Consider the following 57,671-nt stretch of genomic DNA (forward strand, 5'->3'; position numbering starts at 1 on the left):
CTGCCACTAAGGGCTCGGTGGTTGCCGACAGCGGGCAGGCGGCTCGCAAAAAACTCAAATCGCAGGGACTGCTGGTGTCCGAGATCAGCGACGTTGCTGAGTCGATTGCGGGGAACGGATCCACTGGCCTGTCGTGGCGTCGGGGTATTTCCCCCGCAGAGCTGGCGCTGGTGCTGCAGCAACTGGGGGTTTTGATTCAATCCGGGCTGCCACTGGAGGAAAGCCTGCAACTGTTGACAGATCAAGCCGAGGGAGGCAAAGCCCGACGCATGATCGCCTCCTGGCACAGGCAAATTCTCGAAGGCCAGAGCCTCTCGCAAGCGATGAACCGCGGCGACATCAATATTCCCGAACACGTCATGGCGGCCGTTCATGTGGGTGAGGAAACCGGGCATCTCGACAGCATTTTGATTCGCTCGGCGGAAGAGTTGGAGCTGTCCACCGAGAATCGCCAGGCGTTCAAGCGCGGTATCGCTTACCCCCTGACCTTGTTGGTATTCTCTGCCGTGGTAGTCGCGGTAATGATGATCTTCGTGGTTCCCAAGATCACCAAAGTGTTTGTTCACAGTCAACGTGAACTGCCCTTTATCACCCGGGCGGTTATTTCCACCAGCGAATTTTTTGCATTTTTTGGTCCCTGGCTGTTGCTGGCTTTTCTCGCTATGGCAGCGTTCAGCTGGCAGCAACTGAGAGACGAAAACAATCGGCGACTGTTCCACCGATGGCTATTGAAGCTTCCCGTCATGGGACGCTGGATCATGATCGCCAACCTGGCCGACTGGTCTAGAAGTTTAGGGACTTTATTAGGCAGCGGTGTTCCCGCTTTGGCGGCTCTGCGGATTGCGACTTCCACCATGACCAACCTGCATCTGCGCTCGCAAATGCTCGCAGTGAATGAACAGGTTCGTCAGGGCTCCCGTATACACAGCGCGCTGGTAAAACAAGGCGTGGGAATAGGCTTTTTGCAACATATGGTGGGCAGTGGAGAAGCTTCCAGTGAATTGGACACCATGCTCACCAAAGTGGCCGAATACTACACACATCGCCTCAAGAACAGCACGGAGTCGTTCCTCAAGTTTCTGGGCCCTATTCTGATTGTTTTACTTGGCTGCATCGTGATGACCATTGTCGCGGCGGTTATGTTGCCCATCCTCGACATGAACAAAATGATCTAGGGCATCGACGGCACCACGATCATAAAAGCTTCACAAAACTGTAGTATTAATGCGTGCTCATGATCAAAAGTGAATATCACGCAGGACTACAATGACTCGTCAACAACACAGAGCACCCAAGCACAACCCGCACAAAAGCCGTGGCTTTACCCTGATTGAGATTATGGTCGTGATCATCGTTATCGGCCTGCTGGCCGCAATCGTTGTGCCCAATGTCATTCAGCGTGCCGACGACGCCGCCATCTCCAAGGCCCGTGTGGATATTTCAGGCCTGATGGGCGCCCTGAAGATGTACCGCCTGGACAACTACCGCTATCCCAGCAGCGCAGAAGGTCTCCAGGCCCTGGTGAGCAAACCCGCCAGCGCCAAGCGCTGGAGAGGCCCCTACATTGACGTGCTGCCCCTGGACCCCTGGGAAAAAGACTACCGCTACTCCAACCCCGGCTCCCATGGTTTCCCGGTTGAAGTCTTCACCTACGGGGCGGACGACCAACAGGGTGGAGAAGACGTCAACGCCGATATCGGCAACTGGGATATCCGATAATTGAACACGCCCGCTCAAACCAGCCGGGGCTTCACCCTTGTTGAAGTCATGGTTGTCATGATTATCGTATCGCTGTTTGCCGCCGCTGCAGTGGCGGGCATTCGATCGGTAACGTCGCGTCAGTTACACAACAGCGCCGAAACGCTGGCGGTCTGGTTGGCGGCCGCTGCGGACGATGCTCAACTGGGGAGTTCCTTCCGCGGCATTGCACGGACGGACGACGCTCTGGTGGCAATCGCGCCCCTGAACGGCAACTGGTACCGAGTCGCGCACTTAGACCCCTGGCAGGTGGCCGATCACCTGCAGCTCAGGCTGAAGGCGAGAGAAAACCAAGCACCGTCAGTGTCGGTCTCCGGCGATAGTGACCTTCAGCCTTTTTTGATGTTAAGCCCCATGGGGGTGATAGATCCCGTTGGAAGCATAGAGCTTCATGATGACAGCCAATTGGCAATCATCAATTGGACCAGCGGAGAATTCTCAATAGTTGAGGAACTCCAGTGACATCGGCCAAGGGATTCACACTGATTGAGGCATTGGTGGCCTTGTTGATTGTCAGTCTGGTGCTGACCAGTGCATCCATGGCGATTGGTGGATTTGTGGATCAGCGTACGACATTGCAAAGTCGGTTTTTGGCTCAGTCGGTTGCCTGGAACCAAATTATGGAGATTCACCGTTATCACCAGGGGTGGACATCTTTTCAGGACGGCGAACTCTCAAGCAAAGGGCAAGAGGAGCTGCTACAGGGAAACTGGAACTGGGAATATCGGGAAGAACCCACAAGCGGTCAAAACATGTATCGGCAAACGATTGAAGTCTACGGTGAACAGGCAACACCGGAAGCCGCATTAACGATGTTCCAGGTGAAATAGTTAGCGATGAAGAGCTTGGTCACAAAAACAAAACAACAGTCAAACAGAGGCTTCACATTGGTTGAAGTCCTGATGGTGATGATGATCTTCACTGTGCTGGCCGTGTTGACCTATCAGGGCTTTTCCAATTTGCTCGACACGGATACCCGCAGTCGCACACAAATGGAAGAACAAGCCCAGTGGCAGAAAACCTGGGCACTGCTGCTGCAGGACTTTATCCATATCCGTCCCCGCCCCACTCGCGATCAACTGGGTGACTACCAGCGCGCCTATCGCGCCGGCGATCAAGACTTTAATGTGGTGTTTACCCGTGGCGGTTATCCGTCATTGCCAGGCAACTCCAATATGCGCCGTGTTGCCTACAGTGTTTCCCGTGACCAGGAGCTGATCCGCTGGAGCTGGCCCGTTTTGGACGGCGCGCCACTGGCTGAAACTGACCGGCACGTGGTGATGAATGGTGTGCGCTCCCTGAACGTTGAACAATTGAATCTGATCAGCGAGTTTGAACCCAATTGGCCCCCCCTGAATACCGAGCTGGCATACGATGCAGTGCCGCGAATGATTCGAGTCACCATCGAGCTGGAGAGTGGTGAAACTTTTCAGCGCACGATACCCGGTCTGGAGCACTCCCCCAAGAGCACTTCCGATGGCGATTTGCAAACCACCTTGAGTCAGCGTTTTCCTGCTCTTGCCGATCCGAACAACCCCGGAGGAGCGAGCTGATGAAGAGCCCTCAGCTTTTAAATAAGAGCCCTCAGCTTATGAACAAAGGCCCTCAGCTTGTAAACAAAAGCCCTCAATCGGGTTTTGCACTCCTGGGGGTTCTGTTCCTGATCACGGTTATTTTATTGACCCTGGGCTCGCTGTTTTATCGGCACCAGCTCGATATTTCCAGAACCGCGCGAGCACTCACCAGCGAACAGGCAATTCTACTGGCATTAAGCGGAGAAAACTGGGCAAAGCAGGTTTTACTGGACGATATTATAGCCAATGGCATCGATCATCTGGAGGAGAACTGGGCGCAACCAACACCTGTACTGCCGGTAGAAGGTGGCACTCTGTCCGGTTGCCTGAAAGATCTTCAAGGGCATATCAATGTCAATAACCTATTGCGCTACGCCCTTGACAGCCAGTATCAAAAGGCCCTCAATCTGGAGGAGGTGGGTGCAGGCGCGCAATTGCTGCGTCTGTTTAACCAGCTACAGCTCGAAGAACCAAAACAACGTATCGATTCGATCAAAGATTGGGTTGATGCGGATAGCCAGCCCGGTCGTTATGGTGGGGCGGAAGACGGCACCTACCAGCTTCAGAGCAACTCCAGACGCACTGGAAACTGGCCACTGCTCAGCACCGAAGAGCTAAACGGGCTGGTCGGGTTCGCACCTGGAGAAAACCGCTTCTTGCACACTTGGTTAAGCGCGCTTCCGGAAGCCACGCCGATCAATATCAATACGGCTTCAAAAGAGGTGCTGGCATCGCTGCTCAACGAATTTCCCGAGCGGGCCCTGGACGACGTCATCGCCTATCGACCCTTTGCCGATCTCGATGCCTTTTATCAGCGTCTTTTGAATCTGCAGCTGGCTGCCTCCGATCAAAAGCTGAAAGAAAGAATTCCTACCGATTCCGTCGCTATCAACTCGAAGTACTTTCAACTTGACAGCGTCATCACACTGGGGGATCAAACCATTCACGCCAGATCGCTGCTGCATCGGAGCTCGGCAGAAGCCGTTAGCATCCTGCAACGCAACCTGGTTTTCCTGCCCGACCTGATTGACGGCGAGGGAAACCCTGTGGTTCGACCTCACGTGTGCCTTTCCACCGACTCTAGTAACCGCTCATGACAGATACCGCTCATCTCAACCAACTGACCAGCGGGGTCAAGGGAAACGCCTTCAATGCGTCTCCTATTGCCCTTTGGGTTCCATCGGCAGAGATTCTCTGTTTTACCCTGCCGCCGCTCACCGCGCCCAAAAAGAAATGGGATCAGTTAATTCCCTGGCAGCTGGAGGACGAGCTGCTTCAGACACCGGACCAATACCATTTTGTCTGGAATCAGCCTACAGCGGAGGAGGACATTCAAATCCTGGCGGTGCCCAAGTCCGTCATCCAGAATTGGCGGTTGCTGGCAGAATCCAGTGAGCAGACACCCATTCAGATGGCTCCGGACTTTCTGGCCCTGCCGGAGCAAGAAGATGACTGGACCGCTTACATCGACGGCAACGATGTTACCATACGCACCGGCGCAGCATCGGGCTTTGCCTGTGACCTGCCCTTCTTTTGGCAATTGCTGTCCCGTGAGTTGGCACAGAAACCGGAGTTTCGTGCCTGGCTGTGGAGCAATGAGTCACTCGACCTGCCCGAAGCCCTGGCTGAATCTGACAGGGTTGAGGTACAAGTCCGCGAATTGAAGTGGGATTACCTGGAGTTACCCCACGACTGGAACCTGTTGTCCGCTGAACACGCCCGCACCAAATCCACTCCCCGGCTGCCGGTTACCGCGTTGACACTGGCGCTGAGTGCTGCGGTAGGGGTGCTGTTTTTTGGCTACCTGTGGTTGGCAGCAAACGTTTACAAAAGCAATGCCGACAAACTCGAACAAGCCATCGTGGCTGAATTTGCGGCGCGTTTTGAAGTGCAGGTGACGGATGCTGTCATCGCCCGCTCCCAGGCACAACAGATACTGGAATCCAGAAAGACGACCGATCGATTGATCGCCCATTCCCAGCTGGCCACCTTACTGGATGCGGACTCCGCACTGAGCGCATGCTCAAGCTGTGAGCTGCAATCCGCCATTCTTGAAGATGATGCGCTGATACTGACACTTGCCGACAAGGCCGGCCTGGAATCTGAGCTCGCGGTGCTCAACAAAGACTTTCAGATGCAGTGGGGAGTCAGTAACAGCAAGGGCGAAAACCCCGTTCGCATTTTGAGTCTCTTCGCAAGAGCAGAAGGTAATCATCAATGAGCCCGATATTGACCTGGTGGCAGCAGCGCACTGACAGCGAACAAAGAACCCTGAAAATCGCCTCACCGATCATCCTGTCGGCGGTATTCTATTTGCTGGTGTTTGCCCCCTTGTACGGAAGCTACGCGTCCGAAAAGAAACGCCTTGAGCAACTCAAATCAACCTACCTGTGGTTGGCCGAGAACAGCGGAGATTTGGCAGCCCCCTATATTTGTCAGTCCGTTGACACCACCTCTGCCCCCAAAGAAGCACTGGAGCGCCTGTCACGTGCAGAGGGCATTGCACAATCGAGCTGGACCCAAACGCACGAAGGCTGGAGTGTGGCCATCAAGTCGGCCCAGGGGCGATCCGTTTTGCGTTGGCTGGAAGCCTCTGCCTGCGTCGGCGCCTCGATAACCCATGTCGACATTCAGCGGGTAAACAACCATTCACCGCTGGTAAACGCCAATGTGGGGATGTTGCTGCTGTGAAACCGTTACACTGGACACTTTACAGTGCTGCCGCATTGACGGCGATTCTGGTTGCCCTGCTTAATCTCCCGTTAAACCGGATCTTGGCATCCTCGCAAGCACCGGTAACGATCGTGGATACCGTTACACTTGCGTCGGGAACGGTTTATGTAAAACCGAGCCAGGCGCCGGTATGGCGCATCCGTTACCGCTGGTGCCCCGGCCAGGGCCTGACAAGCTGGTGCATTGATGGCCGCAGTGGTGAGTCTTTTTTGCAAGGCATTGCCCACTGGCAAGGCGGAACCGCGCTGGCCCTGGCGAACATCGAGGTGTCAGCACACAGTGACCAGCTACCCGGCATTGCTGCGCCGGCCAGCTTTACGTTAACTGCCAGAGCCTCGCATGTGGCCGTAGCGTCACTGGCCTGCGGGCAACAGCAAATTGCCGTCGGCGACGCTCTGGTTACCTTGTCGAATCTGAAGGTGCTCGGCAACAGCCTGATGGATTCTCAGGTAAGCCTGCACGGCAGCCAGCCGGTGCGCCTCTCCCTGACGGGTTCATTCTCCGGCTCGGGACAAATCGCAAATGGCAAACTGTCACTGCAGGCGCAGCCTTCGGCGAACCTCGATACCCCACACACTCACTCCGGCTGGTCATTCAGGGCCAAGCTGCCTTGTTTAGCTTGAGGCGGAAATGAAAAATTTACCGAGCATACACCCCGTCCACATAATCAATGCGCTTCTGCTGGTGGCGCTGGCCGCACTGGCTTGGAATGTCATCTCTTTGTCACAAAGCACGGTTAACGTCACAGCGGCGGCTGATTCATCGTCCTCAAACTACAAAGCCGGGGGTTCCTGGCAATGGTTTGACAAAGACGAAAACCGACGCGCCGATAACATTGTCCGCAAGTCGCTGGGGCGAACGTCGATCACGGCCACATTAAACGGGGTCATCAACAGCGGCGGCGTTTCGGTGGCCTCCATCCGCGTTCGCGGCCGCGAAAGCGCGGTATACGCCCCTGGAGAAGAGATCTCGCGTGGTGTCACTGTTCACCGCATAGAAAACACACGCGTGATTCTGAGGGAACACGGCGCGTTGAGGGAACTTCCCCTGGCCAGCCTGGATGACAACCTTGCCGGTGGCGATACAAGCGGCAGAAGCCAGCCGCTGCTGGACCTGAATGAGTCGCACCACGCCGAAGGCCTGGAAATAACGGCGGTAAACGGAACCACGGGCGTTACCCTCAAGGGCTTGTCCAGTCGCGCTGCCAGCGTGACCGGCTTGCGTTCTGACGACACAGTGATCTCCATCGATGGGCGCCCTATCGTGGACTATATGCAGTCGGGGGAACTACAGACCCTGGCAAGCCTTGAACAGGCCAATGTCATCGTGGTCAGGGATGGTAATGAACTGCCACTGACCATAGACACCAAAGATTTTGCACAGGATCTGATTAGGCAGATACATAAGTGATGATACAACCGCAGAGCAATCGAATGATGAAAAACTGGTCTCCCTTTATATTGTTGTTGTCCCTGATCTGCCTGTTGCCGACGGCAAGCGCCGACGACCACACTGTCAGCATCAACTTTCGCGATGCGGAAATACGCTCGGTGATTGAAAGTGTCGCCGAAGTCACTGGCAAATCGTTTGTACTGGACCCACGCGTCAAAGGCAAGCTGTCAATCATTTCACCACAGCCCATCGAAAAAGACCTGTTTTACGAAGTCTTTCTTTCCGCGCTTCAGGTTCAAGGCTTCCAGGCCGCTGACGACGGCGCTGTGGTAAGGATTGTCCCCTTTACCAAAGCTTTTGACGTACCGGGCGGTGATGCCGGCAACCAGATCGAAACCCACGTGATTCCCGTAGAACATTCACGCGCTCCCGACCTGCTGCCGTCGTTGCGTCCACTGATGAGCAAGGGCGCGCGCATTCAGGCGCATGAATTCAGCAACCACATTATCGCCACCGATACCCGCGCGCAGCTGCGTAGAATCGGCGAAGTTCTCAAAGAGATCGATACACCGGACCAGTCGGCCATGGAGATCATTGAACTCGACCACCTGTCTACCGGCGAAGCACTCTACATCATCAGCCAGATGAAAGTCATCGATCAGCAAAAAATCAGCATTGTTGAAGATGAACTCAACAACCGCATCATTATCAGCGGCCCCAGCATCGATCGCCGCCGCTTTGGCAACCTGCTGGCGTCTCTGGACGTACCGACAAGAAGCCAGGACTCAGGCGTGGAAGTGATTTACCTGAACTACTCCTCGGCGGAGGACTTGAAGGCGATTCTCACTAATATGCTGCAATCCAGCACCTTTCAATTTATCAGCGGTGCCGACGCCAAAGCGCCGACCTCCAAGTACAAAATTGAAGCCGACAAAGGCAATAATGCCCTGATCGTAGCCGCCCCGCAAGCCGTCACCAGCAAACTGAAATCCATCGTTCGCAAACTGGACCGCCCCCGTGAACAGGTATTGATCGAAGCTGTGGTAGCCGAGATCTCCGAAGATAAAGCCCGCGAACTGAGCGTGCAGTTGGCGTCGGTCAGCGAGAATGGCGGCTACCTTACCAACTACAGCACTATTCTACCGGTACTGAGCGCGCTCGCCACAGAGGACCGGGAGGACGCCGTCGCAAAGCTGGGCACCACCCTGCAAAACCAGACCGGGCTTAACGCGGCCGGCGGCAATCTGGACTCCGACGGCCACGGCATTGCCGCATTGATTCGGGCGCTACAGTCTGACAGCGACACCAACATACTTTCCACCCCTTCGGTGGTCACCCTGGACAACGAAGAGGCGGAACTGAGTGTCGGCCAGCAGGTGCCGTTTATAACCGGCAGCTTCACCAGCTCCAACAACTCCGTTGACAACCCCTTCCAGACCATTCAACGGGAAGATGTGGGCGTGCAATTGAAAGTCACCCCCCAGATCAATGAAGACGACTCCGTCAAGCTGGCCATTGAGCAGGAATCCTCCAACCTGCTCGCCTCCGCCGAAACCCTGGGAACCGCCGACGTGGTGACCGCCAGACGCTCCATTTCAACCAACGTGGTAGTGGGCAACAATCAACTGCTGGTACTCGGCGGTTTGATCGGCGACGACTTCAGCATCAGCGAAAGCAAAGTACCACTGCTGGGCGATATTCCTGTGCTGGGCCACCTGTTTAAGAGCAAGAGTCGCCAGGCCACCTCTCGAGTACTGATGATCTTTATCCGCCCCACCGTCATTACCGACACGCAAACGGCTCGCAATGTCACCAACAAACGCTATCGCTACATCCGCGAAAGACAATTGGAACAGCGCGATGGCACCACCAGCAGCATCCCTTACACCGTGACCGAAAGCGATAAACAACTGGGAATTGAATAAACCCATGGCCAAGATAAAGAAGTCAATTTACTGTGATTATTTCGGGTTCTCTCGGGACCCTTTTTCAATCTCGCCGGACCCTGCGCTTCTTTATCCTACACTGCAGCACAAAAAAGCCCTCGCCTATCTCAAGTACGGCCTTGATCGCGAAGGCGGTTTTATTCTGCTGACGGGTGAGGTGGGCACCGGCAAGACCACCCTGACCCGGCTAATGCTGGATCAACTGCCTGGCAACATCCGGGTTGCCTATATCCTCAACGCCAATGCCGACAGCGACAGCGTACTGCGCAGCGTCTGCAAAGAGTTGGGGGTCGGCAGCGATGACACGGCAACCGACATCCAATCCGCCAATGCCGATGGTTTGATGGAGCTGCTCTATTCCGATTTGCTTAAAGCCCATGGTGAAAACAAGAAAACCCTGGTGGTTATCGAGGAAGCACAAAACCTCGACCCCGAAGTGTTGGAAACGCTGCGACTGCTGACCAACCTGGAAACCAACACCACCAAGCTGCTGCACATACTGCTGGTAGGTCAACCCGAACTGCTGGATACACTAGCCATCAAATCGCTGCGCCAGTTAAACCAGAGAGTCGTGTCCCGCCATCACCTGCAGCCTCTTCAGATCTCGGATCTTGAAAATTACCTCAACTATCGAATTCAGAAAGTGGGCGGGCAACCCACGCTGTTCAGCAAAAGCTCACTCAAGACTCTGTTTCAACACAGTGAAGGCATCCCCCGGCTGGTTAACCTGATCAGCGAGCGAGCCCTGCTGGGTGTGTTTTCCAATGGAGGAAAGCAAGTGACACCCGGTATCGTCAAAGCCGCTGCAGAAGAAGTGCTGGGACAGAAACCGGAGCCGACCAATGCCTGGCTCAAAACGGTGTTGATAGGCACCGCCGCCACAGCGCTTGTTGCTGTGCTTGGCGCTGGGGCCTATTTCTACGGCTTGAGTCAGACCACCCCCGAATCCACGCCTGTTGCATTAAAGCAGATGACGACACCTGATTTGACTCCGAAGCCAACTCCCGGCCCCTCGTCATCCCCTGTGACAATGGTCGATGCTGTAGGGCCTGAAGCAACACAGACAGGCCTGGTTAGCGCCAACGCCGCCCCGCAATATATGGCCATCAGTCCGATGGTCAGCTCGGCGAGCTTGCTGGCCAAACTATGGGGGCATGAAATTCCGGTAACCTCACCAAGGGAGCTCTGTCAGGCTGCTGGAGCCCTTGGGCTGCGCTGTGAAAGCTTTTCCCAAATGGCTTTGAACGATCTCTTCCAGTTTGATCGCCCGGGCCTGGTGACTCTCTCATCCGACTATGACCAACTGACCGTCTACCTGCTGGCAAAGATCGAGGGCGATTCAGCGCAGTTGGTCAGCGCCAAAGGCAACAGCCTTATCTCCCTTAAGGAACTCGAACGCCGCTGGCAGGGCGACTTTACTCTATTGTGGCAACCGCCTCCGGGATACCGACAGCCGCTAAAAGAGGGAGACTCCAACCTGGCAATCATGCGCTGGCTCACAGACCAGATGCAGCACTGGCAGATCACCGAAGAAAGACTCATTACCGGCAGAATGTACACCGGTGCTTTGGTTAAATTGGTACAACAGTTTCAGCAGTCATCGGGGCTTGAGGCCGATGGTATTTTGGGCGTGAGAACCATTATTCGCATGAACAGCGCCGGCGGAGACAATCCAAAGCTGCTTTCCGCCAATTCCGACGGAGAGGTTTAATCGTGTCTTACGTCCTGGATGCATTGAATCAAGTGGAAAAGCGGCGCAAGGAAGAACGGCCGGCGTCTGTGGAAGAGTTTTTGACTTCAGAACCCCGTAGCCACAACACCCCTCGTCGTACGCAGGTTCTAATTCCTATTGCCGCTACTGCTTTGACTATGGTGGTCGGTTTTTCTGCTTGGAAATTTGTCTCCGACGAAGAAATTCCAGTTTCGAGAGACGTGGCACCTAGTAGCACGATTGCACCGCTGGCTACCATAACAAATACTCAAAGTGCTCACGTAATGCAGACGGTAGTAACAACTGAACGCAAAACCCCTCCTCCGATAAATACTCAGAGCATTTCGCCACAGGTAAACCAGGAAAGCGAAGTTGCGAGACCAGACATTAAAGCAACAGGCTATCTTTTCCTTGGAACAAACAGTCCGTCGAATAAGGTCTTTGTCAATGGTAGGGGATACCGAAAAGGCAGTTCAATAAGCGGATATCAAGTCATAAGGATTGAGAGCAGTTCGTTTACCGTTAAAAAGAGCGGTCAAGAGTTTCAACTATCCTATTAAGGTAGGTTCGGTTTTCATGTCAAAGTCTCTTGTGTGCCATAACCGGAAGTTGGAATTAGCAGAAATTGCGTTCGAGCGTAGGTCGGATTAGGCGCATTGCGGCGTAATCCGACGGTTCCGCCGGCGTTGTTCGTTGGCTGCGGCCCGATTTTTAACCCCCTTGGATGTTGCTGCAACAGGCGGTTTATTCGCGGCCATCGCCAATTTAAACCTTCGGCGGAACGGCGGATTACGGCTTCGCCTAATCCGCCCTACATTCGTGCGGCCGTTGCTGACACTTGCAGTATCACGCACCTTGAAAAAGAAGGCAAAAACGTGAAGCTAAGGGCCGCTTCGAAGGGAGCACAGAGGTCTAATTTAGAAACCAATTGTCGATGAAAAGGGCCGATTCGGGGTATAACCATATGGGACCGTCTTCGCCATGGATGGCGAAGCAGAGCTACAGGGATGTATTCATGCGTGTCCCAGATGGTTATACCCCGAAGCGGACCGTTCCCGAACTATAAAAGAAAACGGCTCCCTTCGAAGCGGTCCGCCACGATCCAGCTAGTGCACGAACAGAACACCATTCAATGTCCTCTGGCACAACAGAGACATTGGCGACCCAGTCGCGGTCGGAGCCCGCTGCTACGTACGTAGATAAATCCTGCCGGTACTAAACTTCCGGTTATGGCACTTTTCTGCCTACCCAAACTCCCAGCCACTTCAGCTTAAAACTCATACCTCCTAAATCGGAAACAAAAAAAAGCCCGACATAATGCCGGGCTTTTTAAAGCGATCTCAACCTAACTTAGAAAGACCACTTATAATCAATCGAGAAAGAACTGCCAGGCGCATAACTAAACGTGGTTACACCATCCTGTTCAATCTCAACATCCTCATCCAGAATGTTCTTAATCCGCAGTCTCAGAGTTGACTCCTCGGTAGGATACCAGAAATAAGTCAGATCCAGAGAGTGGAAAGGCTGCTCATAGGCATCTGGCGTACCCAGACGACCAGCCAGAAACAGGCGTTCATCGAACACATTGTAAACCAACATCGCAGAATGCTGGCCATCGGTAGAATCGAAACCGAACTGAATGTTCGCCGTCAGATCAGAAGCACCGGTCAATGGACGAGTAGGATTGGTTGGGGAGTCAGCACGATCACCGGCAACAATCTCGGTATCCAGCGCTGTCAAGTTACCGGAAACAAAGAATGGGGAGAATGCCTCACCCAGGAAACCCAGCCCCTTCAACCACTCAAACTCCACACCATAGAGCTCAGCACTCTCCGCATTGATAATCTGCGCAGCAAGAGCATCCTCAAAGGCAGCCCGCTCAAACGATTCAATCGGATCGGTAATATCCTTATAGAACAAAGACGCCGTGAAATTATCACCGGTAGAGAAGAACCACTCACCACGAATATCGTAGTTCTTAACCGTCGCCGGAATCACATCCGTACCGCCTTTGACAATGGCGTCAGTCAGAGGGTCAATATAACTGGAAGGTGTGATTTCCCGCAGGTCAGGCCTGACGATCGTCTCAGAGTAGTTCACTCGGAACTGGAACGTCTCCGCACCAAAGTCAGAAGTACTGTAAGTGAAGGCTACAGATGGATAGTAATCATCCTCCGAGAATACAGACTCCGCGATGTCATCCCCGTCACAGCTGACCTGACAACCATCGTAATCCAGAGGATCCCATGGCAAACCCACCTGCTTGTAGTCTTCCCAGCGAAGACCGGCAGTAATTCTCCAGGCATCACCGATCCGTAAATCCACCTCACCGAATACCGCCTGATTGGTCACAGCGGCCAGATAACTCTCACCGTTGTTACCCACAACATCAATTTCGAAACCGTTGCCCGCGTCAAGGATATTGTCATCGCTGAAAATATCAGAAGGCAGACCGTCCGCGTTACCCGAGAACGCGAGATCACTGGTGCCCAAGGCAAACTCAGTCTGGCGATAGGTACGGGCCTTCTTGGCGTAATTATAACCACCGGACAGCGTCAGCTCGTAATTGTCGAAATAGAGAGGCAGAGAGATCTTGGAGCCGTAATTTTCAACTTCGTCCTGCAGATTGGTGAAACGGAAGTCACCAGCAGACGTTGAAGGCTGAAGATTCTGGGATACGAAATTTCCATCCCCATCCACATTCAGCTGATAAGTCACAGACACTTCGTTGGGGATATCAGTGGTGACTTCAGAGTCAGAGTAGAACCACTCAACTCGCAGGTCGTTCAGCCAGTCGAAACGGGTGGCCTCCATACCCAGAGTCTCGCGCACGACACCACCGAAACGATGATCACCATTGAACTGCAGAACCTGCAGCTCGCGTTCTTCGTAACGAACTTCGTAGTCACGGTTACCACGGCCTTCACTGAACGGAGTGGAAGACCCGAAGTAATCACGAACCGTGGTTTTATCGTCCGTATTGCGCAGCAACAGAGCGGTCATCTGTACAGAGTGATCATCATCCCAACGCCAGCCGACAGTGGCATTGGCGTTAGCACTCACGTTGTATGTGGAAACATCACGCTCGGAAAATGCATCATCCGGCAGACCAAATTCCGCATCGCGAATTTCGCGGTTGGTCCAGGAACTCTCGTAGGAACCACCCACCAGAAAACCCAGCTCCATGCCGTGATCCAAGTGGAAGTTGTTACCGACATTGAGTTCAAAAGCGCGATTTAGGTCAGGGCTTTCTTCTCGTACATTGATGTTTCGGTTCAGCGCCAGAGCCAGGTTTCTGTTGATGGCTTCCGCCTCTGCAACATCGGCGTTACCATTACCGGATAGATTCAGGTCATTCAGAATATCACCAACAGCCAGAGAACCCTGGTAAGTACTCAGCGCAGAACGTAATTCGCCTGGCATAGAACGCGTGCCGTCATCGCGGCCAAAGGCGTCATCACCGCCGCCGCTGTAGCTCAGCACATCGCCATCGGTTTCGGAATTTAAACTGGTACCGACTTCAACCGAGAAAGTGAAGTCATCCGGAATACCCTTGGTGCGAATATCAATCAGACCACCACTGAAAGCGGCCGGTATGTCAGAGGAATAACCCTTTTGTACAGATACCGACTTCAGAATAGAAGTTGGAAAAATATCCAGAGGAATAACATTTCTGGTCAGATCCGGAGAAGGAATCTGGGCGCCATTCAGTAGCGATGAGGAATATCGCTCACCAAGACCGCGAATAAACACGAAGCGATCATCGATTAGTGTCACCCCCGGAACACGTCGCAGCGCTGCAGCAAGGTTGGAATCACCGATTTTACCAATGATCTCGGCATCGATGATGTCGGATACGACGTCGCTTTCAAGACGCTCGACCACAACATCATCGGCTGCGGATCTGAGGTTACCGACAACGACGACTTCCTCTACCGCCTTGTCGTTTTGAGCAATGGCTGTCCCTGCTACTGCACTCATGGTAAGTGCTGCAATATGAGCACTCAATAACTTTTTTTTGGTTTGCATAATACGAACCCTACGCTCATCCACTAATTTTGGAATAGAAAGGGCGCCGCTCGGGCGCCCTTCCAGTCACACTATCGGCCATTCAACCGTGGTGGTTTTCGAGATTACTCGAACCACAGAGCCTGTGAGCGGTTACCTTCGCGCAGACCGAATGCCCAAGGAGCAGTCCAGTCGTTGTCAGCGGATACTGCGCCGATAATACTGGAGTCAACTGGAGTAGGAATGGTTGCGCCGGTAGCTACCATGCTGGCTACAGGTACAGAGTAGAAACCATCCAGAATCACCAGGTCGCCGTTAGAAGCAGAAGTTGGATCTTCACCGGCTTCCGCGGACTGATAAACAGCGTTGCCATTGTCGGTCAGCCACTGGGCGGTAGATTGACCTTCGAGGCTGCTGTCAACCAGGTCCTGACAAGCAACGATGGAAGAAGAGATAGTCAGGTTACCGTCCAGAGCCGCCTGCTGACCTTCGTTGTCGATGCGAACACAGTAGCTGAAGTCGTCATCGCCCAGAACATCGTCACCAGAGTAAGCAGTCGTCACAATAGCGTTGCTGATGGTTGGGAAGTGAGCTTCACGAATACGCATGCCCTGGCCTGGGTCATGAGTACCGGTTTCGTTGGCGGAAACGATACAGGTCAGGTTCTTCAGGGTCGCCGCAGAGTTCAGACCACGGGCGATAAAGTCATCGATGGTCGCCTGATCGCGAGAAGAGTAGCTGCCGATACCATCGGACTCTACGCAGCGGTTACCATCCAGACGAGACTGGATAACCAGAGCGTTTTCAATGGTGCCGATGTAACCTTCGTCGATATCGATGGAGTCGTCACGTACGTACAGGGCAACGTAGTTGGTCACATCTACGGCGCCACCAAAAAACTCAATACCATCATCAAAGGTGCTGTAAGCCTGCAGGTTTTCTACAACAGTGCCGGAACCAACAGCGTTGAATGCAATACCGTTCAGTTCGTTGCCAGGAGCAACTTCTGCACCGGTGTGCTTGACAACAACATAGCGCAGTACGCCGGAGTTATCGCCATCGTTGTCACCACCGTAGTGAGTTTCACCGTCACCTGCACGGCCTTCAGAAACAACATTACACTCACCGGTAAGAGCCAGGTCAACGCCACGGGTACCAGAGTAGGAACACTTGTTGGTCACACCAAAGCCGTTGATGATCATGCCGCCCCACTCGGATACGTCTTCAGCACCAACAGTGCCGCTGACTGCATCGTTTACGGAAGTGAAAGTAATTGGGGCAGCAGCAGTACCGTTGGCACGGATCTGAGAACCACGGTTAACAACGGCGTAGTCCAGAGTGGTATTGAAAGCCATGGTAACACCGGCTTCGATAGTAACGATCGCGCCGTCACCACCTTCTGAAATACCTGCCGCATCCAAGCCGGCCTGAGAAGCGTGGTTTTCGCCAATGGCCAGAGAACCGTCAAAGATGTGAACGCCTTCACCGATATTCGGGAAAGTCATGGATACAGTGATGGGGTTGTCTACATCAACGAAGCCAGTGGTGTAGGTGCAGTTGGTGCCATCGAAAGAACCTTCGTTAACAACACCGTCTTTGGTGTAAGTTGCACAGCTGAATTCTTCAACTGGGGTAGTTGGTACTTCAGTCACTGAATTGTCAACACTGTTGTCAACGTTGGAAGGAGAGATGCTCACATCTCCACCATCACAGGCGGCAAGCAATGCAGCTAAGATGCTTACGCCCAGAACTTTCTTTTGACCCATTTCGGTAGCTCCTCGATTGGTATGTAGGGGTTGTCTTAAATCAGATCGCTGCAAGCTACCAATTAATTCTTACAGATATATGAACGTCGATTTTCGAAACGAATTTAAATCAATTTAAGTTTATTTGTTGACCTTTTGGAGATCGAAAAAGCGCCAGTCGAATTTTTGCTACAGTTTTACTTCAAATTTACTGCATTTTTTATTCATATTTACTGCGATAATGTTTCGGGTTTACTTCACTTTTACTTCGGAAATGCGACAGCTCGCATAAGCTTTTCAAGACTTGTTTGAATTAAATACTGAGAAGAAAAAAATGGGGCCAAAGGCCCCCAATGATACTGTGTTCTTTTTATTCGTCGAATCTGTGGCTCACAGACAATCAATGTGTTTCCCACCCGTATTGGAAAACTCGGCATTCCGCTGAATCGATCTGCAAAAATCAGCTCCTCCAGGTGAACTCATTAGAGAGGAGATTTACTGCGGAAATATAACGGTTCGATAACAAGTTGATTACGAATTGGTGACGACTGTATATTTTTTGCACAAACCCCATTATTGCACCTTTTAATGTTATGTTATAACATTTGCCGAAAAAACACCCAGCCGGTTATTGAGGAAAACTGATGAGCACACTTGCCAGGAGTGATGATGTATTTGAGCTTAGTGATAGAACACGCTTCTCAGCGGAAGGGGCCGACCCCGGCGTTTTAGCGGACATCTACCAGGAAGACTGCAACATTGCTGTGTGGCAAAGAGAGCTGGCACCTGGATTAAAGCCACAGCTGGACCCCTTCCTGGCCTCCCATCGCCGTTTGCAAGCCTCTATGATCGTCTCGCCAGACAGCGTCTTTTCCAGCATCAGCCAGACCCTGGGAGACTGCGAAGCAGCTCATTCACTGAGCAAAGACATCGCAGAGCTGGTGGACATGTTCTGCTACCTGTTCGAACTCAAACAGACCGGCCTAAGGCTGACCACCCTGGATCGCGCCATGTGCCCCAAGTTCCATGTGGACCGAGTCCCCTGCCGCTTGGTCACCACCTATCAGGGCACGGCCACCGAGTGGCTGCCCCACGACGCCGTTGACCGCACCAAACTCGGCAGAGGCAGCGAGGGCAAAGCGGATGAAGAGTCCGGTCTCTTCCAGGACTCTGGCCAGATCCGACAGCTCAGCCAGGGCGACGTGGCATTGCTGAAAGGCGAGCTGTGGGAAGGCAACGAAGGCGCCGGCCTGGTGCACCGGTCACCCCAGGTGCCAACAGATGTACGGCGCTTGTTGTTAACACTCGACTTTGCCTAAATTCCATATTCTGTGATTCAAGAACCATTAGATTTATGAAAGCCAATACCAATAGCAAACTCCCCGTCACTGTACTTTCCGGTTTTCTCGGCGCCGGTAAAACCACGGTACTCAGCCATATTCTGAACAACCGACAGGGCAAGAAAGTCGCGGTTATTGTCAACGACATGAGCGAAATCAATATCGATTCGGCCATCATCCAGAACGACGTATCGCTGAACCGGAGCGAAGAGAAGCTGGTGGAGATGAGTAATGGCTGCATCTGCTGCACCTTGCGAGAGGATTTGCTGGAGGAAGTCACCAAGCTTGCCCGGGAAGGACGTTTTGACTACCTCGTGATTGAATCCACCGGTATATCCGAGCCTTTGCCAGTGGCTGAGACGTTCACCTTTGCGGATGAAGATGGGGTTTCTCTGTCGGATGTGGCCGACCTGGATACCATGGTGACCGTGGTTGATGCCATCAACTTCCTCAAGAACTACGAAGAGGCAAAGTACCTGACGGAAGTGGGTGAATCCCTGGGCGAAGATGACGAACGCAGTGTGGCGGATTTACTGGTGGACCAGGTGGAATTCGCCGATGTGATTCTTATCAGCAAGACCGATCTGGCTGCACCTGAGGATGTCGAACGCCTGACCGCCATTTTAAGAACACTGAATACGGATGCCCGAATCATTCCCATCACCCAGGGAAAAGTGGATATTGATGCCGTACTGAACACCGGGCTTTTCGATTTCGAACGCGCTCAGCAAGCGCCGGGCTGGCTGAAGGAAATGCGGGGTGAGCACGTTCCCGAAACGGAGGAATACAATATTGGCAGCTTCAGTTACATCGCCCGACGCCCATTCCATCCGGAAAAATTCTACCAGTTCCTGCACGGCACCGAAAAATACGGAAAATTAATTCGTTCAAAAGGTTATTTTTGGTTGGCAACCCGCCCGGAATTTGCCGGCCAGTGGAGCCAGGCCGGTGGTATTGCACACTATGGTTTTGGGGGCATGTTCTGGAAGGCCGTACCGAAACAACAATGGCCCACCGACGAAGAGTATCTCGCGTCGATTGAGAAACAATGGGTCGAACCCTTTGGGGATATGCGCCAGGAACTGGTGTTTATTGGTCAGGGGCTGGATCAAACCAAAGTCACGCAGGCACTTGATGATTGCTTGCTGAGCGAAGATGAAGTACTTCGTGGCAAGGAATACTGGGCCACATTGAGCGACCCGTTTCCCGAATGGCAACAGGGCGCATAACCTTCAGATATCCAGGGATTCACGCGCCACCAATGGAATGAACAAACGAGCGAAATGACAAACGTTAACGAAACAGTCGACTATGCTGAAAAACAGTGTAAGAACCGTGGATCTCGACTAACTGACAAAAGAAAACTGGTGCTCTCCGGTTTACTTAGGTCCGAAAAGCCTTTGTCTGCCTATGAACTCATCGAATTCTGCAAGGTCGAGCTGGGAGAAACCCTGCCCGCCATGACCATATACCGAGTACTGGACTTTCTTGAACGCGAGCAATTGGTACACAAGTTAAATCTACACAATAAGTATGTCGCCTGCGAACATATTACCTGCGATCACAGCCACTCTGTCTCTCAGTTTTTGATTTGTTGCCGATGTCAGAAAGTTGAAGAAGTTATTATCAGCAAATCAATGGTCAAAGAGCTTCAGGAAAATGTAGAAAGCGCTGGTTTTTTTCTCGAAAACCCGCAAATCGAAATAAACTGTATTTGCGAAGATTGCAGATAAGTCAGAAAAAATCAAGAAATGTTGCGGGAAAAACATGTAAACCCACAATTTTTAACCGAAGTTTGAAGATTATGAATGTGCAGACATCCGGCCAGGAGCCAGCACCACTCACCAGGGAGCTGATTCTCACAGCACCGGAACAAGACTATATGAACGAAGCGCAGCTGGCGTTTTTTAGAAATCTGCTGCTGGAGCTACATGAATCCACACTGGTTCGCATCCGCGAAGCCAAACAGCAAATGATGCGGTCGTTCGATGCCAGTGATGACGGTGATCGCGCCGCCTGGGAAGAACAGTCCAGCCTCGCCCTTAGAATTGCTGATCGCGAACAAAAGCTATTACCGAAAATCAAGCAGGCGCTGGAACGTATCCACGATGAGGAGTTTGGGTATTGCTTGGAATCCGGTGTTCCCATCGGCATTCCGAGATTGCTGGCCAGGCCGACAGCGGAATACTGTGCAGAAGTGAAAGCCATTAAGGAAATGAAAGAGCATCACTATAAAGGCTAGAGAGCTTCTTCGCTTGACATGCTCCTGAAGCATTAGCATGATAAACTTTGTAGCCGTCACGCCGAGTTTTCACCCCAGTTATGAAACTCTTCTTCCGATATCCGAACATCCTGCTTTTGTCCATTGCAAGTCTCGCGCTTCAGGCCAAGGCCGCTTCCGATCATGGTCACAAACAGCATGAGGCTCATCTGCATGGATCCGCAGAATTGACGCTTGCGATCGAAGCTGATTCACTCGAGATCAGCCTGGAGTCACCGGCCGCCAATATTGTCGGCTTTGAGCACCGGGCTACCTCCCCAGAACAGGTTAACGCTGCCACGAAAGCCCAAGCCGCGCTGAATTCGGCGGAGAGATTGTTCTCCTTCACAGGCAGTTCATGCTACCTGCAGAAGGCCAGCATTGATATGTCGGCGATCATCGAGCCGGATCAGGCACACGATACACATGAAAAGCACCACGCCGGCGATGGCGACCATGAACATCACGATGACGAGGAAGATTCGCACAGCGAGTTATCAGCCGTTTACCACTATCAGTGCAAGAGCGGCGCAGACATAAGCGGCATCACAGTCAATCTGCATGATTACTTCCCTGCCATTGAAAACCTGAAGATCATGTGGCTCACAGATAGTGGTCAGGGAGCCGTTGAGCTGACCGGAGAAGCCAAATTTGTTCGACTAAGGTAACCCCTATGGCAAGCATACAAGCCATCATCAACCATGCAGAGAACAATTGCAGAGCACATGGAGCTCGCCTGACGCAGAAGCGCAAACGCGTATTAACAGGGTTACTGCAATCGGGTAAAGCCATGTCTGCTTACGAGCTGGCAGATTACTGCAAAGATGAATTTGGTGAAGCGCTCCCGCCCATGTCCGTGTATCGTATCCTCAGCTTCCTGGAAGAAGAGCATCTCATCCACAAGCTAAAGCTGATCAATAAATTCATCGCCTGCTCACACATCACTTGTACTCACAAGCATGAGGTACCCCAGTTTCTGATCTGTGGAAACTGTCAACGGGTCAAAGAAATTGCAGTGGACAAAGCTGTCATCGACACCCTTGATCGACACATCAAAGATGCCGACTTTCACCTGATGAGCCCCCAATTGGAACTCAGCTGTTTATGCCAACAATGCATGGACAAAGCCAGTTGAAGCACTACTCAGCATAGACTTCGTAACTTTGCATCTCTATAGCGTAGGCCGCCGTCGCCATATCGTTTTCGATAAGTGACGTTTTTAGAATCCCCGAAATCCAAAAGGGATCAAACAGCGCATCAAGCTTTAACCCTTTCGGGTAATTCACGTAGATAACCTGATTTGGCGGTGGTGGCGGAACGTGAATACAGGCCCCGAAGAACGGCACCAGAAAGAAATCGGTGATCACCTGATCATCATTGAATTCCAGAGGGACAATATAGCCGGGAATCCGAACTGGCTGCCCATCCAATTCTGGCTTGATCCTGGTGGAAACCAGAGCCTGCTGGTAGCGATCATTGGTTGCAGCCGAAATTGTGTTTTTAATTTGGCTGCTGATTTGATCCTCTGCGGAACCATCCTGAACCTCAGTGATATATTCAGGAGGGTTAAGCAGCGCGTCCAGATCTTCTTGTGGAATGAGGTCCGGCCATTCAATCGTTTTAAATTGAGCTGAAGCCTGGGCCACAACGCTCCCAGTGAAGCATAAGCCGATAAGGAACGGTAATAAAACGAAAAACTGTAACAGGGGCTTCGGACGCAAGTTTGTCACCGATGGGGCTGGACCTAAGGACTCAAAATGATACTATATATCATTTTTCGATGGCAAATCATTTTTCAGGGGCTTTTACGCAGAAATCTCAATGGCAATTCAACTCAAAGACGTCCACTTCTGTTATCCCGAGGCCCCGAACAAAACTGTGCTCTGCATCAAAAACTGGTCTGTACCCGAACAGGAACATGTGTTTATACACGGCCCCTCCGGTAGCGGGAAGTCGACCCTGCTCAATCTTCTCAGCGGTATGTTAAGAGCAACACAGGGAGAAGTATCCGTACTGGGCCAGCGCCTGGACCAGTTGAGCAACCGCCAGCGGGATAAGTTCAGGGCAAATCACATTGGCTATATTTTCCAACAGTTTAACCTTATCCCTTATCTTAACCCTATCGACAATATTCGTCTCGCGAACCGGTTTTCGGGGGGTAAGACCATAGCCTCTGACGTCGACAACCGGATTGAGACCTTGCTGGCGACATTCAATATTCCGCCCTCCGAATGGCAAAAGCCGGTAGCCCGGCTGAGTATTGGACAACAACAACGCATCGCCATTACGCGTGCCATGATCAACAAGCCGGAACTTCTGATCGCTGACGAGCCAACCTCCTCACTGGATCCGGATAACCGCGATAATTTTATGACGAAGCTTATGTCCCTCGCCAAGGAACACCGGATTACCCTGCTTTTTGTCAGCCACGATATGTCTTTGTCGCATTATTTTGATCGCATTGCGCCATTATCTGAAATTAACTCAGCGGGAGCTTCCCGCTAATGTTTATCCGACTCGCCTCAAAAAGCCTGCTGAACCGCAAGGGCTCTGTACTGCTGACCCTGATGGCCATGAGTGTCAGCATTTTTGTTTTGTTGGGGGTCGAGCACATCAGGCACCAAACCAAGGACAGTTTTAACAGCACCGTTTCCGGTGTTGATCTTATCGTCGGCGCCAGAACCGGAAGCCTTAACCTCCTTCTCTATTCCGTTTTCCGCATTGGCTCTCCCACCAACAATATTGGCTGGGAGACCTACCAAGCGGTGGCTTCGAACTCAAAGGTGGCATGGTCCGTGCCAATTGCCCTGGGTGACTCGCATAAGGGTTACCGGGTTATGGGCACCACCAGCGACTACTTCAAGCACTTTCGCTACGGCCAAAAACGCCAGCTCGAATTCTCTGCCGGCCAGCAGTTCAGTGGTATTTTCGATGTCGTGCTCGGCTCGGAGGTCGCCAGAAAACTGGGCTATACCCTGGGAGATCCTCTGGTGTTGGCCCACGGTATCGCCAAAACCAGCTTTAGCCTCCATGACGATATGCCATTCAAGGTTGTGGGAATATTGGAAACCACAGGTACGCCCGTGGATCAAACCCTGCATGTCAGCCTGCAGGGCATTGAAGCCATACACCTCAACTGGCAACAAGGGGTTAAATTGCCCGGGCGCAGGGTTGACCGCGAACAGCTGAATCCGCAGGCACTGGAGCCCGAGAGTATCACCGCGTTTATGCTGGGCTTAAGCTCCAGAATGGCAACTTTTCGAGTGCAACGCGACATTAACAACTACGCCAGAGAGCCGCTTTCGGCTATCTTGCCGGGTGTCGCCCTGTCGGAGCTTTGGCAGATGATGGGGTTGCTGGAAAACACGCTGCGCCTTATCGCCGGCCTGATCCTGATCGCTGCCCTGCTGGGTTTGAGCGCGATGATGCTGGCCTCCATTCGAGAACGCGAGCATGAAATCCATCTGCTCCGGGTAATTGGCGCACCGCCCTTGTACCTGTTTTTGCTTATTGAACTGGAAGCCATCCTGATTGCGCTTACCAGCATTATTTTAGGCTTGTCAGGTTTGTACATCTGTTTGCTCACCGCAGGTGATTTCCTGGCCTCCAGCTTTGGTTTGCATATAGGCACCAATATTTTCTCTGGCGACAACACCGTGTTTTTGCTGTTGATCATTGGCGCAACCATTATCGCGGCGATGATCCCTTCGTTCAGCGCTTACCGCAATGCCAAGGCCAGCCTGTGAAAAGCACTATCTATCAACTCCGTCCCTTAGATCCCGAGACTATTGGACGATACACCAACCATAGCTTAGAGTGCTAACGCACCCAAAGACATATTTGCAGGATCCGTGATAATGAAGAAAATTCCAGCTACCTATCTGGCCTTCGCCTTCTTGCTCCTGACGCAACAGGCCAGCGCCTGTGCCGGACACTTCTATGGCTTTGATCGGTCCAGCCTGCTGGACAGAAGCACATTGGCCGGGAGATCTTCTATTGAGCCGGTTTTCAAACTGAAACACCCGCCAATGACGAAAGTCGCCCCTGGCGAAGAACATGAAGTCGTTGTGGAATACAAGCGCCCCAAGCTCTCCGAAGGTGTGACCATAGCATTTACCAGCACCGGAGGTATTCAGCTGCAGGACAAGTCTCTGGTGCTGAAGGATTATGAGGGCGCTATCAAGGTCCGCTATACCCATAACCAGGGAAATTACAATTCCATCAACCTGAAAGTAACCGGCACTCATAACGGCGAGGTCGTCAACCGCTCGAGCGTGATTTACGTTCGCACGCAACGAGTCTCACCCACCGAAGGCACTCAGGTGAGCGCGCGCTAGGAAAATGGAAAGCGATTGGCCCAGTGTTGAGCGATAGCCTCTCGTTTGGCGAACCACACAGCGTCGTGGCTTTTGGCATAGTGAATAAAACGCTTCAGGGCCGCCAGCCTGGCAGGACGCCCCAGCAGTCGACAGTGAATGCCGATAGAAAGCATCTTGGGAGCAACCTCGCCCTCTTGGTATAAAACATCAAACGCGTCTTTCAGATAACTGAAAAACTGATCACCACTATTAAACCCCTGCGGGGTGGCGAATCGCATGTCATTGGTATCCAGCGTGTAAGGCACCATAAGCAAGGGTTTTGAATAGTGATTGTCCCAGTAGGGAAGGTCGTCAGCATAGCTGTCGGCACAATAGAGAAACCCACCCTCCTCCGCGACCAGGGCCAGAGTATTGGGGCTGGTTCTGCCCGTGTACCACCCCAACGGCCGCTGCCCTGTCAGGCGGGTCTGGATATCGATGGCCTTTTGCATATGCTCGCGCTCGATATCAATCGGCACGTCCTGATAGCTGATCCAGCGGTAACCGTGTGAACAGATTTCCCAATCAGCCTCCAGCATTGCGTCTACGGCTGCGGGGTTTCTCTCCATGGCCATGGCCACCCCAAATACAGTGACGGGTACCTGTTCACTGGTGAACAGCCGATGCAACCGCCAAAAGCCTGCCCGGCTGCCATATTCGTAGAGGGTTTCCATGCTTTGATGGCGGGCCTCGAAGGCCGCAGCACCCACGATTTCCGACAGGAACTGTTCAGAGGCCCGGTCACCATGGAGCACACAGTTTTCGCCGCCCTCTTCATAGTTGATGACAAACTGCAATGCGATTTTGGCGCCACCAGGCCAGGCCGCATGGGGTACATCGGCACCATAGCCAATAAGGTCTCTGGGATAAGGTTTATTCATAAAACGTCTACTCTACTTCTATAACCAATTTGCAACGTCATCCACGTCCAATTGTTCGGGCATCAATACCTGCTTGGCGTAGTTCTCCCAAACACGCTTCTCGACAAATAAACGATAGAGATCCGGATCTATGTGATCGCCCTTCTGCATATTGTTCAAAATCGAAAGAGCCTGGGAGATTTTCATCGGATCCTTGTAGGGGCGATCCTTTGCCGTCAACGCTTCAAAGATGTCGGCAATCGCCATCATGCGAGCCGGAATACTCATTTCATCGCGCGTTAGGCCTTTCGGAAATCCGCTGCCATCCATTTTCTCGTGATGTCCACCGGCATACTCCGGAACCCGGCGCAGCTTTTTCGGGAACGGCAGCGACTCCAGCATATCAATGGTCACCTGCATATGGTTGTTAATCACCTGTCGCTCTTCGTGGGTCAGGGTGCCGCGTTCGATGCACAGGTTGTAGACTTCTTCCTCCGTCAGCATGGGGCGCTGATTGCCAAAGGCATCTTCGAACGTCTGTGCAGCAATCTCTTTGACCCTGGCCTTTGATTCCTCAGCCATAAACTCTCCGCCCTTATTGGCGGTTTCAATAAAGGCCAGGTCCTGCTCAAGCTGGCTGATTACCGCACTGACATCTGCGCCATTGGCGGCGAGCAAAATCTGAGACTTCTTCGCTGCAAAACGGGTTGCAATGTCGTTGATGCGGTCCGTCATTAGATGCAACTTGGTTGATTTATCCAGCACCGAATCGGGCGTCGACAATTTGCCGCAGTCATGCATCCAGGCAGCGACCCGCAACTCGTACCACTCATCATCATTGAATCCAAAGTCCGCAAAGGTACCGGTATCCTGGCAGGCGGCGTCTGCGATCATCTCCGTCAGCAGAGGCACTCGCTGGCAGTGGCCGGAAGTATGAGGCGACTTTGCGTCAATCGCCTGAGCAATACATTTGATAAAGGCATCCAGCAGCGACTTTAAGTCACGCACCAGCAAACGATTATTCAACGCAATGGCGGCGTAGGTTGCCAACCCCTTTACAATGGGGACGATTCGCGCATCAAAAGGGATGACCTTGTCAGAAAGAGGGTCGCGCGCATTCAGCAGCTGCAGCACACCAATGACTTCATCGTCATGGTTCAGCAACGGCAGCGTCAGAAACGATTGCGAGCGGTAGCCCATCTTCTCGTCGAATGTTTTAGTACCGGAAAAGTCGAATTTCGGCTCCGTGTAGGCATCGGCAATGTTGACCACTTTCTTGGTGATGGCGCTGTAGCTCGCCACATTGCGGAAATTATCTTCGCCGTCAATCTTTAACATGATCGGTGGCAAATTGGCCTTCTCACCCGACGACCCCCCACGATAGATGTTCAGCGACTTATTGCGCATCAACGCAAAACTCAGGCTTGCATTCTCATCCTCGTCCTCCTCAAGCAGATACAGGGTACCGGCATCGGCGTAAGTCATCGCCTGCGCTTCTTCGAGGATTCTTTCCAGCATGCGCTCCGTATTCGGCTCGGCACTCAGCTCGGTCAAGATCGCCTTTTGCTCTCCGGCGACCAGTTGCTTGCTCAGGGCCACTGACGCAAACCGACAGAGTATCTCCAGCGCGGTTATGTGGTTTTTGTCAAACGCGGCAACCGCTGCCTGATCATCACGGGCGTTGATCAACTGAATAACCCCGACAACCGCACCCGTCTCAGCAATCAGCGGAATAGCCAGCACGGATTGAGTACGATAGTTGTGCTGTTCATCAAAATGCCTGGCACCGCTGAAGTCGTAGCCCTTTGCCTGATAGGCATCGTCAACACTGACCACCTGGCGGGAAAAAACCGCATGGGCGGCAATGTGGTGATGGTCGACACGGCCATGCATATCCCAAAGCGGCAGAGGTTCGATATCGATCAGATTACCGCTGGTACCGCCCTGCCACATGCCAAGGGAGTCGTTACGCAGGATCGCAAACTCCAGAAGCTGCCCCTCCTCCCTGGCCCTCATCAGGTAGAGGGTGCCGCCATCGGCGCCAGTCAGGCTCTGGGCCTCGGCCAGAATGGCTTCGCACAGTCGGGATACGTCCTGCTCGGCAAAGAGCTTTACAGCCCGCTCCAGGAGGCGGCGGTATAAATCTACATCAGTAGTGGCTTCAGGCATTAGATTGGAACCTTAATCAAGAGCATCAATCCTTACTATATTAGTACCTTCTGCCTTAGTAATGCGACCTTTCCAATGAGACGACCTAGAACCCAGAATTCGGCGAGATAGTGCCGGCAAGACTTGCCTCATCGCCACCACTGAATGGTTATCCTTGGCTATGATGCGCTGTCGAGAGAGTGAGTCCGTCAATTATCGACCAGAGCTTTGTTCATTAATTGGACAAGCATAAGATCTTCGATGTTATAACGTAACACTCACGGAGAAATCGATCAATCATCCGCTTTGCAGCGACAACCAAAAGTTACAGCCAAATAGAGAGCTCGAAGAGATACTCCCTATTAATGGCTGTTCGTTCAGCCCAGGCAAAAGCTGCGCGAGGTCTAACGTCATCGGGCTGACCAGGAGCTACACGCCGAGATCGCCTAAGGCTGGGAAGGTCTCGCCAGCAAGCGCAATATGACGGATATCGTCAAAGTCAAAACAGCTTAATCATCAAAAAACAACTGGGCATCACTCAAATTCGCTTTCACCAGGGAACGAATCAATTCGACCAGCTGCCGATAAAAGCTTCTATTTGGTGAATTTTTCCTCCACGCCAATACATGGGTGCGATGCAGTTGTAGTTCTTCTATCTGACTGACACTCAATCCCTGCGGCTGATGGATCTCGGAATGAATATAGAGCGACGGCAGAAAGGCCACCCCTACCCCCATCATGACCATCTGCCTGAGGGCATCCAGACTGGTACCTTCGTAATCACGGGCAATATTCGCACCCAGCTCTTCACACACGGCTTCTACCCGATGGTAACTGCTGTGCTGACTTTCTAACGTGAGTATGTTCTGCTCTCGCAGGTGCTCGGCCTTAATCTGCTTTAACTTACCCAACTGATGCCCTTCTGGAACAACCAGATGCAGAGGCTCATGGAATAATACCTCGGAGGTCAAACGCGAGGTACCAAAAGGCAGTGGTATCAACACAAGATCCAGCCGACCTTCCAACAGATCCAACTCAAGTGTTTTTGGCATATTTTCCCGGACATAAAGTTTGAGAGATGAGTAAGTCTGATGCAGCCCAGGGAGGATATGCGGTAGCAGATATGGTCCAACTGTCGGTGATACGCCGATACGGAATGTTCCTGAAGGCCCTTGATTGATTAACGCAGCTTGGTCCAAGAGGCCATGCATTTCCTCCATGACCTGACGGGCATTAGGGAGTAACTCACGGCCGGCTGGTGTTAACTCGGTGCCACTGCGACTGCGCTCCAGCAGGGTGAGTTGCAGGGCCTTTTCCAAACTGTAGATCTGTGCCGTTAATGTCGGCTGACTGATACCCAGGCGTTCGGCTGCACCGCGGAAAGTGCCGAATTCCGCCACGCAGACGAAGTACTTCAGCTGTTTAACCGTTGGCATTTTCTGGGCCATAGAGCCATGTCCGATTGAGAGGGTGCCGTGATCATATGCGTGATAGTAAAATACTATCACCAAAACTTATAGATTTCTATAGGGCTATCAGTCTTAAAGGCGCATAGTGGCCTATTATTTAGACTAGAACGCTTGAAGAGGTGATGAGAATGGTGCGCTGCCCATGGATACGCTTTCAGCGGCTCCTGATATGAAAGGTGGGTAGGAAAGGTAAAAATGAGCCCTCGGGTACGTGAGAGGCACCTAAGACTTAAATTCGGATGTTTATTTGGCTGCATAAATATTATCAAGAATCAATGTTGATACTTAATATCAGGACTAGCTATGGTTAAATCAATTTTAGTGATCTCCGATATACGTGAAACAGATCATTGTTCATTAAGGAAGGCACACGACATTGCAATCCCGTTGGGCGATAAAATAGATGTAGTACGTTTTATAAAAGCCGGAGGGACCAGTGACTCGGAAGATATCAACCTTAATCAGCAATCAGAAATATTGAGAACTTCTCTGGATGAAATCTTTGCCGATTATGAAAACAAGGACCGGATCAGTAGCCAAGTTGTCGCTACCGATGACATCGCACAATGGGTCACAAACTACTGTAAAGACAAAGACTTTGATTTTATCGTAAAAGCAGGCCATCGCTCAGAAAGCCTGTTCCATACCCCCTGTGACTGGGAGTTAATACGCAGCCTGCAAACTCCTGTACTCATTGCCAGCCAGCAACATTGGCACAGCAAACATACGGTCCTGGCGGCATTGAATCCCACCGCAAAAGATGAAGTCCATTGCGAATTAAATAACGACATACTCAAATGGGCCAAGAAATGGACACAAACTTTCGATTGCGAACTGCACATAGTTTACAACCTTCCTGTTTCTAACGTTTTAAAAGAACTCGACATTATCGACATAAAGGAACATGCACGATCTCACCGTGCAGAAGGCGAGGAACAGGTTTCCGTTCTGCTCAAAGAACATGACCTGTCAAAAGCCAAAGTACATATTGTTGCAGGAGCGCCGGAACAGACGATTCCTCAATGCGCAAATAAGCTAAAAGCTGAACTCGTCATCATGGGAAGCATGGGAAGAAGAGGTTTGAAGCGCGTTTTAAAATCCAATACTGCTGAGAAAGTGATGCATAACTTAAGAACAGATTCGCTAATTATTGAAAGCAAGAAATAGCTTGATATACGTTTAACTTAAAGAGGGACTTTTAGTGACGACAAAGAGCGGAAAGAAAACTGTTTACTTTGCAAGCTGGATTCTGGCATTAGCTGCATTCTGGCTACTGCTGTCCGGGTATTTGAAACCGCTGCTGCTTTGCTTTGGTGTAGCATCCGTGGCGCTGGTGGTATTACTTTTGCGGCACATGGACAACATAGACAAACAACCCCAAAAGCTTCCTTTAAGCTTCGCTTTTTTTCGCTATTCCTCCTGGCTTATGGGACAAATAGTACTGTCAAGCATAGAGGTTACTAAACTCATCTGGGGAAATAGCAAAAACCTGTCTCCGGCCATAGAAAAATTACCAGTGACTAGTTCCACAGGAAGAAAACGAGTGCTTTATGCCAACTCTATCACCCTGACGCCAGGAACACTGAGTGTAGATGTTGATGATGATCACGTCACCATCCACGCGCTCAATGAAAAATCTTTAGACGTTCTGCGAGCAGGCAAGATGGCCAAGAAAATCGCAACTGTACCCGTAGCGAAAAACTAATGTTGATACTGACAGCGACTGGCATCGCAATACTCGCCGTTATGGCACTGGCATTAGCCAGGGCGCTAAAAGCAGACACAGTCTACGACCGAATTCTGGGCGTTAATATGTTTGGAACCAAAACCTCGCTGTTTATTGCTGTGATAGGTTTTCTTGGCGGTCGTCCGGATTTTCTGGATATAGCCATTGTCTATGCGCTGATCAACTTTATCGGCATGATCGCTGTACTGCGCTTTTTTGAATACACAGCTACAGATGACGCTCTGAAAATAAATTCAACCAAACAAGAGCAGTTATAGTGATTTTAGAGTCCATTAGTACAATCCTGCTTATTTTGGGCGCTTTTTTCAGCCTTACGGGCGCAATTGGTTTATTCAGATTCCCCGATTTTTTTACCCGAGTTCACGCCGCCAGCGTAACGGATTCTATCGCTACCATACTGATAATCTTTGGCTTAATACTGCGTACAGACTTTGATTTGGTAACTGTCAAGCTGCTGTTGATACTGGTTTTCTTACTATTCACGAGTCCAACTGCATCACATGCACTGGCGAAATCAGCGAGACATGGAGGGCTGTTGACGTTACCGGAAATCCGGGCAACGAAAAAAGAGGACTGCAGTTCATGACAGAGTTAATAGACCTGGTGCTACTCGGCATGCTTGCTATCACTGCATTGAGGATCATCTTCCTAAAAGATCTTTTTGCAGTAGTCATGCTGTTCGGTATATATAGTTTTCTGTCTGCATTGATCTTCGTTAACCTTGATGCAGTTGATGTGGCGTTTACGGAAGCGTCAGTGGGTGCGGGTATTTCAACAGTTCTTATGCTGGGCACATTAGCACTGACTGGACGTAAGGAAAAAACGAATAATCACACAACATTTCTCCCACTATTAGTGGTAGTCATTACAGGCGCTGCTCTTATTTACGGCACTTTGGATATGCCACCTTTCGGCGATCCCGACAACCCTGCCCAGCAGCACGTAGCGCCCCGCTATATTCAGGATTCACCGCAAGAAATTGGTTTGCCTAATATGGTTACCTCAGTTTTAGCCAGCTATCGGGGGTTCGATACATTAGGCGAAACTGCAGTTGTGTTTGCAGCAGCAATTGGCGTATTAAGCTTATTGGGGTTGCCCAAACACGAAAAGGCAGCCATTGAATCCGGATTGAAATCGCACTTGGTTCTGAGAGTTGTGGCCAAACTTATCGTCCCATTAACCCTATTGTTTGCCCTCTATGTTCAGTTCCACGGTGACTATGGACCTGGAGGCGGATTTCAGGCGGGTGTCATTGCTGCAGCAGCGATTATTCTGTATGCCCTGGTGTTTGGGTTGCCGATGGCAACCCATGTCATACAGCCAACCTTACTGAAGGCACTTGCGGCAATAGGTGTATTAATTTATGCCGGCACCGGCTTTGCCAGCTTTTTCCTTGGCGGCAATTTTCTCGACTACAATGTGTTGGCGAGCGATCCAGTAGCGGGGCAACATATTGGCATAATACTCATCGAACTCGGCGTTGGAGTGACGGTATTTGCAGCGATGCTCAGTATCTTTTATGCCTTTGCCGGTCAAGCTGAACGGGCTAACATTCAATGAGCTTTATTGTCGATTATTACAATTACTGGATTGTCGTATTTTTAATGATGGCAGGATTTTATATCGTTATCTCTGCAAACAACCTGGTCAAAAAGATTGTAGGGCTCAACATTTTTCAGACATCTGTATTTATGTTGTATATATCCATCGGCAATGTATCAGGAGGAAGTGCCCCTATTGTTGCAGATGGAATAACCCGTTACTCAAACCCATTGCCACACGTTCTTATCCTTACCGCGATAGTCGTTGGAGTGGCAACAACGTCCGTAGGTCTTGCGCTGATTGTAAGAATCAAACGAGCCTACGGAACCGTTGAAGAGAACGAGTTCGAAGATAAGGATGATCTGATTTGATGTTTGAACAACATTCTCCGGTCTTGCCTATTATTCTTCCATTGATTGCTGCCCCTATTTGTATTTTGCTCGGCAGAAGTCAGTTGGCCTGGTTGTTCGCCACATTCATCAGCGCCCTCGGCTTTGGTATTTCAATTGGCTTAATGCTGACAACGTTGGATCAAGGTGTATTGAGTTACTCCTTGGGAGGCTGGGAGCCACCCTGGGGTATTGAAGTTAGGGTTGATGCCGCCAGCGCTTTGGTTCTTTGCGTGGTAACGGGTATTTCATCACTGGTATTAGTGTACGCAAAAGAAAGCATCGCCAAAGAAATTGACAGCAGCCAACACACCCTCTACTACACCGCACATCTACTCTGTTTGGCGGGATTGTCGGGGATTTTGAGTACCGGTGATGCATTTAACCTGTTTGTATTTCTGGAAATCTCTTCTCTGGCTACCTATACGCTTGTCAGTCTCGCGTCAGACAAACGCTGCCTGACCGCCGCCTTCCGTTATCTTATTATGGGAACGATAGGCGCGACCTTCATACTCATTGGCGTGGGTATGATGTATATGAAAACGGGCACCTTAAATATGCTGGATTTGGCGGCTCGGATTTCGGAATACGACAGCAGCCGCACCCTCAATACTGGCCTGGCTTTTATCCTGGTGGGTGTCAGCATTAAATTGGCGCTGTTTCCGTTGCACATGTGGTTACCACCTGCTTACACGCACGCCCCATCGGCCGTCAGCGCGTTTTTGGCCAGTACAGCCACAAAGGTTGCTGTTTATGTGATGGTGCGCTTTATATTTACCATCTACGGTGCAGAATATGTCTTCCACACCATGGGTATGGATACCATCTTACTGGTACTGGCGATTGTCGCCATCTTCAAATGTTCTTTCATGGCGACCGTTCAAAGCAACGTAAAAACCGTACTGGCATACAGTAGCGTGGCTCAAATCGGCTATATGATTCTCGGCATCAGTCTTGTTAGTACCCTGGGGCTGACGGCAGGTTTACTGCATATTTTTAACCATGCGTTAATGAAAGGTGCGCTGTTTATGGCAGTTGGCGCAGTACTGCTACGTACTGGTTCTGTGGATATCAAGGCGTTTCAGGGTTTAGGCAAACAAATGCCCCTGACAATGGCGGCTTTCACCATTGCGGGTCTGAGTATTATCGGAGTTCCTCTTACCGCCGGATTCGTGAGCAAATGGTATTTGGTAACCGCGGCACTGGAACAGCAGGAATGGACTGTCGCATTTCTGGTACTGGCGGGTTCACTGTTGGCAATCATTTATGTTGGCAGGATTTTAGAAGCGGCTTATTTCAAAAATCCCGCAGAAGGCACTACCTATAAAGAAGCCCCCTTACTGATGTTAATTCCCTTGTGGATACTGGTATTCGCCAATATCTACTTCGGTATTGACACCTCTATGAGTGTTGGCGCGGCAGATACCGCAGCACAATGGTTAACACAGCCATCCAGTTCCCCTGCTACTGCTCTTTCGGTCAATATGGGCGGGGCGACTCAATGAACATATGGTCGGCTCTTGAACCCTCACAGCTGATTAATCTCACGATTATTGTCCCGCTGGTAGGCGCTGCACTCGTGGTGCTCTTGGGTAAGAACCCTAATCTTCGAGAATCCATCTCCATTGCCACAGCGGTAATACTGTTTACGCTGGTACTGGGTATTACCGATAATACTTTTAACCAGCTCAACATGGCGACTAGCTGGGTGGATTTTTTGCCTGGATTGAATATCGCATTCTCAGTTGAGCCTTTAGGCGTTTTGTTTGCTTTGGTAGCAAGCTTCTTATGGATTATTACTACAATTTACGCCATCGGTTATATGCGTGGTCACAATGAAGAAAACCAGACCCGCTTCTACTGCTGTTTTGCGCTGGCGATAAGCAGTGTTATGGCCATCTGCTTTTCCTCGAACCTGTTAACTCTATTTATCTTTTACGAATTACTGACATTATCTACATATCCTCTGGTTACTCATGCAGGTAATAAAAATGCAAAACGTGGTGGACGAGTATATCTCGGCATTCTGCTCAGCACGTCGATTGCCTTTCTTTTATTTGCGATACTTGCCACCTGGGTTAGTACCGGCACCTTAGAATTTACTCCCGGTGGGATTTTCACTGACGCACAGTCGAGCAGCTTGGTTTCTCTCTTATTGGTTCTCTTCTGTTATGGGGTAGGTAAAGCGGCATTAATGCCGTTTCACCGCTGGTTACCTGCCGCCATGGTGGCACCAACGCCTGTAAGTGCTTTGTTACACGCAGTTGCAGTCGTCAAGGCGGGCGTATTCAGCATCCTTAAAATTGTCATTTATATTTTTGGTATTGATAACTTAAGTCAAATATCAACAACGGATGTCATGCTTTATATCGGTGCGGCTACAGTCTTATTTTCGTCCTTTGTCGCCATGACTAAGGACAATTTAAAAGCACGATTAGCCTACTCGACAGTGAGCCAGCTGAGCTACATTGTAGTGGGTGCGCTGCTGGCATCTTCAATCGCTTTTGCCGGAGCCAGCCTGCACATAGTGACCCATGCAGTCGGAAAAATTACCTTATTCTTTTGCGCAGGTTCCATTTTTGTTACAACACACAAGAAGAATATCAGTGAGATGGCTAGCCTCGGCCGTAAAATGCCGTTAACGATGATTGCCTTTACGATTGGCGCACTGAGTATTATCGGTTTACCTCCGATGGCAGGAACCTGGAGTAAATGGTATTTGGTTGTTGGTGCTTTAGAGGCAGACAAGCTTATTATTTTGATGGTGCTTACCATCAGTTCACTGCTAAACGTCGCCTACCTGCTACCCATTCCTATACGAGCGTTTTTTACGCCTGCTGATCAACGCTCGCAATCCTGGTCGTGGTCAGAAACAAGTGAAGCACCCTGGCCAAGTTTACTTGCAATCACCGTAACCTCAGTAATGTGTTTGGTCTTGTTCTTTTACCCCCAACCCATTATTGAGTTGGTCAACTTGATACCTGGCGTATCTACCGATATCAACGGTGGGACTTAAATGAATAAAGAGCAGAACAAAACGGATTTCTTCGACAAGCCGGAAAACATCCATAAGATACTAAAGGTGTTCTACATACTATGCGCATTGCTGGTAGCAACTGACTTTTTGGTGCACAGGCACATCTATCACGACTGGGAGAAGATTCCGGCATTCTATGCAATGTATGGATTTGGGGGTTGCGTACTTCTTGTACTTATTGCCAAAGCGATGCGAAAAGTCCTGATGAAAGGGGAAGACTACTATGATAAGTAGTCTGCCCCTATTACCGCCATTTCTTCCATTGTTAATCGGCTCAATGGCGGCCATTTTCCTTCGCGGTCATATCCGCAGTGCGATAATGCTGCTGGCGCCTGTTTGGGGAGCGTTGCAGCTATCCGGGCTGGAACCCGGCATCTACTGGGCCATGGAATTCATGGGCTATCAGTTGGAGCCTGTCCGGGTAGACAAACTCAGCATAATGTTTGGCTACCTCTTCCATTTGGCGGCTTTTATCGCCATTGTATATGCATTGCATATTAAAGATACCGTTCAGCATGTAGCCGGGCTAAGTTATGCGGCTTGCGCCGTTGGTGCAGTATTTTCGGGTGATTTACTGACGTTATTTGTATTCTGGGAATTACTGGCGTTAACCTCAGTGTTATTAATCTGGGCCAGGCGTACTGAACGCGCCTATGGCGCTGGAATGCGCTATTTCATGATTAAAGTGCTATCTGGAGTATTGCTGCTGGCAGGAACGCTAATATTCATTTCTCAAACAGGTAGCGCGGTGTTTGGTGAAATTGGCTTAAAACAAGAAGGAATTCTAAATCTTGGCGCCTGGCTAATTTTCCTCGCTTTTGGCATCAAATGCGCGTTTCCATTTGTGCATAACTGGCTGACGGATGCTTATCCGGAAGCAACACCAACAGGTACCGTTTTTCTTGCTTCATTTACTACCAAAGTTGCCGTTTATGCGCTGGCAAGGGGCTTTCCGGGGACCGAATTGCTGGTGTGGATTGGTGTGACTATGGCCTGCTTCCCGATTTTTTATGCCGTCATTGAAAACGACTTACGTCGGGTATTGGCTTACAGCATGATCAATCAGGTTGGCTTTATGGTGGTTGGTATTGGTATCGGTACCTCACTTGCGCTTAATGGCGCAGTTGCCCACGCCTTTAACGATGTTATTTTTAAAGGACTGCTGATGATGACCATGGGCGCAGTTCTGCACATGACGGGCAAAATCAACGGCTCTGAGTTAGGCGGCTTATACAAAAGCATGCCGAAAACCACCGTTCTCTGTATTGTCGGGGCAGCATCCATATCGGCATTCCCACTGTTCAGCGGCTTTGTATCCAAATCCATGGTTATGAGTGCGGCAGTCGCCGAAGGGTATGATTATGTTTGGTTGGCGCTGTTATTCGCAGCAGCGGGTGTGTTCCATCACGCGGGCATCAAGATCCCCTATTTTGCATTTTTTGCCCATGACTCTGGTATCCGCACCACAGAACCACCTAAAAATATGTTAATTGCCATGGGGATTGCTGCTGTACTTTGTATCGTCATCGGAGCCTTCCCGGCACAAACCGTTTACGCCCTATTGCCCTGGAATGCCGACTATCAACCATATGATGTTACGCACGTTCTGACTCAACTGCAGTTATTATTCTTCTCTGCATTAGCCTTTGTCTGGTTAAACCTGAAGAATATGTATCCTCCAGAACTACCTTCCACCAATCTGGATGCAGACTGGCTTTACCGAAAATTAGCACCGGCTTTTATGGTGCCTGTTTACTATTCGGTTACAGGGGCAATAAATAAGACAGAACAATTGGCCAAAGAGGGAATTAAGCGGGTGATCAACAACTCTTACGACCAAGAAAAAAATCAACCTAAAGGGTATTTTGCACAGTTCTGGCCAACAGAAACCATGGTCTTTTGGGTCGCCTTTTTGCTTGCCGGCATCCTGATACTTTATTACATATGACCTGTGTAGATGGCTGCCTAAAAGCCTCAGAAAACCTGATTGATAACGTTGTAACTACGGCAAACGCTCCTGCAGCCAGCGCGCTATGTCCCGAATCTGCGGCAAACAGACTTCATGTTGCATCGGGTAGACTTTGTAATCAGGCTCAAATCCTTTTTCCTGCAGATTCTCGACAGCACGTTGGCCCAGCATCTCCGGTACCACCGGGTCTTGAGTACCGTGGGAGACAAACATCGGTAACGACTGATTGGCGGCGTTAAGCTCGATGCTGTCGCTCGTGGCAAAGTAGGTGGAGAGCGCCATTAACCCGGCCAGTTGCGCTGGGTAGCTGAGGGCGGCCTGATAGGCGACTGCACCACCCTGGGAAAATCCCGCCACGATAATACGCTGGCTGTCGATACCCCGCTCGATTTCCCGATCAATCAAGTCTGTCACCGCAGCTGCCGACTGCAGAATTTGCTGACTGTCGATTTTGCGGTCGATATCCAAACTCAAAATGTCGTACCAAGCCGGCATCACCATGCCACCATTAATGGTGACGGGAATAGAGGGCGCGTGCGGAAAGACAAACCGCACCGCCAAATCTTCGGGCAAGTTCAGCTCCGGTACTATGGGGGCAAAGTCGTCGCCGCTGGCGCCAAGGCCATGCAGCCAGATAACAGCGGCGTTCGCCGGGGTTCGTGGTTCGATTTCAACGCAGGGCAGATAATTCATTTGTTGTCTCGATGGCAGGGGATAACATCTCCATTGGCCCAGATCAGTTCGAATCCCGTAACGTGATTTCTGTGCCACTGAAAGCAGATGCCATGGTACTGCTGAAGGGACAGGAACTCAAACTGCAGCCGAGAATTTGATACTGCGCCAGCAGCTCATCGTAATGAATCGCAACTGCAAGCGATCTCCGCAATTATGAGTGGGTTATTCACTGCAACGGGTTATTTCGATTGCCAATAGCTTGCTGAAATACGAATTCGCACTCCACACGCTTCCCGCACAAAAGAAGCTCAAATCACAGCCAATTTATTTTTGTTATTAGTATTGATTCGCTTTTTCATTACCTTTAGTATTTGCTTATAATTTGAGAATTGAAAAGAGTCAACACCATGCACAAGAAGAATGTCGTCCTGTTATCCACTGTGCTGTCATCAGCCTTGCTCGCCAACGCCGTCGCAGCGGAAAACGCCAGGTATTCGGAGGAAGTTCAGATTGAGGGCCAGCATCTCTCCATGGATAAAGTCAATTCCGTGAAAGCCCCTACACCTATTATTGATATCCCCCAGAGCCTGTCGATTTTCAGTGCTGCTCAGATTGAACAGCAAGGCATCAAAAGCCTGAGGGGCATTGTCGATTACACCGTTGGCGTCAACACCTCCCAAGGTGAAGGTCACCGTGACTCTGTGGTATTCCGCGGTGTTCGCTCAACCGCCGACTTCTTTATCGACGGTGTCCGCGATGACGTTCAATACTACCGCCCGCTGTACAATGTGGAGCAGGTTGAGATCCTGCGTGGTCCCAATGCGCTGTTGTTCGGTCGCGGCGGTACCGGCGGTGTTCTGAACCGCGTTTCCAAGAAAGGCCAGATCGGTGAAGACTTTACCGACTACAAGGCTTCCGTGGACACCCACGGTGAGTACGAAGTGCAGGTCGATTCCAATGTCGCTATCAGTGAAAATGTGGCGTTCCGACTGAATGCCTATTATGGAGATCTGGAAAACCACCGTGATTTCTTCGATGGCGACCAGTATGGCATCAACCCTACCCTGCGTATCCAACTGAGTCCCGAAACCACCCTGGATCTGTTCTACGAATATGTCGATCACGAGCGTTTTGTTGATCGCGGCATTCCGACCGGTGCCGATGGCAGGCCGGTAGACGCCCTGGACGATATTGTCTTCGGCGATGCCAAACTGAACAAGACCGATATTACAGCTCACGTATTTCGCGCGGCGCTGCAGCACGAATTTTCCGAAAGTCTGAAGGGAACTTTCAGTGCTTTCCATGGTGACTACGAGAAGTCCTACCAGAACTTTTACGCCTCTGCCTATAACGAGGCAAACTCGCCCGATGAAGTGACCCTGGATGGTTATCTCGACACCACTGATCGTCAAAACACGATCTTGTCGGCGAATCTGATCAAGGAATTTACCACTGGCGGTATGGAGCATACGCTGCTGTTTGGCGGTGAATACATTGACACTTCTTCAGATCAGGACCGATACAATGCCGTCTGGACTCCGGACAGCAACAACGACTCCGACACGGAGATCTTCCCCATCAGCAGCCGCATTATCAGCGGAGGCACTGCGGTCAATACCTCAGGCGTAGTTACCGGCAACAGCTTCGCCACTGATCTGAACGACGACACGCGCGTGGATATCGAAGTGCAGTCGCTCTATATCCAGGACCAGATCAAAGTCACCCCCTGGATGGATATTGTTTTGGGTGCGCGTTTTGACAGTTTTGAAATCGACGTATTCAATGTCAAGACCGACGAGAGACGCAGCCGCAAAGACGAAGAAGTGTCTCCCCGCGCCGGCGTTATCATTAAGCCCATGGACAACCTGTCCATCTACGCCAGCTACAGCGAGTCCTTCCTGCCTCGCAGTGGCGAGCAGTATGCGAACATCAATGGCGACAATGACAAGTTGGACCCGGACACCTTTGAAAGCACCGAGATTGGCGTCAAGTGGGACATCACTTCAACCCTGAGCCTGACGACCGCCTACTTCGAAAATGAGCAAACCCGCGCTGACCGTGATAACGACACCGGTGAACAGTTTGAAGTTCGTGGCTTGGAAGTTGAAGGATTTGAGATTCAGGTTCAGGGCCAGATTAACGACCGTCTGTATTTCACCGGTGGCTACAGTTACCTGGAGGGGGAAACCGGATCCGGACAGGAACCGCGAGAACTGCCGGAAAACATGGCATTTTTGTGGAGCAACTACGAGTTCACAGACCGCTTCGGTGCCGGCATCGGCATTACCTATCAGGACGAATCTTTGATCTCCGATGGTTCCCTTCAAAAACTGCCAAGCTACACCCGCGTCGATGTTGCCGCCTACTACGATTTGTCTGAAAAGGTACGTCTGCAGCTGAACATCGAAAACCTGACCGATGAGGACTACTACCCGAACGCGCATAGCAAGCACCAGGTGACTGTGGGCGCTCCCCTGACAGCCCTCTTCTCTGTGAACGGCAGCTTCTGAACCCCAGCGTTTGATCGGTCAGGAAGTTCGACCGCTGAAAGGCGCGAGAGAAATCTCGCGCCTTCTTATTGGATATTCCGGAAATGTGCAGACTATCAAGGCAAAGCTCGCAGAGGGTGTTAAGAACGCCACTGTGAATCGTTTGCTGGAAGTGATTCGAGCTATTTTGAAGAAGGCACGGACGGACTGGAAGTGGATCGACAAAGCCACCACCTACATTCCAATGCTGCCGGAACCCAAGCGGCGCGTACGCTGGTTAACGCATGAGGAAGCTGATCGCTTGCTCGAGGAATTACGTTTCACCCTGGCTACCGGCCTGCGTGAAGCCAATGTCACACAGCTCCAGTGGTCCCAGGTGGATATGAACCGGTCTTGTCCAAATCTCCATAGACGATTAGCACAAATCTAGTACAGTCCTGATTTCCCAACCCAGCCATAGCACCCTCACACTATCGCCATACACATACCTTTGATCTTGACTGAAGACCTGTATTCTGACTATATTTGGCTCCCCACGGAGATGCCTATGAAACTATCAGATCACATTAAACCAATCAGTTACTTGAAGGCACATGCCGCAGAAGTCATACGCAACCTATCTGTTCAGAGGGAACCCATGGTCATCACCCAAAATGGTGAGGCCAAAGCTGTGATACAGGATGTTAAGAGCTATGAACAGACGCAGGAAACTATGGCGCTGCTGAAAATACTGGCGCTGGGCACACGCCAGATCGAAGAAGGTAAGGTTCAGCCTGCCGATGATGCTGTTGAGCGGCTTCGCAACCGAAGCAAAAAACGCTGATGAGTTACCAAGCATTTCTGACCGATGACGCAGCCTTTGATCTAGGGGAATTATACGAATATATCGAATATCACGACGCACCCGATAAGGCTGATTACGTTCTCGAAAAATTGAGGAGGCCTTTTTGAGTCTGTCTGAAAATCCAGACCGAGGCGCTTTCCCCGAGGAACTCTTGGCAGTTGGTTTACGTGAATACCGGGAGATGTATTTCAAACCCTACCGCATTATTTACCGTGTAATTACCGACAACGTTTATGTAATGGTGGTTGCCGATGGTCGCCATGATATGCAAACACTGCTAGAGCGCCGCTTGCTGAAAGCATAAGCTTTGTAACCACTCAATAAATCCCGTCTTACAATTCATTGTCTCTCAAATAATTCCATCACCAGGTATGCATAAATTCGACCATGTGTGGTGCGAGATCCTAATATTTAAACAAGATCACCGCATTACAAATTTGGCGTGGTTCAGAAACAGGTGGCTTTGAGTTTCAATTGATGAGTTTTTACCCGCCTCTGCCGGCCTGGACACAAATGTCGATGAATATTCATCGATACGGTTTAGGCGGCGCGCTGAAACCGTTGGTAACCCAACATCTCTAGCCAATGCGGGTGAGGTTTGCCTGAAAAGATCTCAGCTGGTGACTTACCTCTTCTCTCGATTCTAGCACTGCGAACAAGCGGGCTGTGGTTCATAAAAAATCGAAGCAAATCCAGATACCCGAACCGATTTCCTAACGATGTCTGATATGTACTCGCACCCTGCCGTTAAAGTTCTCCACCATGGATCTGGTTCTTTCTGTTCTATCCATGGCCTCAACGACCGTGTCTTCGATCTCATCAAAGTAACCGCCCAACGATTCCTAAAGGGACAATGTGGCCGTTAGAAGTGGTACCCCGGTTTGAACCGCGTCAGCTTTCGAGACAGCAAGATTGGCTCAGAGATTTCCAAATTCACGTCATAAATATGCAGAAAACAAATAGTTGCCATTGATACTTTCCATTGGGTATTTGATTCAGCTTTGTCAGATAATACCGCTGGTAATACTCTCGATTATAACTTGGCACGTATGTCCGAAGCTCTTGAAAATGAGGTTCGAATTATCGATAGTCAAGAGGTGCCAGTAGGTATTGGTGAGTCGGGGCTACGCCAGTGGCTGTGGCAATTGGTAATACGGTGCTAAAACCGCGGAACGACGACAGCATCTACCTTTAAACCGATTGCCGCACCACTGAAAACCTCCGCAAATAGAGTTAAAAAGCGTATTATGCAAACTACCGAGTTAGAAGTCCTAACTGCCGCTCTCGCAGGTGTGGAGCGCGGTGCTCAAGTAACACTGGTGTCAGTGGTGCAAACCTGGGGCACCTCGCCTCGCCCAGTGGGCTCGTTGTTGGTTGCTAGTTCAGATGGTCATTTTGCCGGTTCCGTTTCCGGCGGTTGTGTGGAGGACGATCTTTTGCAGCAGCTATTCGAGAAGCCCCCAACAAAGATACAATTAGTCAAATACGGTGAGACAGCCGAGGAACGCAATCGTTTTGGCCTACCCTGTGGTGGCACCTTACAACTGTTATTGGAACCACTTACAGATGCCACCGAACTGCGACTAATCATCGAGGCCATTCATCAGCGTCAAACTTTAGTGCGCACTGTCTGTCTCAAATCCGGTCGAAGCGCTATTCAGGATCAGCGAGCCAGCGGCACACGTAATGCTGACACGCATAAACCAAGCCTAATTGTAGATCCAGATGGTAAACCTCATAGCTGGACTACCTACTTGGGACCACTCTGGCAACTGTTGATTGTCGGAGCCGGGCAAACCTCAAAGTATCTTGCGCAGATGGCTGCCGGTTTGGGCTACCGAGTGCTTATCAGCGATCCTCGACCGGAGTACCGCCAAGACTGGGACAACGAACACGGCGAACTGTTAGATGGATATCCTGACGACGTAGTGGCTGCGCTTAAACCCGATCCTCGCACAGCAATCGTCACTCTTACCCATGATCCCAAGTTAGATGATCTCGCCATTATGGAGGCAGTGCGTACCAACGCTTTCTATGTGGGTGCGCTCGGCTCGGTTCGTACCAGTCAAAATCGTCGCCAACGTCTGAAGCAGCATTTCTCTTACACGGACGATGAATTGAATCGGCTACACGCTCCAGTCGGCCTGACTATTGGAAGTAAAACTCCACCGGAAATTGCACTAGCAGTATTAGTAGAGCTGACGGCGATCAGAAATGGAGTAAAAAAAATCGCGTGGGAAGGACCTTGCTACACCCTACAATAGCACTTCTCTGACGACCCAATTTCCGTGGCAATGGGTAAACCATTCGCGGATTACCCGTTATTGGGTGCAACAATAGCTATCGCTATAAAATCCAACTCATGCTACACCGCGCATTGACCAGTACCCAGTTATTCGGCTCGGTTAATAGAAAATAGGCGTTAGTTCCAGTCGAATTACGGCCCTACTCCGGAAGAATGCTGACAAGAACCGTAGACAACTATCCGAATTTCCACATAACCGATATTGATGTGACGCATACTCAGACAGTTTCTACTCGATGTTCTGACAAGGTGTATTGACGACTATCCACAGCACCAATTTTGAGTATTGCAACTATCGCTTTCCCCTGCAATCCAGTTGGAAATAGAATTACGGTTAATAGATTTTCTACGATAATTAACTCATAGATCGATATTTCGATGTACTCTTGGATCAACGATGGCAGTGGAATACATAGTTTACGGCGCGGATCATTCCTATTACACCGGTAAAGTCCGTGCGTATATGCGCTATAAGGGACTGAATTGGGAAGAGCGCACCGCCACCCAGGAGGTTTATAAGTCGATAATTCTACCTAAAATTGGTGCGCCTATTGTACCGGTGTTAGAAACGGCTGATGGGGAATACATTCAAGATACTACCGACATCATTGACTTCCTTGAACCTCGCCATCCGGCTGGGAGCGTTTGCCCGGCGGGCCCGGTACAGCGTTTGGTAGCCCTTTTGTTTGAACTCTACGGAGATGAGTGGCTAGTTATTCCTGCCATGCACTACCGCTGGAGCGTTATTGACCAGCAGCGCGAGTTCATTTTGAAAGAGTTCGGCCGCATGAGTAATCCGAACGGCAGTGAGGAAGAACAAATCGCTATCGGCGAGAAAACTTCGAAGGGGTTTAGCAGGATGCTACCGGCGTTGGGAATTAGTGAAGCAACTATTCCCGCCATAGAAGCAGTGTACCTAGAGTTTCTAGACCAGCTCGACAAGCATTTTGAGCAACACAATTTCCTGTTGGGTTCCCGCCCAAGCATAGGTGATTTTGGTTTCATCGGACCCCTCTATGCCCATTTAGCGAGGGACCCGGTACCGAAAGCTATCATGCAAGAGCGCGCGCCGAATGTGTTCGCCTGGGTAGAGCGTATGAACAACCCGAATCCGTTGTCCGGTGAATTTCTGGCTGATGATGAGGTCCCAGAAACGCTACTGCCGATCCTGAAAACCCAAATGAAAGATCAACTACCCGATGTACTTGATGCGGTAGCTAAAAATGCTGCGTGGTTAGAGGCAAACCCCGGTGGCAATATCCCTCGCTTCCTGGGTATGCATTCATTCACTACGGGAGACGCCAGCGGCGAACGAGTAATTAGCAGCTTTGCACAATGGATGTATCAGAGGGCTTACATACATTATCAAAGCCTTCAGGGGCAAGATAGGGAGGCTGCTGATCAATTTCTAAAAGCCGTGGGGGGTTATGAGTCATTGAGTACACCTATGCCCAAAAGGTTAGAAAGAAAAGCAGGTCAATTGGAGTTGGTTGAGGCCGATTCTTAGGAGCTAGGAGCTTGCTTCCATGTGGCGCAATAATCCTTTTTGCTCGACTTGCCCTTAAGTTGTGCAGGCGCACCGAATGAGTTCGCTTAGATGCTATTTCAACTAAAGTAGTCTATTACGGGGTTGGGGCGCCGCGATACCGCCTGAGCTCAGCCAGCAGCCAGTGTTGTGAGGGAATTGCTCCAGTGCCCGGGCACTTAACCGTGTAGGGCTTTTTTGAAAACGTGCTCTGCGAGGCACTCAACGCGATAAAGGCCTCGGCAGTGTCAATGTCACGCTTATAGTAGTCGAACTTCTTTCGTATATGGCTGACGGCATCTTTTGCGGCGTGTTCACTGCCGTTTCTGATAAAGGTGCAATCGGAGGCAGCGACAAAGTCCAACAGATGAGCGATATCTCTTTTGGTATTGTCTGCTACCACCCCTTGCGTCAGCAACAAGGTGGCTATCAGCAGAATTGGTTTTATCTTTCCCAACAGCATTACTCCCCATCTGACAATAGATACAGCGCAAGATCTAGCCGTTGCATTTTATTGAGCAAGAACTCTGGCATGGTCGTATTGTGAGCATGGATAAAAATATCAGCCTCCAGTAACCGACGCCAACACCGGCAGATATTCCCGCCACCAGGCATAGGTCTCGCCGGGGTTGGTAATCGACACCGCCTCGCCAAATACTGGTGTGATCAATTGTACCTTGTGCTGCTGCGCCAGTGTATCAATGGACTCCAAAGGGTCGAACCAGTTGTGCCGGGCCAGGTTAAAGGTACTATTGTGAATCGGCAGCATGGCTTTGCCCTGTAAATCCAGGTGCGCCTGCAAGCTCTCTTCCGGCATCATATGTAAATCAGCCCAGGCAGCATTATAAGCCCCGTTCTCAATCATTGTGATATCAAAAGGACCAAACCGCTCCCCAATTTCCTTGAAACCGTTAAAATAGCCAGTATCACCGCTGAAAAACAGTTTCCCCTGCTGCCCTTCGATTACCCAACTCGCCCACAAAGTCTGGTCTCGGTCTAACAAACCGCGGCCGGAAAAGTGCTGGGCCGGCGTGGCCGTGAGCGTGAGGCTACCCAGTTGTTTGTGCTGCCACCAGTCCAACTCGACAATTTTATTCTCCTCGATACCCCAGCGACGCAGATGATCGCCAACGCGCAGCGGGGTCAGGAAATACTCTATCTTGTCAGCCAGGGCTTTAATCGAGGCTTTATCCAAGTGATCATAGTGATCGTGGCTAATAATCACTGCCTTGATTGACGGTAAAGCGTCGATTTCAATAGGTGTTGGATGAAATCGTTTAGGGCCGATCCACTGCACCGGAGAAGCTCGCTCGCTGAATATCGGGTCGGTTAAGATGTAGTCACCGTCCAATCGTATCAGCATCGTGGAGTGTCCCAGGCGGTAAAGCACGGGCTGGAAGTTCTCGTGCAAATCTCTTATCGGAATAGGTCGCAAAGGCAAGGGCTCCTGGGGTACGGGTACGCGCTGTTCTGTGGTAAGCCAGGATCGGAGAATGCCACTGGATTCTTCTTTGTTCTTGATTTCAGTAATCACAAACCGAGGTTCCCGGTAAATGGTGCTACAGCCAACAGACAACAACACTGCGGCGATCAAGGTGCCAATAAGACCCCTGGTCAAGCGTTTGATCATTGGTTGTTTCCCCTTAGGCAGACACGTCCACTCACAGCTTCCAGTTACCTACCTCTTCCACGCTTCTTCGGTAAGCTGGTAAACAATACCAGAATAGAGCTGCCCCTAGTGGATAGAAGATTGCATTAACAGTAGCGATCGAATAGTTGAGTGACTGATCATCCTGAAATAAAAAGTCTGTAAACGCTGCTAAGATACTCGTGCCGACCGCCATTCCCAGTATGTTGGTTACAAAGATATAGATAGCTGTCGTTTGACCGCGTAGCTGATTTGGCGTAATGATCTGGAAGCTCACGGCAATTACACCAAGATAGGTCATCCCCAGGAACACCGTAGGCCATAGTAGGCCAATGGTGGCGTCGGCGCTCCCCAAAAGCGGCGCCACCGTCGAAGGCACTGCGGCTGCCAGTGAAGTATAGAGTATGGTACGCACGTAGGCATCCTTGTGCCCCCGACGTTCCAACTTGGCAGCTAACCATGGGCCAAACATCACGCCTAAGGTAGCCGCCACCAAATATATCATTCCGAAAGCAGATCCAGCTTCACTCTTGGACAATCCATAGTTTCTGGTCAACATCTCCGGATACCACGCCGCACTGCCATAGCTGGCAATTGAAATGCAGGAAGAGCCAATAAATAGCGGCCCATATACACGTTTCCGTTGCCACAAGAAGCCAAGAGCTTGCTTCAACGAGAATCCGGCTTCCATAGTAGAGGATACTTTCGATACCGCCACCCCCTTACGCTCGGGTTCAGGAATCAGACCTAGAAAAAGGCAGAGTAAGAATCCAGGAACACCCACCGCAACAAACGTCGCCTGCCATGGTTCCAAAGTACCCAAAAAGGGAACGGATAGCTGAGGCGTGCTATTGAAGTAATCGTAAAGAGCACCGCCGATGACCAACGCCAAACCACCTCCAACAGTGACGCCCACTTTATAAAAAGAAAGCGCGTAACCCAATAAATTCGGACGAAAGCTGTCCGTGATGATGGAATACGCTGAAGGAGTTAGTCCTGCTTCACCAACTCCCACCGCCATACGCGCCAAAAAGAGTTGAGAGTAGGATTTCGAAACACCGCAAATAACAGTAGCAAGACTCCAGCTGAAAACAGAACCCATAATAATCACCCGTCTCGAATACCGATCAGCCATACGTCCGAGCGGCAATCCGGCGATCGTGTAGATGACGGCGAATCCAGCCCCTTGCAATAGACTGAACTGAAAGTCGCTTATTCCAAATTGGTCACGAATGGGACCAACCAGCAATGACAAAACCTGCCGATCGAGAAAGGACAAAACATAGGCAGTGAATAATAGCCCTAGCGAAAGCCCTGCAACTCCTAACGGAGGGTAGCCGTCATTAGGGACGGTAATTTCTGATGTATCTGCGGTACAAGTCGTTACTTCCGACATAATTATTCGCTCTATTTCTATTGTTTTAAGCTAATGAAAACAATCCTATCAATTCTCAATCAGAGATGGGTTTAGCTGAATATTCAGCAATAAAAAGCTCCGGAAAGCCCCCACATCGGAAGAGGCTTATCGCTACCAAGACGATTACAGCTAACGTGAGTAACGGAGTATAGTACATCTATTTTCCTTCATAAATATTGGATGTCGAGTCGCTTACGGAACAATCCAGCACCGGACTAATGCGTGTGAATCAATTATATCGCCACCCACCGTTAATAGCAGAAATAGGCGTGATCACCCTCTCTCGCCGCTATAGCGCTACAAAATAACACCAAGGACAAAATAGTCGTTTGTCGGCTCCAGTTACTCGTTAACCGCGAAAAGAGTAGCATACGGTGTAGGCCAGTCCTGGCGACACCTCCAATTCTTCACCCGTCAGATACAGATTAAGCCTTATTGGCATGATCAACGTGTTTGATAATTTGACGATTCCACCGCATGACTATCCACGGTATTCATTAATTCCAAATTGTGGTGTTTATCGGTATCAATATCCTCCAATGCTCTGATTGAGTGCATCTAGAAAATGTTTGAACTCACTTTTTTCATGCCAGGTCGCAGCATCTGGCATTCATAAAACTGTCCGAATTTCACCTCGTAAGTCCTCCGTTATCAATTGAGAGAGCCAATTTACCCCTACCCTCTGGGAAGAAAAAATGTATTTCACGAATAACCTCTATCTATGACGTTAATATGCTGCACATAGTCCAGAGCATATTATCCAAAGAAAAGCAATTTGATTCAGTGGGCTCGTTCGCGTCTTCAGCGCCCACCAGCCCTACCCAGACAGATCCGGTCTTTCGCCGCAGTCATTGCCTTTCTCCTAGACTAGGCGCCACCGGGGCTTGGCATTTGTATAACACTCAAATCAATCATCTCCGAAACGATTGACTAATACGACAATAGATGATGGCCATTCGATTTATGGATAAACTGATTCTTAACTTAGGATCTGAAGTCCCTTCTTATCGGATATCCCTTGGTAGAAATAGCTGTCATCTACGAAATAGATATTCGATCGATTTTAATTGTTCTCAGTGTGCATTACTCTAACACCTGAGTACATAATTTCTCATCAGCGAGGTCGTTTTCGTGAACTATTGCAGTCAATGTGGAAATCCTGTCATTGAAAAAATACCTGCAGGTGACAATCGTGAGCGATTTGTTTGCTTGGGATGTGGAATAGTTCATTACAGCAATCCCAATATTATCACTGGCTGCCTGGTGACCCATGATGACAGCGTTTTGCTTTGCCAACGATCAATTAGTCCTCAGAAAGGATTGTGGACATTGCCCGCTGGCTTCATGGAAAACAATGAAACTGTTGCAGAGGGCGCGATCAGAGAAACATTGGAGGAAACCCGGGCAAACGTATCCATCGAAGGAATTTATAGCTTGTACGACATTCCACATATCTCACAGCTATACATATTCCATCGAGCAGAACTAGTAAGCCATTCATTCGAACCCGGAGAGGAAACATCAGATGTACGATTATTTAGAGAGTGTGAAGTCCCGTGGGACGAACTGGCCTTTTCCATCATTGGTGACACACTCAGACATTACTTCTCTGATCGTCACTCAAAAGAATTTCCAGTTAGAACAAAAACTTGTTTTGATCGATTATAGGACGGCCAGCTTAAGAAGAGTTGCTCCACCGAAAACAATCGATTAACCATAAAACTTGTTGGTGATTTGTATGATCAGCCTGATATCCAGAATGATAGTCCGTAGCGAGAAAGTAAGAGAATTCGAAGAGCTTTCCAAAAAGCAGATATCTATCGTAGAGAATAAGTCTTTCGGAATACTCCAATATACTCTTCATAGATCTCACAAAGATCCGTGTCAATACACCTCGATCCAGTGCTTTTCTGACAGAGCGGCTTTAAAGAATTACGCCAACTCTTCAGTGATCGATCAGAGGCGCAAACAGTTCGATGAGTTCTTCGTCGTTACTCCAGCAATTGAAATATGTGACTTGATAGTACGCCATAAATGATTTCGAGACTCTATCGCAATACCAGAAACGCCTTTATTGAGAATTCAGTCAACTATTGGAAGCGGGCTATTTTCCGGTTCTACGGCACAACCCCAGCGGAACCTGAATCTTCAAGGATCCGAGCCGTATTTTCTGTGCTAAGATACCGACTGATGGGTGTATAGCATAATCCAGAGGGGGTAACCTACTAACATCTAAGTAGACCTTCAGCGCCGCATTCTCAACAACATACTCTTCTCAACAAGGCCTTAATCGTTTCTACCCCTTCTGGTAAGTCTTCCATCATTCCAAGTGTTTCAGCGGCTACCACAATGTCGCTTGCAATAGCGTCCAATTCACTAATATCTCTACCGGCAGCAGAAATGGTCGTCGGCAGACCTAATTCCCAAGCCAACTTCTCCAGGAAGTCCCCGGCTCTAGTTATGTACTCAAGGGGGGTATCCGTATTATTCTTGATTCCCATCGCATTGTCGATTCGAACTTGAGCTTCGATAGTCGAAGTTGCCAGCAGCCTCATTATCGTTGGCAGCAAAACGCAGGACATAACTCCATGAGATATATCCAAAGCAGATTCAATTTGATGGCCAAGAAAGCGACTGAGACTCCTGCCCTTTGCGCCAATATCAGATGTCGACATCCAGGCGCTGATTTGGCATGCTGCCCGCGCTTCCAAGGAATTCTCCCCGCGGGCTCTAGGAAGCTCCCGAGTCAGGACAGAAATGGCTTCCAAAGCAAGCGTATCGACATAGGGGTGCGGTTGGTGCGACCAAACGGCCTCCATGGCATAAGCAAGCGCCTGAAAACCCGTCGCCAACCAGAGCTCATCAGGTGTATACAAGGTTAGGACAGGATCGAGAATAACCGCTTTAGGTGCTGCCCACATATCCGGCAACCATCGGATGGTATCCGTCGCCCCCTCCATGCGACCTACCTCCGGTGTAAACTCTCCCGCAGACAAAGTTGTTGGTAGGACTATTTGGGGAATCGGCTCTTTGGCGGAATCGATGTCTTGACGACCGGTAGCAAGTTTAACAGTGTCAAGAACGCTATTACCTCCAACTGCGATGATGCAATCAACTGCTGAAACAGTTAGCACCTCATTAAGGGCATTAATGTCATCTTCCGGTGAATACTGTCCACAACTGGAAAAAACTGTAATGTCATCGTAACCAATGGTTTTACTCAGGTGATCTACTAAGGGGGTTCTTGTCGCCACACTATTGGATGTTGCGATAATCGGCCGACTAACGCCAAGGTGCCTAAGAATCCGAGGAAGCTCTCCGGCGCTACCTACCCCGGAAACGATGCGTTCCGGCGAAACTGGCCGATAGATCTGTAGACCCCCATAGTATGTACGGTACAAGGTTAACCCCTCCTTCATGAAGCCAAGTAATCTTTTATTCCTCGTTTAACCTCAATCGCATCAATCCCTCTTGCACCGTGGATGCAACCAAATCACCACTTATATTGTAAAAGCTACCCCGACTAAGGCCACGGCCGCCACCAGACCAAGGACTATCCAATTGATACAGCAACCACTGATCGGCCCGACAGGGACCATGAAACCAGATGGCATGATCCAGGCTGGCGCCCTGCAAACGATCTGAATGAACACTCATGCCATGAGGTAGCAATGCAGTACTCATCAGAAACATGTCGGACACATAAGTCAGTAGCGTTCTGTGCAAGACCGGGTCTTCAGGCAGGGGCTCACAGAGTTTGATCCACAGCTGCCTTGTCGCTGATCGAGGGCCGGGTTGGAATATTCTCTCCAGTTCATTGGATCGGATATTCCACGCAGAGAAGAAATCTTTATGCTGAAAGCTTCGTTTCGGATAACGCTTTTTTAGCTCAGACCAGATGCTTTCCTGATCTTTTAGGGTATCAGGTGCAGGAGAATTCGGCATTGGTAGCTGGTGTTCAAGACCTTTCTCCATCGATTGAAATGAGAACGAAGAGTGAAAAATCACTTTTCCACTCTGTTTAGCAACAACTCGACGGGAGGAAAAACTACCACCATCTTGAATTAGATCTACTTCGAACAAAACCGGCTTATGCGGATCACCGGGCACCAGAAAATAGGAATGTAGTGAGTGAATTGTCCGATCAGACAACACTGTTCGCAGCGCCGCGTTAACCGCTTGCGCCATAAGTTGTCCGCCAAAGATTCTAGGTAACGTCGAATTTTCCGTAAATCCCCTAAAAAGATAGGTATCTAGCTGCTCCACTTGCAAGCTATTGATTAGTTTTTCCGTTGTCGATTTCACGTTTCTTTGCTACCCATTCTGTTCTTCCCTTTATGTTCGGCCCTGTTGCTTCAATTCCCCAAAAAGCGATTCACCACCTGCTGTTGGAGTTTCTTTCCGCTCGGATCAGCTTCCGTTTTTAGTTGGCAAATCTGCTCTGCCCAAGCTGAAGTACGCACTCTTACGGGTGGATCACTGCCGTCTAAACACTGGCAGGCCACCTTCGCTACTTCATCAGCCGTTTGATAAGTTACAGATTCGCCGGACTGACGGGAGTTGCTGCTTGCAAAATACTTCTGTAGTAACGGGAGATAAGCATCCTCTCGAAAACCGCCGGTACTTTGCATCTTGCTCAACACACTGTTGACAAACTCGGAATGTATACCGCCAGGCTCCACGACGGTAAATCTAATACCAAAGGCCGGAGTGATATAGCTAGCCAGCGACTCGGTGTAGCCTTCAACGGCAAATTTGGCGGCACAATAAAACTCGTTGAAGGGCATACCCACCAAACCGCCCACCGAAGAGATATTAATAATATGGCCACTCTCAGCACTACGCATAGCAGGCAAAACGGCCTTGGTGCACCTTACCACGCCCATATAGTTGACATCCGTAACCCAGCGAATTTCTTCTTCGCTTGCCTGCTCGGTCGTTCTGACAAACCCTGCACCCGCGTTGTTTACCAATACATCTATGCCACCATCTGCCTCTATAACTTCGGCGACACAGCGCTCCACGCTCTCTGTGTCGCAGACATCCAGCTGTTTGATATGGATAGTGACATTTCTCTCGTGCGCAAGATTACACACGCCGTCTTTTTTACTAGTGTCTCTCATCGTGGCGTAGACTTTGTAGCCTTTTTCAGCCAATAAAACGGCTATACTCGCACCCAACCCGGTTGATGTACCGGTCACAATCGCATTTTTACTCAAGGTAACTCCTCAGTAATAACCTTAACCATGTTGCTCTAATTTAACGCTTTACAAGCCTCGGTTATATATGCCGAGCTAACGATATTGGACATAGCCTTCATCTATCGAATGAATTATTCGAGAGAGCAGAAACTGATATATGGTGGGCTCATAGTGGCTCTCTCACAAAGCGCCATCTCGGTCAATTAGCAGACCGAAGCTTGGCAGTAGCAAACACTCAGAAATATGAGCAACAACTCATCATTTCAAGAGGATCAACCCATGTAGATAAAACCTGCCTACACCAGTCTGTATGAGATTTGGGAAGGCAGAATTGGATGGACAAGTGACAATTGGGATGTAAGTCTGTGGGGCAAGAATCTTACGGATGAGCACTATATGAGTTTTAGTACAGGGAATTTCATCTCAAATCTATTTGGGCCCGCAGATAATTACAATCAATGGATCAATGAACCGCGCTCGTTGGGAGCAACAATTCGCTATCGCTCTAAGTGATAGGAAAACGGAGCCGGCAATGGCGCCTTATCGGGCGCCCTGAAGGCTTCGGACAAGAGTTCAATTGAGAATAGATCTGTGTAAGATGATATTAAGACAATGCTTCGGCAAGAGAGTTGATTTGCATTTCATCGGCAATCAGTGTTGGGTTGTTGGGTAAATGTTCAGAAACCCGCTTGAGCCATGCCTTGACGGTTGTATGCATAGCGGCGCTTAGATTTTCCTCAAGACCAAACATATAACCCCATACGAGCTGTGGAAAAACAGCAAGGTCAAGCATTGTCGGTTGATCGATACCGCCCATGTAGGGGCCGTCACTGAGATGGGAAAGCAGCTCTGTGAAGACTCGCAGTCGCATATCGTCATAACTTTCGTTCAAATCCATGTGATTGGCCATTTGCTGTATAAACGGCGCTTCACGCAGGAGCTCAGGCCATTTATGGCGAACAGTTTCTGGCAATGGTGTGTGAGCACTGACTAGAGCAGCCAAGCGCCAGGCTCGAAACCGAAAGTCAAGGCCTATGGGATTTCCATCATTTATGGCAAACCTGAATATACTCGTTAAAAATTTATCACTTATCCAGCAGTCAATTTCATCAATTTTCTTTTGATGTGCTAATGGATACAGAGGGTTTTCTGGAAACAGTTCGTCAAGCCAATGTGCATGTTCAGAAGATTCGAGACGCCATTCATTATCAATTTCAAGTACGGGAACCTGCGTGCCTTTATCGTCTCCTAAAGCAGCCGTGGGATCCACAGGATTGACAGGTACATGAGTAAAATCAACGCCCTTATAGTAGAGAAAGCACGCGGTTTTACGCACGTAGGGGCTCGTAGCGTAGCCATACAATTTGATAGATCTCATCTTTACTCCTTTTAATCAGCCTTGGGCGGTTTGAGTAGAGTCATATTATTCAATATTTTTCTTGCTTGTTATTCGGATTTTATTAATATGTCAGTAAATTTTTCCAAGTCATTGTATTTACTCAGAAAATCGCCAGCACAAAGCCGGTCAAAAGCAACTGTCAATGCGGTTTAGAGGCCGGTATTCGGATTTTATTGGCTGAGGGTATTGGCTTCGAAGTGACCATATCCGGGCCAGGCCACGGACCCAATCCTCCATCGCCGTCAGCAGCGATGTGGAGCACTGGGTTCTATTTAATACGCATCCAGATATCCGCGCCCAGCTGGAATTCAAATGGTTCCGGTCTTGCGCTAACAGAATCCTTGGATTTCTATAACAACACCTGGAACCTAATCAAATTCGTCTTTTTTGCGTGTGCCACTACCTCAACAGATGGAACAATCGATTACTCATGTAGAATAACTTCAGTATACCGCTCTAGATTTTTCTGTTGTGATCAGCCCAATATTCGTCCCGCAAAAGCCGTTTGTACAACTTTCCAGTTTCGTGCCTGGGCAAAGATGCCCTGAAATCTATGGATCTCGGCGCCTTTAAATCCGAAAGATTATTCAAACAGAAGTCTATCAGCTCTCTCTCTAACTCCGGTCCACCAGCGTCTTTGTCCATAGGCTGAACCACAGCTTTCACCTCCTCGCCAAAGTCCTCATTGGGAACACCGAATACGGCAACGTCAAAAACTTTAGGGTGAGTGATCAGCAAATTTTCCGTCTCCTGCGGATAAATATTAACACCACCAGAAATAATCATATTTGACTTACGGTCGGTCAGATACAGATAGCCGTCTTTGTCAAGATAACCAATGTCTCCTGCCGTCGCCCATCCGTTTTTGAGTTTTACGCTATCGGTTTTTTCAGTGTCGTTCAGGTATTCGACTTTACGCGGATTTTCGAAATATATTGCCCCCACTTTGCCAGCGGGCAAAGATTCACCTGTCACCTCGTCGACAATATGTACCGGCCCCAGTATAGGTTTGCCGACGGATCCCTTGTGTTTAAGCCACTCCTCGGAGGTAATCGAGGTAGAACCAAAACCTTCCGTGCTTGCATAAGCTTCATAGACGACCGGCCCGAACCATTCGATGATCTTTTCCTTGACAGATATTGGGCAGGGAGCAGCCCCGTGCACCATGGCCTGCATGCTTGAAACATCGTAACTCTTTCGAATTTCTTCCGACAATTTTAGCAACCTAATAAACATGGTGGGCACCCAACTGGACTGAGTCACACCGTACTTTTCGATCACTTTTAGCGCCGTTTCCGGATCAAATTTATCGATTATCAGTACCGTTCCCCCATAATTCTGTGCCACCATGGCGTGGTGTATGGGCAGTGCGTGGTAAAGCGGTGAGGGGATATAGTGAACAGAGTCAAAATCAAAACCCATAATCGTATGGTAGTTTTTCCAACGTTCCGCCAGTGTTTCGATGGGACCCTCTGGTAACGGGAGTTTAACCCCCTTCGGGCGGCCCGTCGTACCCGAAGAATAAAGCATATCAATACCACAGGACTGATCAGATATGGGTTCAGCAGGGTAGCTATCCCTCGCCTGCTCATAACTTTGAAAACCTTCCCCTTCACCATCAACAACGTAACATGAAATTCTATCAGCCTTAAGTTGCGTAACATTTGATGCCGTGGACAGTAACTTGCTGGAGGTGAAAAACATCTTCGGTTTTGCATCTGCAACAATATAATCAATTTCAGATTCGGTTAATCGCGAACTAATGGGCGTATAATACAAACCGGAGCGTTGTGCCGCCCAGCACAGTTCTAGGAAACGGGCATGATTTTCCAGAAAAATAACAATACAATCTCCACGCTGAAGCCCCGCAGCCCGAAAAAGTTGAGCAGCCTGATTCGAACGTTGATCCAATTGCTCGTACGTAACAACTTCTCCTGTTTCCACCATGATATAGGCGGGATGTTGCGGGGCGTTTTTAGCGTGTATATAAGGGTGCATTGACAGTAATCCTTAAGTGTTCGTTATAACGAGGTATCATTAACCAATTCGGGCTGACTGACCACCGTCTACCGGTAATACTGCGCCAGTGATAAATTGGGCTTCGTCCGAGGCAAGAAATAGTGAGGCATAGGCGGTATCCCAAGCGGTGCCCATCTTGTTTCTCAGGGGCACATGCGCATCC

56 protein-coding genes (2 of these 56 only partly in view) are annotated in these 57,671 nt (G+C 50.1%); 40 read left to right on the forward strand and 16 right to left on the reverse strand.

The features are described 5' to 3' along the window. The 13 genes from HBA55_RS17550 to HBA55_RS17610 form a co-directional block, all read left to right on the forward strand. Positions 1-1,175, forward strand: partial view of a type II secretion system F family protein gene (locus HBA55_RS17550; protein ID WP_166994070.1) — the 3' portion only. The gene continues 40 nt to the left of window position 1, outside the view; 1,175 of the gene's 1,215 nt are visible here — the last part of the coding sequence; its start codon lies beyond the left edge, outside the window; it ends in the stop codon at positions 1,173-1,175. Positions 1,176-1,266: 91 nt separating this feature from the next. Then, entirely contained in the window at positions 1,267-1,719 is a 453-nt protein-coding gene (gspG, locus tag HBA55_RS17555; protein WP_166994072.1) for a type II secretion system major pseudopilin GspG, read from the forward strand. After that, entirely contained in the window at positions 1,720-2,220 is a 501-nt protein-coding gene (locus tag HBA55_RS17560) for a prepilin-type N-terminal cleavage/methylation domain-containing protein (RefSeq protein ID WP_166994074.1), read from the forward strand. It begins immediately after the preceding gene. Further along, entirely contained in the window at positions 2,217-2,588 is a 372-nt protein-coding gene (gene gspI / locus HBA55_RS17565) for a type II secretion system minor pseudopilin GspI (RefSeq protein WP_166994076.1), read from the forward strand. The genes HBA55_RS17560 and gspI overlap by 4 nt, the downstream gene beginning before the upstream one ends. A gap of 6 nt (positions 2,589-2,594) precedes the next feature. Continuing rightward, entirely contained in the window at positions 2,595-3,311 is a 717-nt protein-coding gene (gene gspJ / locus HBA55_RS17570) for a type II secretion system minor pseudopilin GspJ (RefSeq protein ID WP_277345636.1), read from the forward strand. A gap of 38 nt (positions 3,312-3,349) precedes the next feature. After that, positions 3,350-4,429 carry a type II secretion system minor pseudopilin GspK gene (gspK, locus tag HBA55_RS17575; RefSeq protein WP_166994080.1) on the forward strand — a complete coding sequence of 360 codons (1,080 nt, stop codon included), beginning with the start codon at positions 3,350-3,352 and terminating at the stop codon, positions 4,427-4,429. Further along, positions 4,426-5,553 (forward strand): type II secretion system protein GspL, encoded by a 1,128-nt coding sequence (gspL, locus tag HBA55_RS17580; RefSeq protein ID WP_166994082.1) that lies wholly within the window; start codon positions 4,426-4,428, stop codon positions 5,551-5,553. The genes gspK and gspL overlap by 4 nt, the downstream gene beginning before the upstream one ends. After that, positions 5,550-6,023, forward strand: a complete 474-nt coding sequence (gspM, locus tag HBA55_RS17585) for a type II secretion system protein GspM (RefSeq protein WP_166994083.1) — start codon at positions 5,550-5,552, stop codon at positions 6,021-6,023. The genes gspL and gspM overlap by 4 nt, the downstream gene beginning before the upstream one ends. Then, positions 6,020-6,688 carry a hypothetical protein gene (locus HBA55_RS17590; RefSeq protein ID WP_166994085.1) on the forward strand — a complete coding sequence of 223 codons (669 nt, stop codon included), beginning with the start codon at positions 6,020-6,022 and terminating at the stop codon, positions 6,686-6,688. The genes gspM and HBA55_RS17590 overlap by 4 nt, the downstream gene beginning before the upstream one ends. A 7-nt stretch (positions 6,689-6,695) precedes the next feature. Further along, positions 6,696-7,475 carry a type II secretion system protein N gene (locus tag HBA55_RS17595; RefSeq protein ID WP_166994087.1) on the forward strand — a complete coding sequence of 260 codons (780 nt, stop codon included), beginning with the start codon at positions 6,696-6,698 and terminating at the stop codon, positions 7,473-7,475. Between the two features lie 23 nt (positions 7,476-7,498). Next, positions 7,499-9,382, forward strand: coding sequence for a type II secretion system secretin GspD (gspD, locus tag HBA55_RS17600; protein WP_166994089.1), 1,884 nt, complete (start codon positions 7,499-7,501; stop codon positions 9,380-9,382). A 4-nt stretch (positions 9,383-9,386) separates the two neighbouring features. After that, a complete protein-coding gene (locus HBA55_RS17605; protein WP_166994091.1) occupies positions 9,387-11,114 on the forward strand; it encodes an ExeA family protein in 1,728 nt (575 codons plus the stop codon). Positions 11,115-11,116: 2 nt separating this feature from the next. Continuing rightward, positions 11,117-11,674 (forward strand): hypothetical protein, encoded by a 558-nt coding sequence (locus HBA55_RS17610; RefSeq protein WP_166994093.1) that lies wholly within the window; start codon positions 11,117-11,119, stop codon positions 11,672-11,674. Between the two features lie 790 nt (positions 11,675-12,464). Here the strand turns inward: HBA55_RS17610 and HBA55_RS17615 are convergent. Together HBA55_RS17615 and HBA55_RS17620 are read right to left on the reverse strand one after the other, a co-directional pair. Then, positions 12,465-15,143, reverse strand: a complete 2,679-nt coding sequence (locus HBA55_RS17615; RefSeq protein ID WP_166994095.1) for a TonB-dependent receptor domain-containing protein — start codon at positions 15,141-15,143, stop codon at positions 12,465-12,467. Between the two features lie 104 nt (positions 15,144-15,247). After that, positions 15,248-16,888 (reverse strand): serine/threonine protein kinase, encoded by a 1,641-nt coding sequence (locus tag HBA55_RS17620; protein WP_166994097.1) that lies wholly within the window; start codon positions 16,886-16,888, stop codon positions 15,248-15,250. A gap of 623 nt (positions 16,889-17,511) precedes the next feature. Here HBA55_RS17620 and HBA55_RS17625 point away from each other — a divergent pair. The 6 genes from HBA55_RS17625 (at position 17,512) to HBA55_RS17650 (ending at position 21,602) form a co-directional block, all read left to right on the forward strand. Beyond that, positions 17,512-18,186, forward strand: coding sequence for a DUF1826 domain-containing protein (locus HBA55_RS17625; protein WP_166994098.1), 675 nt, complete (start codon positions 17,512-17,514; stop codon positions 18,184-18,186). A 35-nt stretch (positions 18,187-18,221) separates the two neighbouring features. After that, the gene (gene zigA, locus HBA55_RS17630) at positions 18,222-19,436 is read left to right on the forward strand and encodes a zinc metallochaperone GTPase ZigA (protein WP_166994100.1); all 1,215 of its coding nucleotides are present in this window, start codon (positions 18,222-18,224) and stop codon (positions 19,434-19,436) included. Positions 19,437-19,490: 54 nt separating this feature from the next. Next, entirely contained in the window at positions 19,491-19,940 is a 450-nt protein-coding gene (locus tag HBA55_RS17635; protein WP_166994102.1) for a Fur family transcriptional regulator, read from the forward strand. A 71-nt stretch (positions 19,941-20,011) separates the two neighbouring features. Then, positions 20,012-20,449 carry a TraR/DksA family transcriptional regulator gene (locus HBA55_RS17640; protein WP_166994104.1) on the forward strand — a complete coding sequence of 146 codons (438 nt, stop codon included), beginning with the start codon at positions 20,012-20,014 and terminating at the stop codon, positions 20,447-20,449. 80 nt (positions 20,450-20,529) lie between these two features. Then, positions 20,530-21,135, forward strand: a complete 606-nt coding sequence (locus HBA55_RS17645; protein WP_166994106.1) for a ZrgA family zinc uptake protein — start codon at positions 20,530-20,532, stop codon at positions 21,133-21,135. A gap of 5 nt (positions 21,136-21,140) precedes the next feature. Next, entirely contained in the window at positions 21,141-21,602 is a 462-nt protein-coding gene (locus HBA55_RS17650; protein ID WP_166994108.1) for a Fur family transcriptional regulator, read from the forward strand. Positions 21,603-21,606: 4 nt separating this feature from the next. Here HBA55_RS17650 and HBA55_RS17655 read toward each other — a convergent pair whose 3' ends face one another. Further along, positions 21,607-22,188: a DUF3299 domain-containing protein gene (locus tag HBA55_RS17655; protein ID WP_240946138.1), complete on the reverse strand. Its 582-nt coding sequence runs from the start codon at positions 22,186-22,188 to the stop codon at positions 21,607-21,609. A 100-nt stretch (positions 22,189-22,288) separates the two neighbouring features. Here HBA55_RS17655 and HBA55_RS17660 point away from each other — a divergent pair, with 100 nt between their 5' ends. The 3 genes from HBA55_RS17660 to HBA55_RS17670 all read left to right on the forward strand — a co-directional run bounded on the left by HBA55_RS17660 (position 22,289) and on the right by HBA55_RS17670 (position 24,804). Then, positions 22,289-22,972 carry an ABC transporter ATP-binding protein gene (locus tag HBA55_RS17660; RefSeq protein ID WP_166994112.1) on the forward strand — a complete coding sequence of 228 codons (684 nt, stop codon included), beginning with the start codon at positions 22,289-22,291 and terminating at the stop codon, positions 22,970-22,972. After that, positions 22,972-24,213: an ABC transporter permease gene (locus tag HBA55_RS17665; RefSeq protein ID WP_166994114.1), complete on the forward strand. Its 1,242-nt coding sequence runs from the start codon at positions 22,972-22,974 to the stop codon at positions 24,211-24,213. Before HBA55_RS17660 ends, HBA55_RS17665 begins: the two co-directional genes overlap by 1 nt. A 111-nt stretch (positions 24,214-24,324) precedes the next feature. Continuing rightward, the gene (locus HBA55_RS17670; protein WP_166994116.1) at positions 24,325-24,804 is read left to right on the forward strand and encodes a hypothetical protein; all 480 of its coding nucleotides are present in this window, start codon (positions 24,325-24,327) and stop codon (positions 24,802-24,804) included. Here HBA55_RS17670 and puuE read toward each other — a convergent pair. The 3 genes from puuE to HBA55_RS17685 all read right to left on the reverse strand — a co-directional run bounded on the left by puuE (position 24,801) and on the right by HBA55_RS17685 (position 29,281). Further along, on the reverse strand, positions 24,801-25,706 hold the full coding sequence (puuE, locus tag HBA55_RS17675; protein ID WP_166994118.1) for an allantoinase PuuE: 906 nt from the start codon (positions 25,704-25,706) through the stop codon (positions 24,801-24,803). The two genes, HBA55_RS17670 and puuE, sit on opposite strands and share 4 nt — an antisense overlap. 18 nt (positions 25,707-25,724) lie before the next feature. Then, the gene (locus tag HBA55_RS17680; RefSeq protein ID WP_166994120.1) at positions 25,725-27,854 is read right to left on the reverse strand and encodes an HD domain-containing phosphohydrolase; all 2,130 of its coding nucleotides are present in this window, start codon (positions 27,852-27,854) and stop codon (positions 25,725-25,727) included. A 488-nt stretch (positions 27,855-28,342) separates the two neighbouring features. Further along, positions 28,343-29,281, reverse strand: a complete 939-nt coding sequence (locus tag HBA55_RS17685; RefSeq protein ID WP_166994122.1) for a hydrogen peroxide-inducible genes activator — start codon at positions 29,279-29,281, stop codon at positions 28,343-28,345. Between the two features lie 324 nt (positions 29,282-29,605). On the opposite strand from HBA55_RS17685, the gene HBA55_RS17690 reads away from it, so the two are divergent. From HBA55_RS17690 to HBA55_RS17735, 10 genes are read left to right on the forward strand one after another with little or no spacing between them, the layout of a single operon-like run. Then, a complete protein-coding gene (locus tag HBA55_RS17690; RefSeq protein ID WP_166994124.1) occupies positions 29,606-30,469 on the forward strand; it encodes a universal stress protein in 864 nt (287 codons plus the stop codon). 34 nt (positions 30,470-30,503) lie between these two features. After that, the gene (locus HBA55_RS17695; RefSeq protein WP_166994126.1) at positions 30,504-31,007 is read left to right on the forward strand and encodes a Na+/H+ antiporter subunit E; all 504 of its coding nucleotides are present in this window, start codon (positions 30,504-30,506) and stop codon (positions 31,005-31,007) included. Continuing rightward, complete coding sequence (locus HBA55_RS17700; RefSeq protein WP_166994128.1) at positions 31,007-31,306, forward strand: MrpF/PhaF family protein; 300 nt, start codon at positions 31,007-31,009, stop codon at positions 31,304-31,306. The genes HBA55_RS17695 and HBA55_RS17700 overlap by 1 nt, the downstream gene beginning before the upstream one ends. Then, positions 31,306-31,635, forward strand: a complete 330-nt coding sequence (gene mnhG / locus HBA55_RS17705; RefSeq protein ID WP_338109423.1) for a monovalent cation/H(+) antiporter subunit G — start codon at positions 31,306-31,308, stop codon at positions 31,633-31,635. The genes HBA55_RS17700 and mnhG overlap by 1 nt, the downstream gene beginning before the upstream one ends. Then, positions 31,632-32,609, forward strand: a complete 978-nt coding sequence (locus tag HBA55_RS17710) for a DUF4040 domain-containing protein (protein ID WP_166994130.1) — start codon at positions 31,632-31,634, stop codon at positions 32,607-32,609. Before mnhG ends, HBA55_RS17710 begins: the two co-directional genes overlap by 4 nt. After that, the gene (locus HBA55_RS17715) at positions 32,606-32,962 is read left to right on the forward strand and encodes a cation:proton antiporter subunit C (protein ID WP_166994132.1); all 357 of its coding nucleotides are present in this window, start codon (positions 32,606-32,608) and stop codon (positions 32,960-32,962) included. The genes HBA55_RS17710 and HBA55_RS17715 overlap by 4 nt, the downstream gene beginning before the upstream one ends. Continuing rightward, positions 32,962-34,485 carry a monovalent cation/H+ antiporter subunit D family protein gene (locus HBA55_RS17720; protein WP_166994134.1) on the forward strand — a complete coding sequence of 508 codons (1,524 nt, stop codon included), beginning with the start codon at positions 32,962-32,964 and terminating at the stop codon, positions 34,483-34,485. The genes HBA55_RS17715 and HBA55_RS17720 overlap by 1 nt, the downstream gene beginning before the upstream one ends. Further along, positions 34,482-35,996 (forward strand): monovalent cation/H+ antiporter subunit D family protein, encoded by a 1,515-nt coding sequence (locus tag HBA55_RS17725; protein WP_166994136.1) that lies wholly within the window; start codon positions 34,482-34,484, stop codon positions 35,994-35,996. The genes HBA55_RS17720 and HBA55_RS17725 overlap by 4 nt, the downstream gene beginning before the upstream one ends. Further along, positions 35,997-36,251 carry a hypothetical protein gene (locus HBA55_RS17730; RefSeq protein WP_166994138.1) on the forward strand — a complete coding sequence of 85 codons (255 nt, stop codon included), beginning with the start codon at positions 35,997-35,999 and terminating at the stop codon, positions 36,249-36,251. It abuts the gene before it with no gap. Then, entirely contained in the window at positions 36,241-37,965 is a 1,725-nt protein-coding gene (locus HBA55_RS17735) for a Na(+)/H(+) antiporter subunit D (RefSeq protein ID WP_166994140.1), read from the forward strand. The genes HBA55_RS17730 and HBA55_RS17735 overlap by 11 nt, the downstream gene beginning before the upstream one ends. Before the next feature lie 54 nt (positions 37,966-38,019). On the opposite strand, the gene HBA55_RS17740 is transcribed toward HBA55_RS17735, so the two are convergent. Next, positions 38,020-38,679, reverse strand: a complete 660-nt coding sequence (locus tag HBA55_RS17740; protein ID WP_166994142.1) for an alpha/beta hydrolase — start codon at positions 38,677-38,679, stop codon at positions 38,020-38,022. Between the two features lie 389 nt (positions 38,680-39,068). On the opposite strand from HBA55_RS17740, the gene HBA55_RS17745 reads away from it, so the two are divergent. The 6 genes from HBA55_RS17745 to HBA55_RS17770 all read left to right on the forward strand — a co-directional run bounded on the left by HBA55_RS17745 (position 39,069) and on the right by HBA55_RS17770 (position 45,806). Then, positions 39,069-41,171 (forward strand): TonB-dependent receptor, encoded by a 2,103-nt coding sequence (locus HBA55_RS17745; RefSeq protein ID WP_166994144.1) that lies wholly within the window; start codon positions 39,069-39,071, stop codon positions 41,169-41,171. 85 nt (positions 41,172-41,256) lie between these two features. Further along, a complete protein-coding gene (locus HBA55_RS17750; protein ID WP_166994147.1) occupies positions 41,257-41,580 on the forward strand; it encodes a site-specific integrase in 324 nt (107 codons plus the stop codon). 117 nt (positions 41,581-41,697) lie between these two features. After that, positions 41,698-41,973, forward strand: a complete 276-nt coding sequence (locus HBA55_RS17755; protein WP_166994150.1) for a type II toxin-antitoxin system Phd/YefM family antitoxin — start codon at positions 41,698-41,700, stop codon at positions 41,971-41,973. A gap of 124 nt (positions 41,974-42,097) precedes the next feature. Further along, positions 42,098-42,298: a type II toxin-antitoxin system RelE/ParE family toxin gene (locus tag HBA55_RS37230; protein WP_206019839.1), complete on the forward strand. Its 201-nt coding sequence runs from the start codon at positions 42,098-42,100 to the stop codon at positions 42,296-42,298. A gap of 943 nt (positions 42,299-43,241) precedes the next feature. Then, a complete protein-coding gene (locus tag HBA55_RS17765) occupies positions 43,242-44,258 on the forward strand; it encodes an XdhC family protein (protein ID WP_166994152.1) in 1,017 nt (338 codons plus the stop codon). Between the two features lie 438 nt (positions 44,259-44,696). Continuing rightward, positions 44,697-45,806 (forward strand): glutathione S-transferase family protein, encoded by a 1,110-nt coding sequence (locus HBA55_RS17770; RefSeq protein ID WP_166994154.1) that lies wholly within the window; start codon positions 44,697-44,699, stop codon positions 45,804-45,806. A 115-nt stretch (positions 45,807-45,921) separates the two neighbouring features. On the opposite strand, the gene HBA55_RS17775 is transcribed toward HBA55_RS17770, so the two are convergent. The 3 genes from HBA55_RS17775 to HBA55_RS17785 all read right to left on the reverse strand — a co-directional run bounded on the left by HBA55_RS17775 (position 45,922) and on the right by HBA55_RS17785 (position 48,868). Then, positions 45,922-46,281: a DUF5329 family protein gene (locus HBA55_RS17775; RefSeq protein ID WP_206019840.1), complete on the reverse strand. Its 360-nt coding sequence runs from the start codon at positions 46,279-46,281 to the stop codon at positions 45,922-45,924. Between the two features lie 105 nt (positions 46,282-46,386). After that, the gene (locus HBA55_RS17780) at positions 46,387-47,454 is read right to left on the reverse strand and encodes an MBL fold metallo-hydrolase (protein ID WP_166994158.1); all 1,068 of its coding nucleotides are present in this window, start codon (positions 47,452-47,454) and stop codon (positions 46,387-46,389) included. A gap of 31 nt (positions 47,455-47,485) precedes the next feature. Next, positions 47,486-48,868 (reverse strand): spinster family MFS transporter, encoded by a 1,383-nt coding sequence (locus HBA55_RS17785; RefSeq protein ID WP_166994160.1) that lies wholly within the window; start codon positions 48,866-48,868, stop codon positions 47,486-47,488. Between the two features lie 1,152 nt (positions 48,869-50,020). Between HBA55_RS17785 and HBA55_RS17790 the strand changes: the two genes are divergently transcribed. After that, positions 50,021-50,557, forward strand: a complete 537-nt coding sequence (locus tag HBA55_RS17790; protein WP_166994162.1) for a zinc ribbon domain-containing protein — start codon at positions 50,021-50,023, stop codon at positions 50,555-50,557. Between the two features lie 70 nt (positions 50,558-50,627). Continuing rightward, positions 50,628-50,927 (forward strand): putative quinol monooxygenase, encoded by a 300-nt coding sequence (locus HBA55_RS38210; protein ID WP_166994164.1) that lies wholly within the window; start codon positions 50,628-50,630, stop codon positions 50,925-50,927. A gap of 220 nt (positions 50,928-51,147) precedes the next feature. On the opposite strand, the gene HBA55_RS17800 is transcribed toward HBA55_RS38210, so the two are convergent. The 6 genes from HBA55_RS17800 to HBA55_RS17830 form a co-directional block, all read right to left on the reverse strand. Continuing rightward, positions 51,148-52,308 (reverse strand): iron-containing alcohol dehydrogenase, encoded by a 1,161-nt coding sequence (locus HBA55_RS17800; protein ID WP_240946139.1) that lies wholly within the window; start codon positions 52,306-52,308, stop codon positions 51,148-51,150. A 16-nt stretch (positions 52,309-52,324) separates the two neighbouring features. After that, positions 52,325-53,194 (reverse strand): acyl-CoA thioesterase domain-containing protein, encoded by an 870-nt coding sequence (locus tag HBA55_RS17805; RefSeq protein WP_166994168.1) that lies wholly within the window; start codon positions 53,192-53,194, stop codon positions 52,325-52,327. A 50-nt stretch (positions 53,195-53,244) separates the two neighbouring features. Further along, complete coding sequence (locus HBA55_RS17810) at positions 53,245-54,108, reverse strand: SDR family oxidoreductase (protein WP_166994170.1); 864 nt, start codon at positions 54,106-54,108, stop codon at positions 53,245-53,247. A 586-nt stretch (positions 54,109-54,694) separates the two neighbouring features. Beyond that, complete coding sequence (locus HBA55_RS17815) at positions 54,695-55,468, reverse strand: glutathione S-transferase family protein (RefSeq protein WP_166994172.1); 774 nt, start codon at positions 55,466-55,468, stop codon at positions 54,695-54,697. Between the two features lie 477 nt (positions 55,469-55,945). Then, positions 55,946-57,487, reverse strand: coding sequence for an acyl-CoA synthetase (locus HBA55_RS17825; RefSeq protein ID WP_166994174.1), 1,542 nt, complete (start codon positions 57,485-57,487; stop codon positions 55,946-55,948). A 39-nt stretch (positions 57,488-57,526) separates the two neighbouring features. Further along, positions 57,527-57,671 carry the 3' end of an SDR family NAD(P)-dependent oxidoreductase gene (locus HBA55_RS17830; RefSeq protein ID WP_166994176.1) on the reverse strand. It continues 650 nt past the right edge of the window, so the window shows 145 of its 795 coding nt (coding positions 651-795); its start codon lies off the right edge, out of view; it ends in the stop codon at positions 57,527-57,529.

Source organism: Pseudomaricurvus alkylphenolicus, assembly GCF_011683955.1.
Taxonomy (GTDB): domain Bacteria; phylum Pseudomonadota; class Gammaproteobacteria; order Pseudomonadales; family Cellvibrionaceae; genus Pseudomaricurvus; species Pseudomaricurvus alkylphenolicus.

Bases quoted from the DNA above. Each gene is read 5' to 3' on its own strand.
- HBA55_RS17715 (WP_166994132.1), top strand. From the start codon at position 32,606: ATGAGCTTTATTGTCGATTATTACAATTACTGGATTGTCGTATTTTTA.
- HBA55_RS17800 (WP_240946139.1), bottom strand. From the start codon at position 52,308: ATGAAGGAGGGGTTAACCTTGTACCGTACATACTATGGGGGTCTACAG.
- HBA55_RS17780 (WP_166994158.1), bottom strand. From the start codon at position 47,454: ATGATCAAACGCTTGACCAGGGGTCTTATTGGCACCTTGATCGCCGCA.
- HBA55_RS17605 (WP_166994091.1), top strand. From the start codon at position 9,387: ATGGCCAAGATAAAGAAGTCAATTTACTGTGATTATTTCGGGTTCTCT.
- HBA55_RS17625 (WP_166994098.1), top strand. From the start codon at position 17,512: ATGAGCACACTTGCCAGGAGTGATGATGTATTTGAGCTTAGTGATAGA.
- HBA55_RS17720 (WP_166994134.1), top strand. From the start codon at position 32,962: ATGTTTGAACAACATTCTCCGGTCTTGCCTATTATTCTTCCATTGATT.
- gspD (WP_166994089.1), top strand. From the start codon at position 7,499: ATGATGAAAAACTGGTCTCCCTTTATATTGTTGTTGTCCCTGATCTGC.
- gspM (WP_166994083.1), top strand. From the start codon at position 5,550: ATGAGCCCGATATTGACCTGGTGGCAGCAGCGCACTGACAGCGAACAA.
- puuE (WP_166994118.1), bottom strand. From the start codon at position 25,706: ATGAATAAACCTTATCCCAGAGACCTTATTGGCTATGGTGCCGATGTA.
- HBA55_RS17640 (WP_166994104.1), top strand. From the start codon at position 20,012: ATGAATGTGCAGACATCCGGCCAGGAGCCAGCACCACTCACCAGGGAG.
- HBA55_RS17785 (WP_166994160.1), bottom strand. From the start codon at position 48,868: ATGTCGGAAGTAACGACTTGTACCGCAGATACATCAGAAATTACCGTC.
- HBA55_RS17735 (WP_166994140.1), top strand. From the start codon at position 36,241: ATGATAAGTAGTCTGCCCCTATTACCGCCATTTCTTCCATTGTTAATC.
- HBA55_RS17620 (WP_166994097.1), bottom strand. From the start codon at position 16,888: ATGGGTCAAAAGAAAGTTCTGGGCGTAAGCATCTTAGCTGCATTGCTT.
- HBA55_RS17710 (WP_166994130.1), top strand. From the start codon at position 31,632: ATGACAGAGTTAATAGACCTGGTGCTACTCGGCATGCTTGCTATCACT.
- gspG (WP_166994072.1), top strand. From the start codon at position 1,267: ATGACTCGTCAACAACACAGAGCACCCAAGCACAACCCGCACAAAAGC.
- HBA55_RS38210 (WP_166994164.1), top strand. From the start codon at position 50,628: ATGATCAGCCTGATATCCAGAATGATAGTCCGTAGCGAGAAAGTAAGA.
- HBA55_RS17645 (WP_166994106.1), top strand. From the start codon at position 20,530: ATGAAACTCTTCTTCCGATATCCGAACATCCTGCTTTTGTCCATTGCA.
- HBA55_RS17700 (WP_166994128.1), top strand. From the start codon at position 31,007: ATGTTGATACTGACAGCGACTGGCATCGCAATACTCGCCGTTATGGCA.
- HBA55_RS17755 (WP_166994150.1), top strand. From the start codon at position 41,698: ATGAAACTATCAGATCACATTAAACCAATCAGTTACTTGAAGGCACAT.
- HBA55_RS17770 (WP_166994154.1), top strand. From the start codon at position 44,697: ATGGCAGTGGAATACATAGTTTACGGCGCGGATCATTCCTATTACACC.
- HBA55_RS17815 (WP_166994172.1), bottom strand. From the start codon at position 55,468: ATGAGATCTATCAAATTGTATGGCTACGCTACGAGCCCCTACGTGCGT.
- HBA55_RS17650 (WP_166994108.1), top strand. From the start codon at position 21,141: ATGGCAAGCATACAAGCCATCATCAACCATGCAGAGAACAATTGCAGA.
- HBA55_RS17740 (WP_166994142.1), bottom strand. From the start codon at position 38,679: ATGAATTATCTGCCCTGCGTTGAAATCGAACCACGAACCCCGGCGAAC.
- gspL (WP_166994082.1), top strand. From the start codon at position 4,426: ATGACAGATACCGCTCATCTCAACCAACTGACCAGCGGGGTCAAGGGA.
- HBA55_RS17615 (WP_166994095.1), bottom strand. From the start codon at position 15,143: ATGCAAACCAAAAAAAAGTTATTGAGTGCTCATATTGCAGCACTTACC.
- HBA55_RS17680 (WP_166994120.1), bottom strand. From the start codon at position 27,854: ATGCCTGAAGCCACTACTGATGTAGATTTATACCGCCGCCTCCTGGAG.
- zigA (WP_166994100.1), top strand. From the start codon at position 18,222: ATGAAAGCCAATACCAATAGCAAACTCCCCGTCACTGTACTTTCCGGT.
- HBA55_RS17595 (WP_166994087.1), top strand. From the start codon at position 6,696: ATGAAAAATTTACCGAGCATACACCCCGTCCACATAATCAATGCGCTT.
- HBA55_RS17765 (WP_166994152.1), top strand. From the start codon at position 43,242: ATGCAAACTACCGAGTTAGAAGTCCTAACTGCCGCTCTCGCAGGTGTG.
- HBA55_RS17665 (WP_166994114.1), top strand. From the start codon at position 22,972: ATGTTTATCCGACTCGCCTCAAAAAGCCTGCTGAACCGCAAGGGCTCT.
- HBA55_RS17670 (WP_166994116.1), top strand. From the start codon at position 24,325: ATGAAGAAAATTCCAGCTACCTATCTGGCCTTCGCCTTCTTGCTCCTG.
- gspJ (WP_277345636.1), top strand. From the start codon at position 2,595: ATGAAGAGCTTGGTCACAAAAACAAAACAACAGTCAAACAGAGGCTTC.
- HBA55_RS17635 (WP_166994102.1), top strand. From the start codon at position 19,491: ATGACAAACGTTAACGAAACAGTCGACTATGCTGAAAAACAGTGTAAG.
- gspK (WP_166994080.1), top strand. From the start codon at position 3,350: ATGAACAAAGGCCCTCAGCTTGTAAACAAAAGCCCTCAATCGGGTTTT.
- HBA55_RS17685 (WP_166994122.1), bottom strand. From the start codon at position 29,281: ATGGCCCAGAAAATGCCAACGGTTAAACAGCTGAAGTACTTCGTCTGC.
- HBA55_RS17660 (WP_166994112.1), top strand. From the start codon at position 22,289: ATGGCAATTCAACTCAAAGACGTCCACTTCTGTTATCCCGAGGCCCCG.
- HBA55_RS17825 (WP_166994174.1), bottom strand. From the start codon at position 57,487: ATGCACCCTTATATACACGCTAAAAACGCCCCGCAACATCCCGCCTAT.
- HBA55_RS17725 (WP_166994136.1), top strand. From the start codon at position 34,482: ATGAACATATGGTCGGCTCTTGAACCCTCACAGCTGATTAATCTCACG.
- HBA55_RS17690 (WP_166994124.1), top strand. From the start codon at position 29,606: ATGGTTAAATCAATTTTAGTGATCTCCGATATACGTGAAACAGATCAT.
- HBA55_RS17730 (WP_166994138.1), top strand. From the start codon at position 35,997: ATGAATAAAGAGCAGAACAAAACGGATTTCTTCGACAAGCCGGAAAAC.
- HBA55_RS17745 (WP_166994144.1), top strand. From the start codon at position 39,069: ATGCACAAGAAGAATGTCGTCCTGTTATCCACTGTGCTGTCATCAGCC.